Source organism: Phenylobacterium sp. (genome assembly GCF_035539035.1).
Taxonomy (GTDB): Bacteria; Pseudomonadota; Alphaproteobacteria; order Caulobacterales; family Caulobacteraceae; genus Phenylobacterium.
Genome location: NZ_DATLJI010000014.1, coordinates 271497 through 328775, shown reverse-complemented (window position 1 = coordinate 328775; position 57279 = coordinate 271497). Strand labels below are relative to the sequence as shown.

The following is a 57279-nucleotide window of genomic DNA, read 5'->3' as shown; positions in this document are numbered from 1 at the left end:
CCGTCTCCACCACGCGCAGCGAGCCCGTCGTGCCCTGGGGCAGTTCGAAAGCGGCGAAGTCGTTCGCGCCCGTGCCGCCGTCGAGGGTGTCATTGCCGCCGCCGCCGACCAGCCGGTCGTCGCCGGCCTCGCCCAGCAGCTTGTCGGCCCCGCCGCCGCCCTGGAGGTTGTTGGCGCCGCCATGGCCGGTGACGGTGTCGTCGCCGAAGGCGCCGTTGACGTTCACCGCGCCGCCGAGGTTGACGCCCGGCGTTGTGGAGACGTCGATGACGTCGTTGCCCGGCGTGCCGCCGATGAACCCGGAACTGACGTTCAGGGTCCGGTCGATGGAGACGAACGGGCCGTTCTCGGTCCCGTCCACGTAGAAGTGCAGGTGCTCGACGCCGCTGACGGTGTCGGAGCCCAGCCCGGCCGCGATCCCTGCGCCGGTGACCACGGCCCCGCCGTTCTCGCTGAGCGTCACCGTGAAGACGTCGCTGGCGACGCCGTTCTGGACCAGCTGGACCTTCAGCTCGCCGGCCTGCGCGCCCTCGACCACGCGCAGCGTCCCCGTCGTGCCGGCCGGGAGCCGGAAGGCGGCGATGTCATCGCCCGCCCCGCCGTCCAGCTTGTCCGCGCCCGCGCCGCCGACCAGATAGTCGTCGCCGCCCTGGCCCGAGAGGGTGTCGGATCCAGCGCCCCCTTCGAGCGCCCAGTCCTTGCCCGCGCGCCCGATGATGTTGTCGTCGCCGAAGCCGCCGTTCACACCGATCTCGACGGCATCCGAGTTGGGATACAGCGCGGCCAGGTCGATCGTGTCGGGGCCCGCAGACCCGTTCACGAAGGCTCGACCGCCGCTCACCTGTCCGGCCACGACCTCGAAATGGAGGCCGGCGAACTGCCCAGGCCCCTGGCCATCGCCGATGAAGAAGTGCAGCTCCTCGACCGCCGACACGGTGTCGGTTCCCAGATCCGCAGCCAGGTTCAGACCCTCTACGGTCGCCGAGCTCCCGTTGATCGCGACGCGGAACACATCCGTGACGGTGTTCCCGTTCACCAGTTGGACGAGGATCTCGCCCGGGCCGGACCCGGAGACGAGCTGCAGAACGCCGGACGCGCCCGCCGGCAGTTGATAGCCGGCGACATCGTGTCCGGACCCGCCGTCGAGGGTATCGGCGCCGGCGTCGCCGGTGAGCCGGTCCTCGTCCGCGCCGCCCACCAGGGAGTCGTCGCCCTGGCCGCCGAACAGGGTGTCGTTCCCCGCCAGGCCGTCCATGCTGTCGGCGCCCGTGGCGCCCACCATGTTGTCGTTCCCGGTTCCACCGAAGTCAGCCACGACGCGCACTCCCCCCATGGCGCGCAGAGCCCTCCGCGCGCCTGACCACACCGAACGGACCGATGAGATTCCCCCATCCCAGCCGACGAGCGGCCGGTCCTTAATCAAGGGTTAAGCTGGGGCCGGGGCGCCCCACATCCCCAAAATGGGGGATACGGCGGCAGAAAGTTTCAGAATTTAAGGTGTTAAGGATAACGATCGGAGTGTCGCGCCGCGCCACAACCAGTAATGGCGTCGGATGCACTTTCGCGCATGCCGATACGACTTCATTTCATCGTCACGGAACCCGCCGGTCCGCTTCGAAGACGCTCCAGTCCGTCGCCGCGGCGGCCGTCTGCAGTCGCGGCAGCAGCCGCGCGATGTCCGTCGTGACGCCGTCGCACCCCGCCAGGATCTCGCCGATGGCCTCCAGACCGAAGTGGCCGGCCATGCCGCGCAGCCGGTGAAGCTGGGCCGCGATGGCGGGCGGATCACCGTCGGCCGAGAGCTCCGAAAGCCTTGCGAGCTCCGCCTCGAGGGCCGGCCGCACCGCCCGCAGCAGGTCCTTGGCCTCCGGACCGAGCAGGGCCCGGAGCTCCTCGACCCGCCCGGCGCCGCGCGTGGGACGGGAGCGCACGCCACCGCGGCCCAGCGCCCGCAGGCCGGCCAGGCTGACGGGCTTCTCGAGGACCCAGTCCACCCCGGCCGCGTGCGCCTGGGCTTCGAGCGATGGCTCGACCCCGGCGGTCATCAGGACGGTGGGCGCGCCGGTCGCCACCGCCGCCCGCGCCACCTCAAGGCCGCTCAGGCGCGGCATCCGCTGATCGAGGAGCACGAGGTCGAATCGACCCTCGGCGAGCCGGCTTTGGGCCTCCTCCCCGTCGCGCGCCTCCACCACCTCGCAGCCTTCCCGGCGCAGCAGCGCCGCCAGCACGTCCCGGCTGAGGTCGGTGTCTTCCGCCAGCAAGACGCGCAGACCCTGGAGCTCGCCCGCCCGGGCCGGCTCCGCCAGCGGCGCGGCTGGCGACGCCCGGATCTCGAACTCGAAGGCCTTGCCGCCTTCGGGCAGGCTGCGAACTGCGAGGTCGCCGCCCATGGCGCGCGCCAGATGGCGTCCCAGGAACAGGCCGAGCCCGAGCCCGCCGCCGTCGCCGCCGCCGCCGCGCTCGAAGGGCTCGAAGATGCGCAGGAGCTCGGCGTCGCTCAGCGCGCGTCCCTGGTCGCTGACGGTGAAGGTGAAGCGGCCGGCCCCGGCGTCGGCGTCCAGCCCCACGCGGACCTCGCCTGCGCCGTGCCGCAACGCGTTGGCCACCAGGTTGCCGAGCACCTGCCGGACGCGACTCTCGTCGCTGTCGATCCAGACCGCGGCCGCGGGGCCCTCGTAGGCCAGGCGCCGGCCGGCGGCGCGCGCCGCGGAGGCGTGCAGCGCCACCACCGAGCGCGCCGCGCCGCTTGCGTCGAACGGCGCGCGCCGGACCTGCAGCACCCCGCCCTCCAGGACGCCCAGGTCGGTGAGGTCGCCCACCACCCCGGAGAGATTGAGCAGCGCCTTGCGCAGGTTGGCCACGTCCAGCGTCTCGCCGCCTTCGGCCAGCTCCACGAGGCCCAAGGCGCCCTGCAGCGGCGTACGCAGCTCGTGGCCGACGGCGGCCAGCAGCCTCGACTTGGCGCGGTTCGCCCGCTCGGCCGCTTCGCGCGCGGCGAGCAGTTCCAGCTCCCGCTCGGCGTGCTGGGCCTGCAGGTCGGCCACCATGGCGGACAGCGCGTGCTCGGCGGGACTCGCGGCCGGCGCGCCGAACCGGGCCGCCAGCAACCCGTCGGCGCCCAGCGCCTGCCAGGCCGCCACGGCGCGGCCGCGCCAAGCCTCGCTCAGGTCGCGCGCACCGAGCATTTCGGCGCCTTCGGCCGCGGCCGCCGCCACGAGACCGCACTCCAGCAGGCACTGCGAAACCTCCGCCGCGCGCACCGCCTCGCCATAGGCGCGGAGCGCCGCGGCTCGACGGCCTCGCGCCCGCAGGGTCTCCGCCTCCAGCAGGCGCGCGCGGTGCAGGAAGTCGCCGGGATTGAGCTTGGCAAGCCGGCGCAGGTTCCAAAGCGCGAAGCCAGGCGGCCGCCCTCCGGTCCGTAAGAGCGCGAGGCCGGTGGCGAAGGTCCAGATCTGGCTCTGTGCCTGGAACGGCGCGGGCGTGAAGCGCGGCCAAGTGCGCCGTGGCATCTCGGCCACCGCGGCGTAGCGGCCATAGAGCACGCCCAGCAGCGCCTCCAGTGCGGTCACGGCGCGCCCCGTGTTGGCCAAGCCTTCCGCCTGGAGGAGGCGTTGCGCGCCCTCCAGGTCAAAGTGCGCCCCGTCCAGCCGCCAGGCGCTCTCGCCGCCCTCCACTAGCTGGGCGATCAGCTGCCGTAGCGCGCGCACGTGGGGGATGGTCGGCGTGTCCTTCAGGCGCTCGGCCAGCCGCACCGCGCCATCGGCCAGCTCCACCGTGGCGTCCAGCCGGTCCTCGCTGAACAGGGCGTCGAGCACCCGGTCGCGGTTGCCATAGGCGGCCACCGCCAGGTCGCCGCCGGCCCAGGCCAGCGCCTCCATCTCCTCCCCGCGCGAGCGGGTCACCGGCCTCGGGCGCGCGAACACATGGCCGAAATTCGAGGCGTACTGCTTGGCGATGGCGCGCAGGGGCTGGTCCTGCGACTGCAACCGGTCCGCCGCCTCCGCCCAGGCCGCGGCGCGCCGGTACGCCCCGAAGGCGCAGCACAGCAGGGCGAGCGTCGCCGCGCCGGCGGCTGTCCCGTAGACCACGCGCGACGACAGGGTCCGCGTCACCAGCACGACGACCAGCAGGGGGTCGCGCTCGAACAGCAGCGAGCCGATGCCGTTCATGGCCCGCATCATCGGGGCCTCGACCGCGAGTTCCTCAGGCCCGAGCGGCGCCACGGCCCGGCGGGGGTCGAGGGTGAAGACCCGCACGACCGCTCGCGCCAGGTTGATCCCCGTCACCCGGCGCGGCAGCCGGACGCCCACCTTGGCCAGCACCTCGCGGGCCGTCTCGAGCGCCGCGTCCAGGTCTCCGGAGGCGCGGCGGGCGAAGACGCGCATCTCGTCGGCCGCGGCCTGCTCGGCCGGGCTGGCGGCGAGGGCGGCCATCTGGTCGGCGAACCGGCACGCCTTGGCGTGGTCTCCACGGCTGATCGCCGCCGAGGCGGCTTCGGTCAGCAAGGCATAGGTGAAGCCGGCGCCGCGCAGGGCCAGGCCAAGGCCGGCGCGCACGAAGACCTCCGCGGCGTCGCGGTCCCCGCTCTGGCGCGCGGCGAAGGCCCCGTCCGCGAAGGCGTCCCGCCACCAGTCGGCGTCCACCGCCTCGATTCCGCCGTCCAGCCGCCGCCAGAGCATCGCCATGCCGCGCTCGCCGTCACCCGGCCGCACGCCCTCGCGCCGCAGCGACTCCGCCAGCCGCGCGGCGAGCGCGGCATGCGCCTGCGGCGGCAGGTCCGCCAGCACCTCGGCGCGCAGGCGGTCGTGGGCGTAGCGGGCGTGGCCGCCGCGGCGGCGCACCAGACCGGACGCCTCCAGCTGCCGCATCGCCTCATCGCCGGGCCCGGCGTCCAGGCCGGCGGCCGTCCAGAGGTCCTCCAGCAGCATGTCGTCGCCATAGACGGCCAGCAGCCTGGCGAGCTCCAGCGCCGGGGCGCTGGCGTCGCCGATCCGACGTACGAGCGCCCGGGCCGCCGCGCCTGCGAGCGCGGGGGCGCCGCGGTGCGGGTCCAGCCGCCAGCCTCCGGGCCCCAGCGTCAGCGCCTGCTGCTCGAGGATGCGCGTGGACTGCACGAGGTCGAAGGGCAGCCCGGCCGCTGGTCCCAGGAAGGCCACCACCTCGCCCGCCGCCGCGCCCTTGGGGCCGAGAAGTTCCGCGGCCAGCGCCAGCTGGGCCTCGCCCGGCAGAGGGCCCAGGTGCGTCACCAGGGCGCCAGGAGGAAGCGGAGCGAAGGCCTCCTCCTCGCGCTCGCTGGCCAGGATGCGGGTCATCGGCAGCGACGGTTCGGCGGCCAGGCGCGCGTAGAGCCGGCGGGCCTGCTCGCCCGCCCGGCCCCAGTCATCGATCAGCAGGAGCACCGGCGCGCCGAAGCCCTCCAGCCAGCGCAGCGCCTGCACCACAGCCTGGACGAGGCGTTCGCCGGCGCGGTCGGCAGTGACCGGCTCCGCGCCGCGCGCCGGGGCGAGGCCGCGCAGCAGGCCCGAGGCGAGGCGGGCCAGCACGGCGGCGTGGTCCCCCAGGCTCCGCCCGAGGTCGCGCAGCCCGGCCGCCGGGTCGAACAGCTGGTCCAGGCCGGACGCGATCGCCTCCTCCAGCGCATGGATCAACGGCTCGAGGTCGCGCCCGGCCTGGCCCTGGGCGTACTTGCCGGCCCCGCAGAGCGCGCCCTGGGCGCGGCTCTGGCCCAGCGCCTCGCGCAGCAGCGCGCTCTTGCCGCCGCCGGCCGGGCCGCGGACCACCAGGATGCGGACCGAAGGATCGGCCAGGGCGGCGAGCAACGTCGCCAGCTCGGCGGCCCGTCCGTGCAGGCGGGGCGCGGCGTCGGCGTCCGCGACCACATGTGGGGCGATGGCCATGGCCGACCTTGGCCCACCGCCCGCGCGAGGCGCATCCCCCGTTTTGGGGACGGGTGTCATTCCTCCGCCACGACGGGGCTCCCCAGGCGATAGCCGAAGCCCGGCGCGGTCACGATCAGCGGACCGTCAGGGGGCGCCGGGAGCTTGCGGCGCAACCGGCTGACGAGCGCGTCCACCGAGCGAAGGTCGCCGGCCCCGCGCGCCACGGTCTCGCTCAGCGCCTCGCGCGCCACGATCTTCCCGTCGGCCAGGGCCAGCTTGTGCAGCAGGTCGAACTCGCCGCGGGTGAGCGGCACCTCGCCCTCGCCGCCGATCGCCCGGCGCTCAGCCGGGTCGAGCACCAGCGCGCCCAGCCGCAGCCGCCCCGGGCGGCCGAGACCGCGGCGGCGCGCGACGCTCCGCACCCGGGCGGCCAGTTCCTCCAGGTGAACGGGCTTGGCCAGGAAGTCGTCGGCGCCGTCGTCCAGGGCGGCGATACGGGTGGCCACCTCGGAGCGCTCGCTGACCATGATCACGCCGACGCCGCCGGCCTGGCGCAGCTCCCGGGCGTAGCCAAGGCCATCCTCGCCCGGCAGCTCGATGTCGAGCAGGACGACGTCCGCGGGCGCGGCCCGGAGCGCCGCGCGGCAGGCCTCGACGCAACTGGCGCCGCGGACCTCATGGCCCTGGCCCGCAAGGTACCGGACGAGGCTCTCCCGCGTCAGCGGTTCGTCCTCGACCACGACGATACGCAACCCCCCGGTCACTCTGAACAAACTCCCCAACGCTCCCGGACGCTCTGCAGGCGGACTTTCCCGGGTAACTTCGTTCGATCTCGAAGGGGATTTGACGGCCTGTCAACACGCTGTTCATGGCCGCCGCGCGTCAGGACGACGAACCTGCAGCCCAGTGAAGTGCGGGGGATGCAGAATGCTGCCGGACAATCGTGCGTCGCGCGGAGCCTCGGAAGCGAACTCCGACCGGGTGGTCGCCGCGTTCGCGCGAGCCTCGGAGACGCCGGACGGCTGGCGCGAGGCGCTGGCGGTGCTGGCCGCCACGCTCGGCGCTCGCGCCGCCTGGCTGGAGGGCCGCGAAGACGGGCGCCGCTGGACCATCGCGAGCGGCCACGGCCAAGCCGGCGTCAACCCGCGCCATTCGCACGAGGTCCTCGCCCTGGCCTGCGCGCCCGGGCTGGAGGTCGGGCTGCGGCTCGACCGGGAGGCGCCGCCGCCCCGTACGCCCCGCCTCGAGACGCAGCTGAACGCCGTGGCGCAGGCGGTGCACAATCATGTGGCGCTCGAGGCCGCGGCCGTGCGGATCGCGACCCTCATGGTGCGCCGCACCGGGGTCCAGCCGGTCGTCTGCACGCCGGAGGGCCTGGTGCTGGAGGGGCCGGAGCCTTCGGCCCTGCGCCACTCGCCGCTGCAGCTGGCCGGCGGGCGGCTGTCGCTGGCCGAGCGGGCCGACGAGGCGGCGTTGCGCGAGGCGCTGCACGACGCCGCCACGCGGGGGATAGAGCGCGTCCTGGTGCTCGGCCGGCGCACGGGCGCGCCGCTGGTGGTGGACGTCCTGCCGTCGCTTCCCGCCCGCACTGTCTGCTTCCGCCGCCAGGCCGTCCTCCTGCTCCGCGAGCGCGCGGCCGGCGGCGCGGACCGCACGCCGGTCCTGCAGGAGCTCTACGGCCTCACCTCGGCCGAGGCCGAGGTCGCCATCGCCATGACCCAGGGCGCCCCGGTCTCCGACATCGCCGCCAGCCGCGGCGTGGCGCCCTCCACCGTGCGCGCGCAGGTGAAGGCCATCCTCTCCAAGGTCGGCGTCGGCCGTCAGGTGGAGCTGGTGCAGCGCCTCGCCGCCGTCTGCTGAGGCGGGCCCGATGCCAGGTTGTGGTGGGGACGAGTGGTAGCTGGGGACCGCTACAACCTTACGCAGACAGAGGCCATTCCTATGCAAATTGCCTGCTAGTTGAGTCCGCCAACGCCAGGAGCAGACGTTCGCCCCGTCGCCGAAGGCGGAACTCTGCAGGCTAGCCTCCACTACCACCACCGTGCGCTAGCGATACTCTGCAGCGGACTGCAGATGTCTTGCGGAGAATGATGGATGAGTCCTTCTAAATCGATGGCGGCGTACACGGTTTACGCCATGCCCGTGTCTCGCAGGGTTACAGTCCATCGCCGAGGCTGCAGTGCGTGGGGGAAACCCATCAGTGTGCACCTCGACAACTGGCAATTGCCGCGCCTGCACACCGACCTAAACCTCCACCAAGCCTGGAAGCTGGCCGACGAGGAGGGGAAGAAGGTTGGTGCTCGCATCGTGAAAGCCTGCGGCCGTTGTTTGCCAGACCCGCGACCTGGCCGGTCCGGTGAGTAGACTCGACGCACGCGATCGCAGCACCCCCGCTCCGTTACGCTACGCCGTACAGCTCAGCGCGAGGAACGGACATTGGCGACCTTCCCGGAAGCCGACCTCATCGCGACTAGGCCGCCCCCTCTGCGCAGGTAGTAGCCTGCACCCGTGCGCTGATCTGCAGGGCCGGCCGTCAACCTCTAGATGACGCGACGCAGCGGCATCTCACGTGGAGCTACGGAGCTGGCGCGAGGACTATCCTTTGCTGGTGTATTGCGCCCGGCGTTCAGTACCTTCCTCGGCATGAAGGGGCCCTCCCCAGATCCCCAGTCCACCCGCAAGTAAATCTTAATACGAGTTCACGATATTCCCCACGATACTGCGCGTCCGGTTCGGGGGTTCAAGTGCAGAGCATCGTAGAGGCGCTCGAGTCTTACGAACGCGAGACCCGCAGGCTCGCGGCGACCCTGGGGACCACCGAAGAAACCTTCTACCCTCCCCTCCGCCAGCTACTATCCACCGCACTGACTGCGCTTGAGCTTCCGTTCGAGGTGCGCACAGGGACGAGCGAGTCACGCCCCGGCCAGGGACGCGACCGGCCCGATTTCGTGCTCGCCGACGGCCCACTCGTAGCGGCTTACGGGGAAGCCAAACCTCCAGGCGCCGACTTAGCGATGTTGGCGTTATCCACGGATCGGGACGACCAGATCGGCCGCTATTTGGCTCGCACTGGAGTGGTCGTCGTCTGCAACGTGCAAGCTGTCGGTCTCGTACTCTGCAGGCCCGGGTACAACCGCGCTGCCGGGGATCGCGTATCTCCAGAGCATCGTGAACTCGTCCGTTGCGGCAACCTTTGGTCAAGCGGGGACAGCGCTCGGTGCGCTGCGGCAACTGAACTCCTCCAGTTGCTGGAGGTTGCCCTGCTGGACAGCGTTCCCATTGGCGAACCATCCACCCTGGCGCGGGTACTGGCGCTCCAGGCGAAGGCCGCGAAGGCGGACCTGCCCACCGATTTGCGAGGGCTAGAGTCGCTCCTTGAGGACTACAAGGACGCACTCGGACTGAGCTTCAACCTCGACGAGGAAGACGGACGCGAATTCTTTAGATCCACCCTCATTCAGACCGCATTTTACGGTCTCTTCGCGGCGTGGGCTTTGTGGCAGCGGGAAGACGACGGCACGGAATTCAACTGGGAGCGCATCAATCGCTATCTCAGAATTCCCTTCCTCGCTGGCCTCTTCCACGAGTTCAGAAACCCAACTCGCCTGCGCCACCTGAATCTTGAGACGCATCTTGATCGCGCCACTGAAACGCTGAACCGCGTCAATCTGGAGGTCTTCCGAGAGCGTATGACCTTCCCGTCCCTGGCCGATGGGGACGTTGCGAGCGCCGCGCTTACCTACTTCTACGAGCCGTTCCTCGAAGCGTTCGACCCTACCCTCAAGAAGACGATGGGAGTCTGGTACACGCCCCCCGAGGTGGTGCGCTACCAAGTTCGGCGCGCCCATGAGCTGCTCAAGACGAAACTCGGCCGGCCGCTCGGGCTCGCGGACGAAAACGTTGTGCTCCTCGATCCGTGCTGCGGCACGGGGGCGTATTTGCTCGAGGCTGCGCGATGCATAGCGGACGAGCTGAGAGAAAACGGCGAAGGCAGCCTTGTCGGGCTTTCTCTGCTCCGCGCCCTCACGACGCGAATATTCGGCTTCGAAGTTCTCACAGCACCGTTCGCGATCGCGCAGTTGCAGCTCTACGTGCTTCTAAGCGATCTCAGAGCGCCGCCGCCGAACAACGTGCGGCTTGGGGTATTTCTAACGAACGCCCTCACAGGCTGGCGTGACAGGCGCCAACTCCGCCTCAACTTCCCCGAGCTTCAGCAGGAGTTCGAGGCGGCACAGTCTATCAAGCACGACGCCGACATCGTCGTCGTCCTTGGCAACCCGCCCTACGATCGCCAAGCCGCCGTTCGCATGGAGGAGGAAGCAGGCCTGATAGACCACTACAAAGGCCTGACCTATGTCGAAAGGCGCACGCGCAGCGGCACCACCGAATTGGTGCCTGAGAAGACTACCCTGCTGTTCCGCCACTGGGGCGTTCGGAAGCAGCTCCTGAACGACCTTTATGTCAGGTTCTATCGACTGGCAGAGCGCGAGATCGGAGAGGAGCGCGAGTACGGCCTGGTGTCTTTGATCACCAACTCGTCATGGCTGACGGGTCGATCCCACCCGATCATGCGCGAGTCGCTGCTGCGCAACTTCCATGAGATCTGGATCGACAACCTCAATGGGGACAAATACCGCACGGGCAAGGTGATACCCGAAGGTCTGCCGCACGCGGGCACCGCGGATCAAAGCGCCTTCACCACTGACAACGACCCGCGCGGCATACAAACGGGGGTCGCCATCGGCACCTTTCTCAAGCGCGGAGCCCGCTTGACCGGACCCGACGAGACTATCGTTCACTATCGGGATTTTTGGGGGCGAGCGAACAAGAAGCGGAAGCAGCTCACAGGTGAGCTCACGCCTCCGCCATACGAACGCCTCCAGCCCACCAGACAGGGGCGGTGGCGCCTAGCCCCGTATTCCGAGGTCGCCGGATACGAGGCATGGCCAAGCCTCGAAGAACTTTTCCCCACACGTATTCAAGGCGTGAATCCCAATCGGGGCATCACCGGCAGTCTGATCGATGTAGATGCCGAGGCGCTCGCAGCGCGGATTGAAGGCTACATCACGGCTCCCGACTTCGAGGCCGCCGCACAAGCCTGTCCTGGCCTCGCGATTCCGCGCGCTCGGTATGAGCCTTCCAAGATTTGGAGCGCGCTTTCCGATCTGGGGTTCGACCGCGGCCGGCTAAAGCCATATCTGCTCTTCCCGTTCGATCAGCGGTGGATCTACTACGAAGATCGCCTCAAGCTTCTGAACGAGCCGAGGGAGATCCTCGGTGCCAACCTGGAAGACGCCTGCTTCCTGATTGCCGTGCCAGAGCCCCGGAAGGTGTCGGAGGCGAAGCCCCTGTTCGCCCGCACACTGTTGGATCTGCACGTCCACGATCGCGGATCAGTGGCAATTCCCGCTGTCGTCAAAATCGATGACATTGGCGGTGCCAAGATCGCGAACCTGGCCCCTGAAGTTTGGGCCGGCTTGCGTCGCGCTTGGGACCTGGATGGGGACCTCGGCTCGCCCGCAGCGCAAACAACCGCCAAGCGGCTCATCTATAGCTGCGTCGCTCTTCTCAACTCGCCGGCCTATTGTGCCGAGCACGCTAGCGCTCTGTCGGCAGACTGGGCACGAGTGCCGTTACCGCGAGATGCTGCTTTGGCCGAGCGCTTGTTCGTCGTCGGCGAGAAGCTCGCCGGACTGCTCGACTGCTCGTCTGATGCTTCCCCTGTGGCCCGGGAGCTTTTGGATCGTGACGCATTGCGCTCCCTAGCGGTGCTGCAACGCTCCGACGGTCGGCCGCTCTCGAGCAACGACCTTGGCGTCACGATCTCGTACTTCGGTGCCGCGCCCGGTCGATATGTCGCCACTACCAACGGAACCGGCAACCTCTGGATAAACGAGCAAGTATTCTTCTCGAACGTCCCACGCGCCGTTTGGAAGCGCGAATTCGGCGGCTACTCGGTTCTTAAAAAATGGCTTGGCTATCGGCACGTGAGCCGGACTGGTGGAAGATCACTCTCCGTCGAGGAGCACCGTTGGTTCAGGAACGTGGTCGTTCGCCTAACCGCTCTGACTGCGATGGAGCCGCTTCTTGACGGCTTGTATGCCGAAGCTTCGGCTGACGCGATCGCATTCGGAGCTTCCGAGGCGGTCGTGGCGGCCGCCGAATAGTGTCAGAACTGCTTCTCAGCCAAAGGGACAACGGCACCGCCCAAAACGCCAACTGATGTCCGCTCGTGGACATTTTCGGACATCGGCGCTGGACGTGAAGCGAGGTTCAAAGGCTCTGCCAGCCGTTCGCTCCAGGCGCCGTAGACATTAAGCCTGCTCAGGCGGGCGTCGCGAACTCTGATCGGAAGAGCCATGCTGTCTGATGCGGATAATCCGACAGCCCTTCCGCTATTCGGTGGCTCGAACGAGCCCCTCGACAAGCTGCTTGCTCATTTCGAAGATCTCCCTCAGACGATTTAAGCCCATGGAGTTGCTCCCGCCGTGAGCAACTGAATTTCTCACGCCGTAGGCGGAGCTTATTCCCTCCCTAACGTCGTCGTTGCTCTCTACGAATGCACAAAATCGCCGATACCATTCTGGATCAAATCTCGCGAGGAGCTGCGAAATGGCCTCGCAATCGTAATTTGTTCCGCGTTGGAAATGGGTCTTTATGAAATTCAGCACCCGATCCTGAGCTCGATATTTGAGACGCTCGGTGACGATGATCTCCACCGAGCGCTCCACGAAGCCGCAAACCAAGACTGCACCGAATCGCGCTAAAGCGGCCCGCACGTCATCCGGCACATCTTTGTCGTGGGCGCGAGCGATGAAGCGCTCGATTTGATCAACGCGACTCTCTAGTTGCCGCCGCATCAGATGCCAGCGAACGCCTCACGGCCCAACCGCAGCCGGGTCTTCACGTTGTCCTCGTCTGCAGTTGCGCGTTCCCACGCCTTCTTAAATTCGGCACTGGCAAGAAGCGCGTCATAGGCCATTGCCACGGCTTCGGGGGGCGGTTCGTTTCCCGTCGCGATGCGCTGGGCTAGTCCGGTCATCACGCCGTCAAAAACAGCCGCGTTCAGTGGCCGCGAGGGCCGGAAAGCTCTGCCATCTAACGCCTTATCGACGAGCGCAATGGTGGTGGAGAACACCTTTTCCAGCGATTGCAGCTCTTCCTTCGGCTGCTTGTTCATCTTGGATGAAAAATCATTTAGGAACTTGGCCATTGGACGTGAGTATTGATCGCCCGATCTATACATGGCGAAGAATCTGATGATTAGCTCTTCGTCCTTCGACCTCTTGTTCGGCTCTCCTCCGAACACTCTTCGCCAATCTTCGTTGAGATTCAAATTCTTTACGAGCGTTATGAACGGTCCGGCGCTGATACAATTTCGAATCTCCTGCGGAGATAATCGGATACCGCCAGAATTGATCCTCTCGAATACGAAGTAGATACTGTCGAGAACGTCAGCAGGATGATCCTGTTGGAAAATAGTCGCATGAACTATCGAGTCATCGATCTTCAGTTGATCAGCCGGATCTAATTCGGAATATGTTTTTCCATTCCAAGGCTCACGAATGCCGCCTAAGCGGAACTTCCGCTCTCCAAAGAAGCCATCGTAGAAGGCTTGCAGCGTGCGAAGGCGTTGCTGGCCATCGATCACCAAATGTTTGTTTGTTTCAGTCTCCTTGTATAGAAAGATCCCGGGAACCGGTAACCCCATCAGAAGTGACTCAATGAACTTCGATGCATGCCGCTGAGACCACACGAACCGGCGCTGGAAGTCGGGGATCGTGAAAGACCCTGCTCGCATCCTCTTGACGAGCATATCGACCGTATAATCTGCACCATAGCTAGTTATCGAGAACTTCTTAATATCGGTCGGCTCCAGCAACGACTCATCTTCGATGCCTTCGGCGAGCGAAATCTCGAATTCATCTTGAGACCCGACTTGGTCATCTGAGGCATCTTGATCCGTCATCGTTTCACCTTGTGCGGTCCACGACTTTGCAACCGCATTCTCTAAATTGTGCAGGCCGATTCAGCTAGCCAGCCATGTAGGCCAGCTTAGCCGACAGCACACCGGATGCCATCGGCGAGCGAGACTGCTTCGAGGCTAGCACCAGCACGGCACCCTCCCCTTGCCAGCTATAGGTGAAGCCGTCACTCAGCGTTTGGGCGTGGGATCGGCTCAGGAGCAGACCTTCCCAAGGTCTCTGAAGAGTCAGTTGCAGACGTTGGGATGCGGCTCAGCGGCTATCGTTTGGAACGCCTTCGCCATGCGGGCGCCTATCGCTTAAGCTCCGCACACGACTGGGGAGCGTCCGATGCGAGCTACGTTCGGTGCAGCGACGCTTGCTGCCGCTATCGCCTCTCACGCGGGGGCTCAGACCAAACCCCTACCGCCTCGATCTGAGTTGTACACCATCGAGTACCTGGTTGGGCACGACGGCCGTCTCTTGCACGCCCTGAAGGGGATCGATGACAAGCAGCAATGTGAGAACATCGACACCCGAAACATCTCACCGAGGACGGTCAGCGCTAACGGGATGCGCTTGGTGAGCGACGCGCTTGTCCTCTCACCGCAAGGCACATTCAACTACTACCTTTGGATAATCGAGGGGTCGGGCGTCCACACCGTGTTTAGGGCGGGTTATATCCTGAAGAACTGCACCCTAACCGAGACGCGCAGCCAGCAGACCTACTACTCCGGCGACAATCGCTATCGCGAAGCGGCAGCCGCCTACAATGCCCTGCTTCGCGCCGGCCTAGCCGCACCCTAGGACTCGGCCGGTCCAAAGTGCCGCGGTCGTCGCGGCGCAGCTCGGCCCCAGCTTCTAGAAGCGAGCTTCGAAGATCGCCCGGCGTATGCCGGCGACTTGACACCCTGGTTCCCACGTAGAGACGTTCGCTGGATGCTAGTAAGCGAATGACTCGTGCGGGTACGCACGGGGGCTTCTTACACCCTTATGGCGTCCCAACGCGTGAGCCTTAAAGGCCTCTCACAATGAGCATGGGGCGCTTCATATTGCCGTCGATGCTCGTCTCAATGCGCTCCACGGCCTCGTAGAACGTCCAGCTATCGCTCAATCGCTGCAGCGTGACGGTGTGGGCGTCGCACCCGATGACCCTGCACTCACAGCCTTCGCGATAGCCCCGTTCAACATCCCGGCGTGTGCCACCGAGGCGATGACCAAGCCCGATGACCGTGATGGCCGGCACTTCGCGCATGCGCAGGATTGCTTCGACCTTGCCGTGGCGAGCGTCGACCATTTCGTCAAAGAGACGCTTCGAGGCTTTCACGCTCTCCGAGCCCTGGCGCACGTAGGCCGGGCCGGAGAAGTGAGGTTTGTCTTTACTTGCGTCCACGACAACGGCCACGACGTCTCTGCCATCGACCTTCAGCACCACACATTGAGGAGTGAGCGGCGGGTAGCATTCTTCGGCCGCTTCCCTCACACGCTTCTGGAGAGCGTCGGCATTCTCGCACCCTTCGACGGCCCCCTTGTCGCCGATGCCGATGAACACCACGCCGTGCTGACCCTCCGGCAAAGTGTTAGCGAATGCGGTGACAGCCTTACGGATATCTTGTGGCTTGACGCCCTGCGACTTGCGCTCGACGAAGCTATCTTCGCTCGAATTGAGACGGGCTATCAGCTGTTGTGGCGTCATACGTCCCTCGTTTGCCCGGCAGTGGTGAGATGGACCGACAAGGTGCGCTTACAATCCGTGCCGAGGCCATAGCGCGCGAGACAAGCTTCAGAGCGTGCACCGTCGCGGTGCAGACCTCCCGAACGTCACCCGCGAGGCAGCAGGACCTCGGATCCGGGTCGCAGAACGGACCTTCACCCGCCTGCATCGCGTCGGCGGATAAGCGGTTAGGCACAGCCTCATCGATCATTGCGCCTGACGTCCTGCCAGGGTGTGGGGGCGCCCGGCTCTCGATAGTGCCTCCCAGCACACCGCCCCATACGGATCGACCGTCAATCTCCAAGAATCGGTCCAGCGAGTGTTCTATGACGAGGATCTCGGTCTCTGGTTAAATCGGCAGTTGGCTGCATGACCCATCGCAAGCCACTTCATTAGGCTTCGGATGGCAGACGAACAGGACATTGCAGACCTCCGGCGAGGCGACAGGGACATGGCCCGGCGTGACTTCAGGCGCGCGGACATGTCGAACCTAGACCTGCGCGGACGGGATTTTTCCGGCGCTCATCTCGAAGAGGCCAATGCAAGCCGAAGCAACTTCGCCGAATGTAGCTTCGTGAGTGCGAACACCCGTGGATTCATCGCGGAGGGGGCCGATTTTTCCGAGATTTCAGCTCCTAGCACCGTCTTCTTTGGCGTGAACTTTCGAGGGGCGTCACTTCGGGGCGCTCGGCTCGCGCGATCCAGCTTCACCCGCGCCAACCTCAGTAACACCGACCTCATAGGTGCGGACTTCAGCAACGCTGTGCTGAACGAGGGCACGACGTTTGAAGGCGCCGAAATTGATGAATCCACGAAGTTTGACGGCGCGAAGATTTTCCGACCGTTGGCACGTCAGCCCGCCTTCAGGTTCTATCGTGTCGAGCGCGGCGTCCTTGTGCGAAATGAGGGCGTCACGACCGTTCCACCTCCAGCCCAAGAGGCAGTTAGGCCAACTCCGGCCCTGGATTCACTTGGCCCGCCCCGTTTCGAACAGGCAGAAGGTTCGTTCTCCGTTGATTTTCGTAACCACGACGGCCGCGTCCTCTTGGGCCAGGGCGATTGGCTCTTCGAAACAATGTGGGCGACCGCCGGCGACGGTTCAATTCATGTCGTGAATGAGACCAGTTCGGTGAAGTCAGTGGCCGTGGCTACAGGCGCGCATGTGATCGAAGACGTCAGCGACGCTGTATTCGCGGTCAGTGACTTCACCTCCCGGTATCGCACGCCACAGGTTGGAGAAGTCGTGCTCGTCCAGAACACCAAAGGGTATGCAGCCGCAATCGAGATTCAGCGCGTGAAGGTCACTCCGGAATCACAGCGGGGCAGCGAGCTCCGCGCGCGATACCGAATCCTTACGGACGGCAGTCGGAACTTCAGTGCGCGGGGAGTAAATGCGGAACGCGCCGAGCTGATCGAAGCTGTCGATGCGGCGCTGGTGGCGCTTCGGGTAATGCCATTTGCGGAGGAGCCGCCGCCGGCGGGAATCGGCCACAACAACCCCCCGGCCGACGCGGCGCTTTCTGCAGAGGACCACGAGGCAGTCCGCAGCACCCTCCTGGAGTTGCGAACGGCCGTAACGGCCGAGCCGGTCAATAGCGAGGTTCTAAGGCACGGCCGCGACGGCATCCTCGCGGCTGGAAGAAAGATTCTGGCCTGGGCAGGTGCTCGGTACGAAGAAGTCCAGTCGGGGTTCTTCACCCAGGTAGGGGCGGCTCTTGCGACCACCCTTGCCGTTCATCTCGCCCTCACTGGAAAGCTGGGCGCAGTAATTGCCGCCATCACGAACCTGATAGGCCTTTAAGACGGCACCCTACCCAGCTGATAGATTCAAATTCCGGTGGCTGCGACTGTCCTACGGGCGGTAGCAGTCCAGGAGCGCGCTCCCCCCCGCGCATTGCGGAGCGCGTCTGCGCTTATCATCCGGGACGCCGTCTAGCTCCTCTTACGGCTGAAGAACCGACTCCGCGTTGGAGTTTAGGGCAAGCGTTGCCGTGCCCCGCCATCTTCGGCCAAGGTGGAGCCATGGGCGCGTTCGAGTTCATCCTTGGGGCGGGCTTCGTGGCTATCCCGCTGCTAGTCGGAGCAGGGTTCGCGATGAGCGCCCCTCCGTTCGAGGACTTCCGGCGCGCCCGTATTTGCCTCTGGGCTAGCGCGGCCATTGCGATAATCCTGCTGGCCATGTGGGGGGCGCAATCAACGCTGGCATTCTGGGCGCGCGCTTCCCTGGCCTGCGTCGTGGCGTGCGCAGTCACCCTGGCGCTCATGGGGGGGCTGCGCTGGATCAGGGAGCGCGAGGACAAGGCTGGGGCGGTTCAGACGGCCGTCTCGTCTTCCCATCCGGCGGATGTGCCGTTGCTCTCTGCGACGGCAGAGCCCAAGGGAGCGCGGGGGGACTTCTACCTGGTGGTCGCACCGGTCCCCGGTGACAAGACGCCGCCTTGGGAGATCGCCGTGAGCGTACCGGGAGCGACAGTGGCCAAGTACAAATTGGAGCTTCCCGAGCTTGAGCAAGGGGAGCTTGTGTTCACTCCTGAGGTAGGCGGCGCCCAGCTCCACACGCGAATGGGTGTCGATGCCCCGCTCCGCCTTTGGCTTAGGCCGCAGAGCCCCGCCCGCTTCCTTCAGTCACCACCAGCGGCCCGGCTCACGCTGATCTCGCCCGATGGCCGCCGGCTGAACCGCGAAGTGCCGATCCGAATCCTCAACGCCGACGTCGCAACTGCAACGCCAGATCCGCGTCCCACGCATGACGCCAAGGTCGCGTCGAAGATGCAAGTGACGGACTTCAACATCGACGCGGATGCGCAGGGTTCGCCGCGGCTGGTGATCGTGATGAAGAATTCCGGCGCAATCGCGGGAGACGCTCCCAATTACACCGTGAACGTCCTTCCTTGGCCGGACTACTTCACAGCCGAACAGGCGGAAGAATTCATGAAGCAAGTGGTGGCTGAGGCGCTGGCTAGGCCGCTCCCCAAGCGTGGCCTCGTGGAGGTGGACCCCGGTGACTCCGTCTCCACATCCCTAGAGATGATCCTCGACAAGACCGCGTGGACTGAAGTTAAGGCCGGCAATGCGAAGCTTCATGTTGGCGTGGTTCTCAAGTACGCGGACGCCAGCACGCCACCAGGTGCCTTTTGGATCACTGAAGTTTGCGTGGGCTTTGGGCAGGACATGCGAGGCATGCGCGCTTGCGCCAACCGCACGTACCTTCATCGTCCCTAGCCTAGTCCTCCAGGGCTAGCGCTAGCGCAAGATTAAAGACGCGGCGGGCCGCGTCGGTGCGCAAGTGCTTGTCTGCACACTGTTTTACGAGGGACCTATCGGGGCCGTAGAGTGCGCGACCACTAAGGCGGCGGTCTCTGGCGCGCCCCGGCAGGTCGTCCTGCGAAGGGGCCGCCGTCTCTCCTCCCTCCCCTTGCGGCAGGTCTTGCGACTGCCAACTGCGGCAGATGGAGGACGAGTTCAGCATTCGGGTTGGGCGCCCGCAGCACCAGGGAACGGACGTCCCGCGGGCGACGCGCATCACCGCCGGGCACCTCGCGCGACGCGGCCGCGGCCAGCGGGTGATGTCGGGTTTGCGGCAGGCGACATCCGGGCGGCGTGGCCTGCGGCGGGTGATCGTGAAGGCTCGGATCGTGCAGCTGAAGGTCGGCAGCGCGGCTGTACGAGCGCACCTGAATTACCTGGAACGCGATGCGGCCGGGCCCGATGGAGAGAAGGGCCGCCTCTACGACGCCTTCGGTGATGAGGCTGACGGCAAGGCCTTCCTTGAGCGCGGCTCGGGCGACCGCCACCAGTTCCGGTTCATCGTCTCTCCGGAGGATGGCGCGGATCTCGACCTGCAGCGCTACACGCGCGAGCTGATGCAGCGCATGGAGGCGGACCTCGGAACCGTGCTCGACTGGGTGGCGGTCGACCACGCCGACACCGCACACCCCCACACCCATATCGTCATCCGCGGCCGCACCGACCGCGGCAGCGACCTCCTCATCGCCCAGGACTACATCACGGAGGGCCTGAGGCTCCGGGCGCGTGAGCTCGCGACCGAGGATCTCGGCGTGCAGACGCCCGAGGAGCTTCGGCGGAAGCTGTCGGCCGAGGTGGAGCAGGCGCGGTTCACGCGGATCGACCGGGCCCTGCTCAGGGAGGCGGATGGGGGCGTGGCAGATCTCCGGCCTGGCCCCTTCCTCTCACCGTTCGACCGGGGCTTGCGGGAGGCCCGGCTGCGGTGGCTGGAGGCGGAAGGCCATGCGCATCAGCTGTCTCCGCAGGTGTGGTCGCTTTCGCCGGACCTGGAGTCGCAACTCCGGCGACTTGGCGAGCGTGGCGACATGCTCAAGGCCATGAACCGCGCCCTGGCGCGTCAGGGAGAGGCGCGGGACCCGGCGAGCCTGGTTACCTTTGACGAGGACCGGATCCCAGTCGTGGGACGCGTGATCGACAAGGGCCTGGCCGGCGTCACCGAGGAGCGGGCGGCGCTGATCGTGGACGGGCTCGACGGCAAGGTGCGGCGGGTGGAAGTCTCCCTGGCATCGTCGGACGTTGTCCCGATCGGCGCGATTGTACAGACGGGCCAGGGCGCGACGCGGGCGGACCACAACATCGTCGAGGTAGCCGGCGGCTCCGGCCTCTACCGCACCGACGAGCATCTCCGCCGGCTGGAGATGAAGGACCTCCCCATTCCCGATGGCGCCGAGGCGGCCGACGTGGTGCGGAGCCATGTCCGGCGGCTGGAGGCGCTGCGGCGCTCCCGGATCGTAGAGCGGTACGATGGGGAGCGCTGGCGCATTCCGGCCGACTTCCTTGACCAGGCCGCGGCTTACGAGCAACGGCGGGGCGTTGTGCGGGTGATGAGCCTCCTGGACCTCGAAACCCAGGTGAACAGCCCCGGCGCCACCTGGCTGGACCGAGAGCTGGTGGCGCGGGAGCCCCAGGCGCTGGCGGATCGAGGGTTCGGAGCCGAGGTCAAGGCTGCGCTGAGGCGGCGGAGCGAGGTTCTCGTCGATCGCGGCCTGGGCCGCGACACCGGACTAGGGGTGCGCTTCCATCCCGGCCTGCTCTCGCGCCTTACCCAGATGGAGCTGGCGGTAGCCGGAGAGGCATACGCACGCGCCCGGCACATGCACTACCAGCCCGCCCAGCCTGGAGAGCGGGTGAGTGGAACCTATGCCGAGAAGCTGACACTCCACTCCGGGGCGTTCGCCGTCGTGCAGCGCTCGCCGGTGGATATCTCTCTCGTGCCGTGGCGTCCCGTGATCGAGAAGCACCTCGGCCGACACGTGGCCGCGCAGATCGAGCCGGGGCTCGGCGTGTCCTGGAGCCTCACCTCCAACCGCAGCCGCGGCCTCTCACGGTGAAGGTTGGAGCGCGGCCTATCAGCCCCACCCAATCCTCATCATCCTTCGCTTTCGAATGAGAGCTCCGCTTGATCGGCCGAGCGCAGCGCTAGCCGGAGGGCTCTCAGACACTCAAGGCTGCGCGCCGCAGGCGCGCACCGCTCCGCGGCGGCGAAGCCGGCCTTGACTGTCTGAGAACCTCCGGCATCCAAGCTGCCGTGCCGATCAAGCAGAGAACCGAGCCCGAAGGGCTCATCTTCTGCCCATCACGCGGCCGCTCAGGCCTTCAGGCGGACGCCGGGGCCGCCGCTCGTGTCGGCGCTGACGAAGATCACTCCCGCCGCCTCCAACGCGCCCTGCAGCCGCTCCAGCGTTCCCGTCTGCATCCCGCCCCGGTTGGCCTCGAACCGGTGGATCGTGGACTCCGCGACCTTCGAGCGTTCCGCCAGTTCCCGCACGCTGAGCCCCACGGCGGCTCGGGCCATCCTCATCTGCGCGGGCGAGATCATTTCGGCGAAAACCTCTGACTAGTTGCAGAAATTCGTTGACTTTGCGCGGTTTCTGCTGAAACCTAGCTGAAATCCTCCGATTCTTCAGCGGCCAGGACCCTGGCCGAACGCGAATACTCGCGAAGGCTGCCCATGTCTGATCGGCAAAGCCAACTGACGACCTTGAGCCGGCGCACCGTCCTCGGCGCGGCTGCGGCAGTTTCCGCCCTGGGCGGCAAAGCGGCCGAGCAAGACATTCTCATCGAGCGGGCAAAAGCCTGGCTCGCCATCGACGCCGAAGCTCGGCGCCTGATGGTCCGTTGGGCCCGGTTGGAGACCCGCGCCGCTCGGGCTCTGGACTGGTTCAACCTGACCGACCAAGCCCAGGCCTCGACTTTGTTCGGCGTCGAAATGGCTCGCATCGATCGCGAACTGTCGCTCCTGTACGCGCGCCGCGAAGCCGAGTTTGAAGCCCTCGCGGGCCTGAAAGCCCAGGATCTCGCAGGCGTGGCGAGCAAGCTGGCCGTGGCGTCGCGGCTCCTTGCCCACGAGGACAGTCCAGCCGCAGGGATCGTCGCCGGCGCCTTGGCTGACATGCAGGACCTCGGATGGTCGCATCCGTGACCCTCTCGGGTGGCCGACCGCCCCCGGCTTGTTTTCACACGACGTGGCGCGACCCCGACCCGCCCGCCCTTGCTACTGGCGGATTCCTGCGGACGCTTGCCGAATGCCCCGCGTCCAGGGTGCGGCTGACCCGCATCCGCCTGACCACGAAGGCCGTCCGCCCTCCTCCGCCGGACCGACTGACGCCGGTCAGGCTCTGGTCGCAGACGACTACCCCGAGTCACCACCGATCACCGAGATGGAGCTGCGGATCATCGGGGCCTTGGCGCGAGCTCACGCGGCAGAAGATTTCCGGCGGTGGCGCAGGGGCCCCGGCGCGGCTGTGGTTGCTCGCAAAATGCCAAGCGACGATAGGGTCAAGAGGCCTTCCGTGCGTCCTCCACATACCGACTGAGTTTCGAGGGACACGGCGATGAAGACGTCACGTAATCCGACGCGATGTGCGATCTACGCCCGCTACTCGTCTGAGCGTCAGAATGAGCGATCGATCGAGGATCAGGTCGCGATCTGCCGCCGAGCAGCCCAGCAGCGCGGCTGGGCCCCCATGGCCATCTTTTCCGATGCGGCGATCTCCGGTGCAGCCATGGCCAACCGACCGGGCCTGCACGCGGCCCTGGCCGCGGCCGAGCGAGGGGACTTCGACGTCCTGCTCTGCGAGGACGAAGACCGGATCGCCCGGAACCTCGAGCACTTGGCCCACGTCGTGAACCGACTCGAATACGCCAGCGCGTGCCTCTCGACCCTCACCACGGAAAAGGTCGAGACGATGCACGTGGCGATGAAGGGTTTCCTCGCGCAGGACTATCTTCGCAACCTCTCCGCCAAGACACGGCGCGGCATGATGTCGAACGCCGAGAAGGGCCTCGCCACCGGCTCCCGCATCTACGGCTACCGCACCCAGCCGGGCGGCGCCCAGGAGATCATGCCCCAGGAGGCCGAGGTGGTGCGCGAGATCTTCCGCCGATACGGCGCCGGCGAGACCGGTCGGGCCATATGCGCCGACCTCAACGCCCGCGCAGTCCCCGGTCCGCGCGGCGGCTTCTGGAACCCCTCGACTCTCTCAGGCTCGCGAACGCGCGGCAACGGGCTGCTGGCGACGGAACTGTACGCCGGCGTGAAGGTCTGGAACCGGATAGAGATGCGCAAGGACCCGCAGACGGGACAGCGGGTCTCTCGCGCCCGACCTCCCTCCGAGTGGAAGCGCACGGAGGTTCCTACGCTCAGGATCGTGTCGGACGACCTTTGGTCGGCCGTACAGGCCCGCCGCGATGCCCGGGCAGTCCAGACACCCTACGACCGCAATCCCAGCAAGCGCGGCCTTTTCTCGGGTCTGATCAAGTGCGCCGCCTGCGGCTCAAGCATGACGGCCTTCAACAGCCGCGGCCGGTTGATCTGCACGGCCCGGCGGGAGAAGGGGCCCGCCGTCTGCGGCAACGATCGTTCGGTCGATCGCGGTGAAGTGGAGCGCCGTGTGCTTGAGGGGTTGAGAGCCCGGCTCCTCTCGCCCGAGGCGGTCAAGGCCTACGTCAGGCTCTATCATGAGGCTTGGCAGGCGGAGCAGGCCGCGGCGACGGCGAGCATCGCTCCACTGAGGAAGCGCATTGGCGAGCTAAGCCGCTCTATCGTGCGCTTGGTCGACAAGATCTGCGACGGCACCGACACCCCCGAGACTAACCGCCGCCTGGTGGATGAAGAGGAAGAGAAGGCCCGCCTCGAACTGGCCCTCGCCCAGGCCGAGGCCGAAGCACCGCCTCCGCTCACCCTCCACCCCAAAGCCGCCGAAATGTACGCAGACCGGATTGCCAAGCTCCAATCCGCGATCCGCGAGAATTCCGCGATCAACTCTCCAGATTGGCTGACGGTGATAGAGGGCGTGCGCGATCTGGTGGTGCGGATCGAGGTTGGCGTCGATTACGCCGGTGAATTGAAGGTCAGTCTGTCCGGTACGCTGGCTGCTTTCATGCAGCCCCAGGAGAACGAAAAGCCACCTCGTCTGTATAAGGTGGTAGCTGGGGGCGGGATCGAACCGCCGACCTGTGGGTTATGAATCCACCGCTCTAACCATCTGAGCTACCCAGCCACGGGCCTCGCACGCGAGGCGCGGGTTATAGGCAGACAAATTCGCCGCTTCAAGCGGCTTGGGAAGCGCGGCGCGAGCCGCTAGGTTCGCCGCCCGATGAGCGTGCTTCATCTCCTGGGGACGGCGGGCGAAGGCGGGGCCGAGACCTACTTCCTCGACCTCGTGTCGGCCCTCAGGCGCGCGGGCGTGCCCGAGGCCGCGGCGATCCGTCCGAACGCGGGCCGGCAGGCGGCGCTGGCGGCGGGCGTGCCCGTGGAGACCCTGGCCTTCGGCGGACCGCTCGACCTCTTCACCCGCAGGAAGGCCGCGGCCTTCGCCCGACGCGAGGGGACGAAGGTTGCGCTGGCCTGGATGAACCGCGCGGCAAGGCACACGCCGAAGGGGCCCTGGGCGCGGATCGGGCGCCTGGGCGGCTACTACAACCTCAAATACTACCGCGGCTTCGACCACCTGGTGGCCAACACCGAGGACATCGCCGACTGGATCGTCGGCCAGGGCTGGCCCGCCGGACGGGTGAGCTGCATCCCCAACTTCGCCGCCGCGCCGGACGAGGCCGCCGCGCTCGACCGTGCCACCCTGTCGACGCCCGAGGACGCCCCCCTGCTGCTCGCCATGGGCCGGCTGCACGAGGCCAAGGCGCACGACATCACCCTGCAGGCGCTGAAGGCGCTGCCCGACGCCTTCCTCTGGATCGCCGGGGTGGGACCGCTGGAGGGCAAGCTGAGGAGCCTGGCCCAGGCTCTAGGCGTGGCCGAGCGGGTGCGGTTCCTGGGCTGGCGGACCGACGCCTCGTCGCTCTACCGGGCGGCGGACGTCTGCGTCTTCCCCTCAAGATACGAGCCGCTGGGCAATGTGGTGATCAAGGCCTGGGCGCATGGGCTGCCCGTCGTGGCCGCCGCCAGTCAGGGGCCCAAGGCGCTGATCGCGGACGGCGAGGACGGCCTGCTGGTCCCGGTGGACGACCCTGCCGCCCTCGCCGCCGCCGTGCGGCGCGTGCTCGCCGAACCGCTGCTGAAGGTGCGGCTGGCCCAGCAAGGGCTGGCCAGGGTGGAGGCGGAGTTCTCGGAGACCGCCGTCGTCGCCGCCTGGCGGGCGCTGTTCGCCGACCACGGGGTGGGCTGATGTGCGGCATCGCCGGGGAGCTTGGCCGGGGGACGTCGGCCGAGGCGATGATCGGCGCCCTCACCCACCGCGGCCCCGACGGGGTGCGGGTCTCCCAGGTCCCGGGCGCGACCCTGGCGCACGCCCGGCTGTCGATCATCGACCTGGAGGGTGGCTGGCAACCGCTCTCGGCCGCCGGCTCCACGGTCATCGGCAACGGCGAGATCTACAACTACGTGGAGCTGGCGCGGGACTACCAGCTCGCGGGCAAGCTCGGCACCGGCTCGGACTTCGAGCCCCTGCTGCACATCTACGCCCAGGAGGGCCCCGCCGCCTTCGACCGGTTGCGCGGGATGTACGCGCTCTGCCTGATCGGGAACGACGGCCGCGCCTGGCTGGCCCGCGACCCGTTCGGGATCAAGCCGCTCTATCTCCTGGAGCACGACGGCGGCCTCGCCTTCGCCTCCGAGCCGCGCGCCTTCGTCGCCGCCGGCCTCCTGGCGCCGGAGCTGGACGAGGACGCCGCCCGCGAGCTCCTGGCCTTCAACTACACCCTGGGCGAGGCGACCATCTTCAAGGGGCTGCGGCGGCTCGCGCCGGGCGAGGTGCTGGAGGTGACGGATGGCCGGATCGTCGGCGCGCAGGCGCGGGCGCCGCTGCCCGTCCGCCGCGAGGCCGCGGACGACGAGGCGGCCCTGCTCCGCCGGCTCGACGCCGTCCTGGAGAACAGCGTGCGGGTCCACCAGCGCTCGGACGTGCCCTACGGCCTGTTCCTCTCCGGCGGCATCGACAGCGCGGCCATCGCGACCCTGATGGCGCGGCTGAACGAGCGGCCGGTCACCGCCTTCACCTGCGGCTTCAACGCGCCGGGAGCGAAGGACGAGCGGACCCAAGCGGAGAAGTTGGCCCGGGCGCTGAACCTCGACTGGCGGGAAACCAGCTTCGGGGAAGAGGACTTCTGGCGGATCCTGCCGCAGGTCGCCTGGGCGCTGGACGACCCGACCGCCGACTACGCGACCCTGCCCACCTACAAGCTGGCGGAGGCGGCCCGGGGCACGCTCACCGTGGTGCTGACCGGCGAGGGCGGCGACGAGCTGTTCGGCGGCTACGGCCGCTACCGCCGGGCGCTGCGGCCCGCCTGGCTCGGCGGGCGCGCCGCCGAGCCGCGGCCGGACGACCCGACCGTGCTGGCCCGCTGGCGGGAGGCCGCCCGCGCCCCGGAGGGCCTGACGTCCCTGCAGGCGGCCCAGTGGGGGGACGTCGCCACCTGGCTGCCCAACGACCTGCTGCTGAAGCTCGACCGCTGCCTGATGGCGCATGGGCTGGAGGGCCGCACGCCGTTCCTGGATCCCGAGGTGGCGGGGTTCGCCTTCCCCCTGCCGGACCGGTTCAAGGTGCGCGGGCGCTACGGCAAGTGGCTGCTCCGCAAATGGCTGGAGGGCGCCTGTCCGGCGGCCGACCCCTGGGCCCGCAAGCAGGGCTTCACCGTGCCGGTGGAGGCCTGGATCGCGCCCCGCGCCGCGGACATCGCGCCGAGGCTGGCGCGGGTGGAGGCGGTGCGGCGCATCCGACCGGACGCGGAGGCCGTATTCGCCTCGGGCGAGGCCGGCCAGCGCTGGCCTTTGCTTTTCTTTTCGCTATGGGCGTTGATCCATCTGGAGGGGGCGTCGCCGACCGACGCCCTCGCCGCTGTCGCCGGGAGACCCTGATGCAGAAGCCGATCCTCACCGCGGCCGCCGCCGTCCTCGTCGCCGCCTGTGGCGGAAGCGACGGCCGGGCCCAGACCGCAGCCCCGTCGCAGACCGCCACGGCCACCGTCGGCGCGGCCCCGGTGCCGACGGCGGCGCCCAACGCGCCCAACCTGAAGCCGGCCTTCCCCGGCCAGACCCGGGCGCCGGAGATGAAGTCCAACGTGGCCTATGCGGTCGGCGACTACGTCACCGGCGTGCAGAAGCCCTGGGCGATCATGTTCCTCCCCGACGGCGCCCTGCTGATCAACGAGAAGCCCGGCCGGATGCGCGTCTTCAGGGACGGCAAGCTCTCCGATCCGGTGGTCGGCCTGCCGGCCGTGGACACCCGCGGCCAGGGCGGCCTGCTGGGCCTGGCGCTCGACCCGAACTACGCGCGCAACGGCCTAGTCTACTGGTCCTACGCGGAAACCGCCGAGGGCGGGAAGACCAACACGGCCGTGGCGCGCGGCCGCCTCGTGACCACGGGCGCCGCGCCCCGGCTCGAGAACGTGCAGGTGATCTGGCGGCAGAAGCCCAGCTGGGAAAGCACCATGCACTACGGCTCCCGCCTGGTGTTCGCCCGCGACGGGACGCTCTACGTCACCACCGGCGAGCGCTCGGTGATGAGCGGCCGGATGCAGGCGCAGAACCTGGACGCGGGCCTGGGCAAGATCATCCGCATCAACGCGGACGGCTCGATCCCCCGCGACAACCCCTTCGTCGGCCGCAAGGACGCCCAGCCGGAGATTTTCGCCAGCGGCGTGCGCAACGTGCAGGCCGCCGCGCTCCACCCGCGCACCGGGGAGCTGTGGGAGGTCGAGCACGGCCCGCGCGGCGGCGACGAGGTGAACATCATCCGCAAGGGCCGCGACTACGGCTGGCCGACCATCGTCTATGGCATCGAGTACTCGGGCGGGACGATCGGCGGAGGAATCGCCCAGAAGCAGGGCCTCGAGCAGCCGGTCTACTACTGGGACCCGGTGATCGCGCCGTCCGGCATGGCATTCTACCAGGGGAACCTGTTCCCGGCGTGGAAGGACAATCTGTTCGTCGGCGGCCTGAGCTCGAAAGCCCTCGTGCGGCTGGTTCTGGACGGTGACAAGGTGGTGGGCGAGGAGCGCTTGCTGACAGACGTCGGCGAGCGGATCCGCGACGTCGTCGTCGGCCCGGACGGCGCCCTCTACCTCGCCACCGACAACAACACTGGCCGCGTCCTGCGGGTCGCTCCCAAGTAGGCCCTAGGCGCCCGCGAGTCCCAGCCGTGTCGCCACCTCCTCGCCGATGGCCAGCGAGGAGGTGAGGCCGGGGCTCTCGATGCCGAACAGGGTGACCAGACCCGGCAGGCCGTGGACGTCGGATCCGTCGATCCGGAAGTCGCTGTGCGGCTCGCCGGGCCCGTGGATCTTCGGCCGGACGCCGGCGTAGTCGGGGCTCAGGCTGCCCTCCGGCAGGCCCGGCCAGAACTTGCGGATGTAGCTGTAGAAGCCGGCCGCGGCCTTGGGATCCACCGTGTAGTCGGGCTCGTCCACATAGCTGAGATCGGGGCCGAACACCGCCTGGCCGCCGAGGTCGCGGCGGTAATGGGTGCCCAGCGCGCCGGGGATCGGCGGCGGGTAGACGAGGCGCGCGAAGGGCGCCTTGCCGGTGAGCCGGAAGTACATCCCCTTGCCGTAGTGGGCGGGCGGGATGACCTCGGCCGGGAAGCCCTCGATGTGCGCGGCCACGCCCTGGGCCGACAGGCCGGGCGCGGAGACCAGGTACCGGCAGGTGAGCACCGTCGGCTCCTCGCCGCCGGCGCGGACCTCGAACCCGCCGCCGGGCAGGGCGCGGGCGCTCTCGAAGGGGGTGGAGACCACGACCGCGCCGCCGGCCTGCTCGATCTCCCCCTGCAGGGCCAGCATGTAGCCGTGGCTGTCGAAGACGCCGCTCTCGGGCGACAGCAGCGCGCCCTCGCAGGCGAGCTCCGGCTCGAGCGCGAGCGCCTCTTCCTTCGAGAGCTTGCGCATGCCCTCGACCTCGTTGGTCGTGGCCTGGTCGAAGATCGCGTCGAGGCGCTCGACCTCCTCGGGTGTGGTCGCCACCACCAGCTTTCCGCAGCGGTCGTATTCCACGTGGTGGGCGTCGAGGAAGGCGTAGAGCATCCGCCGCCCCTGGACGCAGAGCCGCGCCTTCAGGGAGCCGGTGGGATAGTAGAGCCCGCCGTGGATGACTTCGGAATTGCGCGAGGAGACGCCCTGGCCGATGGCGGCCTCCTGCTCGAGGACGGCGACGGTCAGGCCGCGGCGGGACAGGGCGTAGCCGCAGGCCAGGCCCACGGCGCCCGCCCCCACGACCACCGCGTCGAAATCGAAATCGGCCATCGATGCTGGCTAACGCACGGGGGCGGTCTTGGGAACCAGCCTCACGCGCCGAGGAAGTGCAGCCGCACCGTCTCCCGGAACATCAGCGCCTGGCGGGCGATGGCGCGGGTGTCGCCCAGCGCCTTCGACAGGGTCATGCCGCCGTAGGTGAAGGTGAGGATGGCGTCGGCCAGGTCGGCGGGCTCCGCCTTGCCCTTGGGCGGATACTTCGCCGCGATCTCCTCCAGCCAGCCGATGAACTTGGCCCGCCACTGCAGGACGCTGTCCACGGTCATCCGGCGGGTCGCCTGGTCCCAGGCCATGTCCTGGAAGGTCACCGTCGCCACCATGCAGCCGGGGTGGTTGTAGACCGCCTCCTCCATCGCCTCGGCGTAGAACTTCAGGAAGATCAGGAAGCTGTGCAGCGGGTCGTCGTGCAGCTCCCGCGAGCGCGCGATCATCTCGTCCAGGAAGTCCTGGTTGCGGTCGGCGTAGCGCGCGATGAGCTGGCGGGCGAGGTCGTGCTTGTCCTTGAAGTGGTAGAAGAAGCCGCTCTTGGTGATGCCGGCGGCCTCCACCAGCTCCTCGATCGAGGTGCCCGCGAAACCTTTCCGGATCACCGACTCGAACGCGAGGTCCAATAGGCGCTGGCGCGTGCGCTCGCCCTTCGAGCGGGGCTCCAACTGCACCACGGGTGCAGTTTCGGTCTGCTGACGGCGTGACATGGGGCACAGTCCCTTGGCTCACCAAGGCCTAGCTTACTGGAAACACGACGGAATTTCACCGTTCGGCGAACCGACCGCGCGCCCGCTGGAGCCATGCCCTGGAACGATTTACCCCTCCCCGCCCCATCGAGGAGAAGAAAACAATGACCGTTAAAGACCACCACGGGCTCGTTTTGTCAGGAGCCACCCAGGCCGCGGCAGAAAATTACCGTCAGGCGTTGCACGCATACCACTGCTATGCGGGCGATGCGGCGACCCTCCTGGACGCGGCGATCGCCGAGGCCCCCGGCTTCGTCATGGCCCATGTGCTCAAGGCCTACATCAACCTGGTGGGCGGCAACACGCAGGAGGCCGTCGTGGGCGTCGGCGCCTTCGAGACCGCCCGCCAGCTCCCCGCCACCGACCGCGAGCAGGGCCACCTGGCCGCTCTGGGCAGCCTTCTCGCCGGCGAGATCCGCGGCGCGGCGCGGATCCTGGAGGACGTGTCCATCGCCTGGCCGCGCGACGTGCTGGCCCTGCACGTGGGACAGCTGCTCGACTTCCTGCAGGGCGACAGCCGGATGCTGCGCGACCGCATCGGCCGGGCGCTGCCGGCCTGGTCGCGCGACGCGCCGGACTACCACGCCGTGCTGGGGCTCCTGTCCTTCGGCCTGGAGGAGACCGGCCACTACGACCGCGCCGAAGCCGCCGGCCGCGAGGCCGTCGCGCTCGAGCCCCGCAACAACTGGGCCCAGCACGCGGTGGCCCATGTGCTGGAGATGCAGGACCGCCGCGCCGACGGCGTCACCTGGCTGACCCAGGACGGCCAGCCGTGGGCGAAGGAGACCGTCTTCCTGCACAACTGGTGGCACCTGGCGCTCTTCCACCTGGGCCAGGGGGAGACGGACGAGGCGCTGCGGCTGTTCGACGGGCCGATGTTCGGGCCGCGGTCGGACCACGCCTTCGACATGATCGACGCCGCGGCCCTGCTCTGGCGGCTGAACCTGCGGGGCGTGGACGTGGGCGACCGCTGGCAGGCGGTGGCCGACCTCTACGAGACCCAGCCGCGCGGCGGCTACGCCTTCGACGACGCCCACGCGATGATGGCCTTCGTGGCCGCCGGCCGGGAGTCGACGGCGCGCGGCCTGCTGGAGCTGCAGACCACCGTGCTCGCCGGCCCCGGCGACAACGCGGTCTTCACCCGCGACGTGGGGCTGCCGGTCATGCAGGCGGTCTACGCCTTCGGGCATGGGGACTATGTGAAGGCCGTCGAGCTGCTGCGCGGCGTGCGCAACATCTCGGGCCGCTTCGGCGGCAGCCACGCCCAGCGCGACATCCTCGACCTGACGCTGATCGCCGCCGCCGGCCGCAGCGGCGACCACAGCCTGGAGCAGGCCCTGCTCGCCGAGCGGGCGGCCGCCAGGCCGCTAGGCAGGCCGGAGGCGCGGAAACTCGCGGCCTAGGACGGAGATCCTCCCCCGTTCCACGGGGGAGGATCGACCGCTACAGTCCCTCAGACAAATGGGGGGAAGCGTATGCGGAAGTTGATCCTGGCCCTGGCCGCCTCGGCCGCGCTGGCCGCCACCGGGGCCCAGGCGCAGGTCGCCCTGAAGCCGGGCACGCCGTCCATCCTGCAGTGGAGCCCGGAACAGCAGCGGCAGTGGTATCCGGCGATCGAGACGGTCTACCAGGTCCGGACCGTGCCACGCGGGAGCCGCGTGCATCCCCTGCCCGCCGCCGGCCGGACCATCGCGCCCACCTTCGAGTACGCCGGCAAGACCTGGACGGTCGACGACTACATGGCCGCCTACAACGTCTCGGGCGTGCTGGTCCTGAAGGATGGCAAGGTCCTGCTCGAGAAGTACGGCCTGGGCCGGAGGCCCGAGGACCGCTGGACGTCCTTCTCCGTGGCCAAGTCGGTGACCTCCACCCTCGTCGGCGCGGCGATCCAGGACGGCAAGATCAAGGGCCTGGAGGACGTGGTCACCAACTACGTCCCCGAACTGAAGGGCTCCGCCTACGAGGGCGTGACCGTGCGCCAGCTCCTGATGATGAGCTCGGGCGTGAAGTGGAACGAGGACTACACCGATCCGAACTCCGACGTGGCCCGGGCCGGGACCGCCGTCCTGGAGCCCGGCGTGAACCCCATCGTCAGCTACATGCGCCGTCTGCCGCGGGCCAACGAGCCGGGGACGAAGTTCACCTACAACACCGGCGAGACGGACCTGGTGGGCGTGCTGGTCTCCAAGGCGGTCGGCAAGAGCCTGTCGGACTACGCCTCTGAGAAGCTCTGGAAGCCGTACGGCATGGAGCGCGATGCGATCTGGATGGTGGACCTCGCGGGCCACGAGCGCGGCGGCTGCTGCATGTCCATGACGCTGCGCGACTACGGCCGGGTGGGCCAGTTCATGCTGGACGGCGGCAAGGCCGGCGACGTCCAGGTGCTGCCGCCGTGGTGGGCGGAACAGGCGACCACGCCGCAGATCACCAATGGCGCGCCGGCGCCCGGCTACGGCTACTTCTGGTGGATGCGGCCCAACGGCAGCTACGACGCCTCCGGCATCTTCGGCCAGTCCATCACCACCTTCCGCGACGACCGGCTGGTGATCGTCGTCAACGCCGCCTGGCCGCAGGCGACGGGGCGGGAGCTGGCGATGGCCCGCACGGCCTTCGTCAACGCGGTGCGCGAGGCGGCGAAGGGCGCCTAGGCCTCGACCGCCTGCCGCGCCCGGTAGGCCGTGGGGCTGAGGCTTGTCCAGCGCTTGAAGGCGCGGGAGAAGGCCGCAGGCTCGGAGAAACCCACGAGGTAGGCGGTCTCGTTGATCGAGACCTTGGGGTTGGCCAGATAGTGCAGCGCCAGCCTGTGGCGCAGGTCGTCATATATCTTCTCGAAGGTGACGCCCTCGGCCTTGAGCTTGCGGAACAGGGTCTGCCGGCTGACCCCGAGGTGGCCGGCCACCTCGTCCATGCTCACGTCGCCGCGGTGGAGCACGGGCATGAGCAGCGCCTCCACCCGACCGCGGACGGTGCCGGCGCTCTCCAGCTTCTGCAGCAGGGCCGCGGCGCGGTCGCTGAGCACCCCGAAGACGTACCCGGGAAGCTGCGCCACCGGCGCGTCGTGGAAGATCGGGTTGAGGCGTAGCGCGTTGCGTTCGGCCCCGAAGACGACCGGCGCCTGGAACACCCGCTGATAGTCGTCCGGATAGCCCGGATCGGGATGGGTGACCTGAACCTCCAGGACGAACGGGATCATCCCCATCCGCCGCGGGCCGCAGGCCATGCGGCCGAAGGTGGTCTCGGTCAGCTCCGGAAAGAGGTTGGGGCCCTGGCGGTTGTCGATCAGCCAGACGGCGTCACCCTCCCGGCGCAGGACGAAGCGGTCCACCGCCGGCCCTACCCCGTCCACCTCCACGGCCAGCCGGCCGAAGCGGTTCATCTGGTCGAAGGCCTCCTGCATGGTCCGCGAGGCGATGGTCAGCAGGCCAACCACCGAGATCTCCGAGAAATCCACGTGCTCGGCGTACCGCAGCGCGAGCGCCGGATCGCCGGTGAGCGTCTTGGCGGCCCGCATCAGCTTCACATACGCGTCGAAGGGCACCCGCCGGTCCGGGTCCTCCAGCTCCTCCGGAACGATCCCGGACGCTGTGGCGAGCGCCTGCGGGTCCGCGCCCTGCGACACCGCGAACTTGAACAGCCCCCGGACGATCCCGGCCTCGTAGGTGCGCTGGGCCATGGACGCGCGGCTCTCCGATCTACCCGTTCACACGACTAGAGGCTGCCGCGCCCGTGTTTGGATGCAAGCGGCCACGCGGCCGCAGCGCGGGCTAGACCACCCGCGTCCAGACCTGGCTCTTGCAGATCAGGCCGCCGAGCACGCAGCCCTTGGCCCGCAGCCGGGTGGCGTCGAGCTGTTGGGCGGTGCCGGAGAAGGTCCGGTTCATGTCCGGCGCGAACACCTTGCCGCGCCACACGCCGCTCCGGTCCAACTCCAGATCGCGGAAGATCTGCAGGCCGACGAGGTTCTGGGTGCCGCCCTCGCGGGCGTCGCGCTTGGCCTTCTCGTTGGCCCAGACCACGTAGCCGCAGGCGCCCGCGCCGCACGGCTTGATCTCGACATGGACGCTGCCCTTGGGATTGCTCCAGACGCCGAAGGTCTGAGCGCCCGAGGACGCCCCCTGGGCCTGCGCGGGCAGGCCGGCCGAGAGCAGGCCCGCGGCGATAACAGCGATAGCGAAGTGACGCATGGACGCAGATTTAGGCGCCCGGCGCAGCCGTGCAAGGCGCCGCGCGGTCGCGCCGCAGGCTGACGGAGACCGGCGGCGCGCGGCGAACCCCTAGTCGGAGGCCTTGCCGCCCTTGGCGGGGGCTTTCGGCGCGGCCTTGGCCGCCGCCTCGGCCTGCTCCTTCTCCTGGTGGCGGGCGCCGCCCAGGATGCCCTCGAGGGCGTAGTTCCCCTCATGGCAGGCGTATTCGTAGATCACGCCGTTCAGCGGGCTCATCTCGTACTCGCCGCCCCAGGGCTTTTCCCAGAGCGTCGGGTCCTCCACCTGGAAGGCGTAGTGCAGCCGGTCCTTGGCGACCCGCGTGAAGCGCTCGGTCACCTTCAAGTTCTCCCAGGAACCCATGAACGCCTGGCGCTGCGGGATGTGGGTGGTCTCCACAACCAGGGTGTCGCCTTCCCACCAGCCGATGGAGTCGCCGAAGTAGGGCCGCACGCCGTCGGTGCGGTGCTTGGCGTTCAGCGGAATGATCCGCGCGTCGTGGTTCATCTCCACCAGGATGGTCACCGCCTCGGGGGACTGAACGATCTGGTAGTTGTTGTTATAGAAGCCGTTGGGGAACATCGGCGGGCCGCCGTTGCGCCCGAAGCCGATGATGCAGCGTTCGCCCAGCGAACGGTTCTCCGGATTGTCGAACGAGCCCATGCCGCCGCGGCCGCCGCCGAAGCCGGCCGGCGCCGGGGCGCCCGCCCTGCGCGGCGGGACTTGGCCGTTCGGGGTGGTCAGCAGCGAGGTGCGGGGCTCACCGCGCACGCGCATGACGCTGTGGCCCGGATCGAGCCAGCCGCGGTTGTAGCCGCCCACGTCGCCGCCGGCCGCGGCGAACTCGGGACGCACGTTTCCGGTGACCTTCGGCGCCTCCGCCGGGGCGTTGGGATCGGTGGGCTTGTTGCCCTCCTCGACCTCCTCGACCACCGCCTGCTCCATGGCCTTCACCTCGTCCTCGGTATGGACAAGGCGGTCGCCCAGCTTGGCGGGCCGGATCATCGGTGTGAGGGTGGAGTTCGACCAGAAGCCGCCCAGGTCCGGTTGGCCGAACGCCGTGCGCGGCGCCTTGTAGGCCGCGGGCTTGGTCTGGGCGGCGGCTTCCAGTGGCAGGGCCAGCGCGATCGGCGCGGCGCAGAGCGCGGTGGCGAGGAAAAGGGCGGCGCGGTTCACGATAGTCTCCCCATGGTCTTTTCGCCGACTCCCGCTCGGCGTTCATACCGAACTTACGAATTCCGCGGCCGCCCGGCAATGGCTTCGGTTCCCGGCAGGCGTTCGGTCGCAAGCCGGCGGCTCCGGCCGCCGATGAGCCTTTTGCGGCGTCCGTCGTTAGGCGGGAATGGCGGAGCTGCGGCATTGACGGGATCGGGGGAACGCCGCGGCGTGCTGATCCGGAACGGGAGCAAGGGCGCCGACTGGCTGCCGCCCGTCCTCGAGCGCCTGGCCGAGCGCGGCGTGCGGCTCGCCGACACGCCGACCGACGGTGGGGAGCGCGCCTGCGACGCCATCCGCGCCAGCGCGCCGACCGACATCGTCGTGGTGGCGGGCGGCGACGGCACCCTGAACGGCGTGGCTCCGGCCCTGCTGGACGCGCCCCGCACGCTCGGGATTCTGCCGCTCGGCACCGCCAACGACCTGGCCCGCACGCTGGGCGTGCCGCTGGACCTCTCGGAGGCCTGCGACGTGATCGCGGCGGGCGCGACCCGGCGCATCGACCTGGGCCTCGCCAACGGCCGGCCGTTCTTCAACGTCGCCAGCCTCGGCCTTTCGGCGGACCTGGCGGCGAGCCTCGACAGCGGGGCCAAGCACAGGTTCGGCCGGCTGTCCTATGCGCTGGCGGCGCTGCGGGTGCTGATGCGGGCCAAGCCGTTCCGGGCGGCGATCGCGGCGGAGGGCGAGGTGGCGCGGACGCACACCTACCAGATCGCCGTGGGCAACGGCCGCTACCACGGCGGCGGCGTGGCGGTGAGCGAGGATGCGCAGATCGATGACGGCCGGCTGGTGCTCTACAGCCTGGAGCCCGGCAGCCTCTGGAAGGTGGTGGTCCTCGCCCCGCTGTTCCGCCGCGGCCGCCACCTACGCTGGCGGGAGGTGCGCACCGCCAGCGGCACGGAGCTGGAGATCCGCACGCCCTCGCCCATGCCGGTCAACCTGGACGGCGAGCTCGCCACCGAGACCCCGCTGGCCTTGACGGTGCGGCCGAAGGCGGTGGAGGTGTTCGCGCCCCGCTGAGCCCTGCCAAGGAGCGCCATGGCCGATCGGCTGAAGACCTGCGGCCCCTGCACCTTCTGCTGCAAGGTCATGGCGGTGTCGGAGCTGGCGAAGCCCGCCGGGACCGCCTGCGCGCACGTCCGCGCGGGCCGGGGCTGCGGGATCTATGCCGCCCGGCCGCAGGGATGCCGGACCTTCGAGTGCGTCTGGCTGATGGACCCGGAGATGCCCCACCGCTTCCGGCCGGACCAGACCAGGGTGATGCTCGACCAGGACCACGACGGTCGCCGCCTGATCGCCCGCTGCGACCCGGCCAACCCGCTGGCCTGGCGCCGCAACCCCATGCACGCGGCGCTGAAGGGGTACGCCCAGGACCACTGGGGCACGGGCCGGATCGTCATGGCCGTCGCCGGCCGCCGAGCCTGGGTGATCACGCCCAAGGCGGACATCGACCTCGGCGAGATCGACCCGGAGGCGCGGGTCGAGGTCGTGGAGGATGGGGACGGGCGGGTGAGCGTCAGGATGATATGACGCAGACGATTGTTCCCTTTTTGTTCGCTTTCTTGCTCTGCCGGTGGCATACTGCCGTTCGGTGAGCTGGCGAGGAACCAAGATGGCCACATCAGGATCTTATGCGCGCGGCGATAAGGCGAGGTCCGTGCCGGACGCGGACGCTGATGCCTACGAGGCGATGGCGCGCAAGCAACGCGCGCTGAACGAGAAGCAGGCTGCGGATATCGAGGCGCGGCACAAGCAACGAATGCTCGGCGGACGTCTGTTCACGGAGGTGGGGCAGAAGCCATGGGACGGACGCGTCGATCATCCCGGCGCACTGGAGTCCATGATCCCCGTGTGGGGTTCAGGAAAGGAAGCGATCGCGGACTTCCAGGATGGCGACTACCTCGGGGCCGCGGGAAACGCCGCCTTGGCTGTGTCTGATCTAGTACCCGCGAAGGCCGTCAGCGGGGCAATTCTGAAGGGCGCGGTGATCAAGGCTGCAGGTCCGCACGTCTGGCGCACAAAGCCCTGGGAAGAAGCTAAGGGCGTCCGGCAGTGGCTAACGGAGAAGGGTGTCGCCAAGCCCGGGCAGCCCGTCCACCACTGGGTACCCTGGCTGGAACAGAAGTCGGCGGTACCCGACTGGATCAAGAACCAGCCCATCTTCCTGAAGCCGATGAAGGACGCGGTTCAACACGGGCGGGTGCATGGAAGATACACCGTCGATGGCGTGAAGCTCCCAAGGTACAATCCGGCAGAGCGGGTTTGGCATGGTTCGCCAGACTGGGCCAAAGCCACCCCGGTTTCAGTCGCGGGTCGGGTGGTTCCCGATAAGGACAAGAAGGGGCGCCGGCCTTGACCGTCGCTACGATAGGCTTCGTCGTTGTCGCAACTGTCTTGGGACTGTGGCTTGTGCGGCGCCTGAGCGAGCCCAATCCCGAGGAAAGGGAGGCGGCCGCCGCGGCGCGCGCGGAGGCCACACGTCAGGTTCTCGACGACATGCGGCGGCTCGCCCAGCCGGCTCTTACCCTCATAGAGGCGGAAAGACCCGGCTTCTCGAAGCTTGGCGGCGAGCCTGACTTGCCGCCCGACGTGGAGTGGCCACGCGCCGAGGGCCGATCCCTGGCGTTCCTGGCGCAGCTTGACCTTCAGGAAGTTCGCAGCGCCGGAGGACCGGACTGGCTCCCCCGCGAAGGCAAACTTTGGGCGTTCAACGACGATGACGGCTACGGCAGCGCCGATCACCTCCGCGTCCTGCACGCGGCATCCGACGCGGCGACCGTCCGCCATGCATTTCCCGACGATCTTGGGAAGCGTCATCGTTTCGGCGAACAGCGGGTGGGTTTTCGCTTGGATATGGTCGCGCCCAGCCTGGACTGGCTCGGCGTTGATCCGCGGGCGTTGGACATCAGTCGTCTGAACGAAAGCGAGCTCGCGGCGGCGCCGCAAGGACCTCATCGCGGCGAACGGCAGCACCGGATCGGGGGATATCCCTCTGAGATCCAAGACGAGCGCATGCCGTTCACGGCTGAGATGTTGGCCCGAGGACTCTCCTTGGACGGGCCGCTGCCCCTCGATATCGAGGAGGCCGCCCGGGAATGGCGGCTCCTGCTGCAGATCGATTCCGACCCGGCGCTCGGGATGAACTTCGGCGACGCGGGCCGGCTCTATGTGTTCATCAAGGAGAAGCACGCCCGGGCGGGCGACTTCTCCAAGACCGTGTCGAACTGGCAGACCTACTAGGCCGCCACCGTCTGCCCCGCCTTCTCCCACTCGGCCCAGAGGCGCTTCTCCTCGGCCTTGGCGGGGCCGAGGCTGGCCTCCTTGACGTGGCCGAAGCCGCGGATCTGCTGCGGAACGGCGGCGATCTTCACCGCGGTCGGCAGGTGGGCGGCGTCCAGCTTTGAGAGGAGGCGGTCGACGCCGGCCTCGTAGTCGGAGATCAGCCCCCGCTCCATCTTCCGCTCGTCGGAGTAGCCGAAGACGTCGAGGGGCGTGCCGCGCAGGCCCTTCATCTTGGCCATCAGCGGGAAGGCCATGTCGGTCATCCACGGGCCGAAGGCCATCTTCCTCGGGCGGCCGTCCTTGTCCTTGGGCGACAGGATCGGCGGGGCGAGCCAGACCTTTTCCTTCCCGCCCTTGAAGACCGAGTTGCGGTACTCGCGCCAGCGCGGGTCGGTATGCAGGCGCGCGACCTCGTACTCGTCCTTGTAGGCCATCAGCTTGTAGAGGTTGGTCGCCACCGCGCGGGTCAGGCGGTCGGAGCCCAGGGCGCCTTCCGCCTCCTGCACCTTGCGCACCCGGTCGAGGTAGCGCTGGGCGTAGGCGCGGTTCTGGTAGGCCTCCAGCTCCCGGGCGCGGTGGGCGATCAGCTCGTCCACCGGCAGGGTCTCCGGCGTCGGCACGTCGTCCTCGCGCAGGCCGCGGCTCGACGGATCGTGGGCGGCCTTGCGGCCCAGCTCGAAGGCCTGGAGGTTGGCGTCGGCGTCCACCCCGTTCAGGCGGATGGCCCGGTAGAGCGCCCGGCTCGACACGGGCACGACGCCCTTCTGCCAGGCGAAGCCCAGCATGATCATGTTCGAGTAGATGGCGTCGCCGAGGTTGTTCACCGCCAGGTGCTGGGCCGGCATGGCGTCGTAAGACTTCACCGCCGCCGCGATCCGCCGGGCCTGGGCGTCGGCGTCGAAACGCACGTCGCGGTCCGTGACGAAGTCGGCAGTGGGCGCAAAGTCGGCGTTGCCGACCGCCACGGTGCGGTCCTTGGCGTAGAGCGCCAGCGCGTCGGCGCCGGCCGCCACCAGCAGGTCGCAGGCGATCAGCACGTTGGCGCTGGCGGCCGGCACCCGGCCACCGACGATGCTCTCCTCGGTCTCGCCGATGCGCACGTGGCTGAACACCGCCCCGCCCTTCTGGGCCAGGCCGGTCATGTCCACCACGGACGCGGCGCGGCCGTCCACGTGGGCGGCCATGGCCAGGATCGAGGCCACGGTCGTCACGCCGGTGCCGCCCACGCCGGTGAAGACGATGTTCGAGGTGCCGGTGAAGGCCTGGAAGGTCGGCAGCGGCGTGGAGTCGGCCGTCAGCGCCGGCATGGCCTCCTTGTGCGGGTTCTCCGCGCCTTCCAGCGTGATGAAGGACGGGCAGAAGCCCTCCAGACAGGTGTAGTCCTGGTTGCAGCTCGACTGGTTGATCTTCCGCTTGCGGCCGAACTCGGTGTTCAGCGGCTCGACGGAGACGCAGTGCGAGGTGCGCGAGCAGTCGCCGCAGCCTTCGCAAACCAGCGGGTTGATCATCACCCGGCGCGGGGCCTGCTCCATCTTGCCGCGCTTGCGGCGGCGACGCTTCTCGGTGGCGCAGACCTGGTCGTAGATCAGGACGGTGACGCCCGGGATCTCGCGCAGCTCACGCTGCACCTTCATCAGCTCGGACCGGGGTTTCACCTCGACGCCGGGCGCCAGGTCGGTGACCTGCTCGTAGCGCTCGGGTTCGGCGGCCACCACGACCACCTTCTTCACGCCTTCGGAGGCGAGCTGGCGGGTGATCTGCGGAACGGTGAAGCCGCTCTCGGCCTGCTGGCCGCCGGTCATGGCGACGGCGTCGTTGAACAGCAGCTTGTAGGTGATGTTCGACTTCGCCGCGACCGAGGCGCGGACGGCGAGCGAGCCGGAGTGATTGTAGGTGCCGTCGCCGAGGTTGACGAAGACGTGCTTCTCCTCGGTGAAGGGCGAGGCGCCCATCCAGGTCAGGCCCTCGCCGCCCATGTGGCTGGTGAGGTCGGTGTTCGGGTCGTTGAAGCTCGCCATATAGTGGCAGCCGATGCCGGCGAGCGCCCGGCTGCCTTCCGGCAGGCGCGTGGACGAGTTGTGCGGGCAGCCCGAGCAGAAGAACGGCTTGCGCTGCTGGTCGCTGGACAGCGTCACCGCGGCCATGGAGGCGGCCGAGACGCGGTTCAGATAGTCGTGCACCCGCTCCATGTGCGGGCCGGGCGGCAGGCGGTCGGAGATGGCCAGGGCGATCTCGGCCACCGAGAGCGAGCCCAGCTCCGAGAGCAGCGGGTGGCCCTGCTCGTCGGTCTTGCCGATGATCTTCGGCCGCGCGTGGGCGGGCAGGTCGTAGAGCGCGGCGCGGGCCTGGGTCTCGATCAGCGGCCGCTTGTGCTCGATGACCATCAGGGTCTCGAGGCCGGCGGCGAAGCTGCGCAAGCCCGTCGGCTCCAGCGGCCAGGGCATGCCCACCTTGTAGATGGCGATGCCGAGGTCGGCCGCCTCCTGGCGGCTGATGCCCATGGCCGCGAAGGCCTCGATGACATCCTTGTAGGCCTGGCCCTGGCAGGCGATGCCGAGCCGGGGCCGCGAGGAGCCCCACATCACCCGGTCGATCCGGTTGGCGCGGGCGAAGGCGAGCGCGGCCGGCAGCTTGTGGGTGCGCAGGCGCCGCTCCTTGTCGAGCGGCTGGTCCTTCAGGCGGATGCCAACTCCGCCGGGCGGCAGGCGGAAGTTGTCGGGAATGACGAAGCGGTGGCGGTCGAGGCCCACATCGATGGTGACGCCGGAATCCATGGTGTCGGCCAGCGCGATGAGGCCGACCCACAGCCCCGAGAACCGGGACATGGCGTAGCCCATCAGGCCGTAATCCAGCACCTCCTGCACGTCGGCGGGTGCGAGCACCGGCATCTCGAAGTCCTGGAAGGCGAACTCCGACTGCGACGGGAGCGTCGAGGATTTGCAGTTGTGGTCGTCGCCGGCCACCGCCAGCACGCCGCCCTTGGGCCAGACGCCGGCGAAGTTGGCGTGCTTGAAGGCGTCGCCCGTGCGGTCCACGCCCGGCGCCTTGCCGTACCACATGCCGAACACACCGTCGTAGAGCGCGCCCGGGAACAGGTTGGCCTGCTGCGAACCCCAGACGGCGGTCGCCGCCAGGTCCTCGTTGAGGCCCTCCTTGAACACCACCTCGGCGGCCTTCAGGTGCGTGGCGGCGCGCGCGGCCTGCTGGTCGAGGCCGCCGAGCGGCGAGCCGCGATAGCCCGACACAAATCCCGCCGTCTTCAGGCCCGCGGCCTGGTCCAGGCGGTGCTGATCCATCAGGACGCGCAGGAGAGCCTGTACGCCGGTGATGAAGACACGACCTTCGGTGAGCAGAAATTTGTCGTCGAGCGTCACTTCCTGGTGGCGCATCGCAATTTTTATCCTTCCAGGCCTCCCACAGGCCGTTAGAAGATCATATAAGATCGCAGCAATTGCTTGCCAAAAGCGTGCCCCTGCCATCCGGTTCCGGGGCAAGAAAGACGCCGGTAAGCGCCGAGAGAAGGAGGAAAACTTGTCCGAGGTGCTCGACGCCGTCGATGCCAAGATTCTGGATCTGATCCAGCATGACGCGGGCCTTTCGGTCGCCGAGATCGCAGAACGGGTCGGATTGTCGTCGAGCCCGTGCTGGCGGCGCATCAAGCGCCTGGAGGACGCCGGCGTCATCCAGCGGCGCGTGACCATCCTGGACCGGGAAAAGTTGGGATTGGGTTTCGAGGTCTACTGCACGGTCAAGCTCAGCCTGCCCACCAAGGACAACCTCGACGCCTTCGAGACCGCCATCGGCAAGCTGCCGGAGGTCGTCCAGTGCGCCACCGTCACCGGCGCCGCCGACTACGAGCTGCGGATCGTCACCCGCGACATGCACGCCTTCGACGACTTCCTGCGCGACAAGATCCTGTCGCTGGGGCTGGTCTCCAACATCGAGAGCCGGATCGTCATCCGCTCCGTGAAGCACACGACCGCCGCGCCGCTGGGTCTGGTCAGCCCCTATGTGAGCGCGCAAAGCTAGGGCTCCCTGAACGGAGCCCACCATGATCGACCTCGTCATCGACCAGCGGCGCAAGGACCTGGGCGGGTTCGAGGTGGGGCGGGTGCTGCCCTTCGCCCAGCGGCGGATGGTGGGCCCCTTCATCTTCTTCGACCACATGGGCCCGGCGGAGTTCCAGCCGGGCTTCGGCCGCGAGGTGGACGTGCGGCCGCATCCGCACATCGGCCTCTCCACCCTCTCCTACCTCTTCGAAGGCGAGATGACCCACCGCGACAGCGTGGGCGCCGTCCAGCCGATCCGGCCCGGCGAGGTGAACTGGATGACGGCCGGCCGGGGCATCACCCATTCGGAGCGCTTCGAGCACCTGCGCGCCCACGGCGGACGGATGAACGGCATCCAGACCTGGATCGCCCTGCCGGTGGAGGACGAGGAGACCGATCCCGGCTTCGCCCACTACCCGCCCGACCAGCTGCCCACCTACGAGGGCGGCGGCATGTGGGCCCGGCTGATCGCCGGCGAGGCCTTCGGCGCCAAGTCGGCGGTGCGCACCCACTCGCCCATGTTTTACATCCACTGGCGGCTGGACGCCGGCGCCCAGGCGCAGCTGCCGGCGGAGTATCCCGAACGCGCGGCCTATGTGGCGCAGGGGGTGGTGGAGGTGGACGGCCGCCAGTTCCACGAGGGGCAGATGCTGGTCTTCGCGCCCGGCGAACCTGTGCTGTTCACCGCCGTGACACCGGTCATCGTCATGCTACTGGGCGGCGAGCCGGTGGGGCCGCGGTTCATCGAGTGGAACTTCGTCTCCTCCTCGAAGGACCGGCTGGAGCAGGCCAAGGCCGACTGGCGAGCCGGGCGCATGAAGCTGCCCGACGCCGACCACGACGAATTCATCCCCCTGCCCGGCGACCCGCCGCCCCCAGCGAACCCGATGAGCTGATGGGGGACGCAAGCTTGGCCGGAATAATCCTCCCCCATCAGGGGTTGTAGCGCGGAGAGCCTTTCGGCCCCTGAGCCACGGCGGGTTGAGCCTGCCTCGTTTTGGGCGTTAGTGGGCAAGATGAACGTCAGCGTCTTCGACCTCTTCAAGCTTGGCGTCGGCCCCTCCAGCTCGCACACCATGGGCCCGATGACCGCCGCCTGCCGCTTCCTGGCCTGGCTCGGCGAGGCGCGCGCCCGGGTGGAGCGGGTCGAGGTCACTCTCTACGCCTCGCTGGCGCTCACCGGCCGCGGTCACGCCACCGACCGCGCGGTGATCCTCGGCCTGGCCGGCTTCGAGCCGCGCACCCTCGACGCCGACGCCGGCGACCGCACCATTGCGCGCGCCGTCCACCAGGGCCGGCTGATGCTGGGCGGCGAGCGCGAGATCGGCTTCGAGGTCGGCCGCGACCTGGTCTGGGCCGGCCGCACCCGGCTGCCCCAGCATCCCAACGCCCTGAAGTTCACGGCCTTCGACGCCGAGGGCGCGCCGCTCGGCGAGCGGACCTACTTCTCCATCGGCGGCGGCTTCGTCCGCGACGAGGATGAGATGGGCCAGAACGCCCCGGCCGATCCCGGGCCCGAGGTCCCCTACCCGTTCGAGTCCGGCGACGAGCTCCTGGAGCGGGCGGCCATGGCGAACCTGACCATCGCCGAGCTGATGTTCGAGAACGAGAAGGTCCGCCGCTCGGAACAGGAGATCAACGACGGCCTCGAGGAGATCGCGGCGGCCATGTACGCCTGCATCGACCGGGGGCTGCGCGTGGACGGCGTCCTGCCCGGCGGCCTGAAGGTGCCCCGGCGGGCGAACCAGGTCTGGCAGAACCTGATGTCCGACGCCGACCGCCGGATCGCCGATCCGCTCGCCGCCCTCGACTGGGTGAACCTCTGGGCGCTGGCGGTGAACGAGGAGAACGCCGCCGGCGGCCGGGTGGTGACCGCCCCCACCAACGGCGCGGCCGGCCTGCTGCCGGCGGTGCTGCGCTACTACGAGCGCTTCCACAACGGGACGGCGGAGAGCCGCCGGACCTTCCTGCTGACGGCGGCGGCCATCGGCGCCCTCTACAAGAAGAACGCCTCCATCTCCGGCGCGGAGGTGGGCTGCCAGGGCGAGGTGGGTGTCGCCTGCTCCATGGCCGCCGCCGGCCTGACCGCCGTGCTCGGCGGATCCAACGCCCAGATCGAGAACGCCGCCGAGATCGCCATGGAGCACAACCTCGGCCTCACCTGCGACCCGATCGGCGGCCTGGTGCAGATCCCCTGCATCGAGCGCAACGCCATGGGCGCGGTGAAGGCCATCGACGCCGCCCGCCTGGCGCTGCTGGGCGACGGCCGCCACACCGTCAGCCTCGACAAGGTGATCGCCACCATGAAGCGCACCGGCGAGGACATGAGCCACATCTACAAGGAAACCTCGCTGGGCGGCCTGGCGGTCAATCTCGCGGAGTGCTGAGCGGATTTCCGCCCGGCGGCTGTCGGGACCGTCGCGCGCCGTTCGTCATCCTGCCGTAAGGTCACGAGGACCGGAAAAGGGAGACGGACGATGCGCTACCTGATGATCGTGAAGGCCACGCCCCAATCCGAGGCTGGCGAGTTCCCGCCCGACGCCGAGCAGATGTTCGCGTAGATGGCGGAGTTCAACAACGAGATGATCGCCGCGGGCGTCATGCTCGACGGGGCGGGCCTGAAGCCCAGCTCGGCCGGCAAGCGCATCGCCTTCCACGGCCGGGGCAACACCGTGGTCACCGACGGTCCGTTCGCCGAGACCAAGGAGCTGATCGCCGGCTTCTGGGTGATCCAGTGCAAGGACATGGACGAGGCCCTGTCGTGGGCGAAGCGCGTGCCCTTCGCCGACGGCGAGATCGAGCTGCGCCCCTACCACGAGCCGGAGGACTTCGAGGGCTACGTCTCCGACGAGGTCATGGCCCAGGAGAAGGCCTGGCGCGAGGACCAGATCGCCAAGGCGCCGAAGCTCGACGCCTAGGACGTCGTCAACGCCTTGCGGGTCTGTTCCCAATACTGGGCGCCGGTGATCAGGGTGACGATCGCCGCGAGCCAGAAGAGGACGTGGGCGGCCGTGGCGAATCCGCCACGGACCCCCGCCGCCTCCGGCAGGCTGAAGGCGCCCCAGGCGGCGACCACCAGCTCCATGGTCAGGGCCACGAGCTGCAGGGTGGTCTTCCACTTGGCGAGCAGGGTGACCGGCAGCTTCACGCCCTTGCCGGCGCCCACCTCGCGCAGGGCGCTCACCGTGAACTCGCGGAACAGGATCAGCCCGGCCGGCAGGACGATCATCGGCTGGGCCCCGCCCATGGCCAGGAGGCCAAGGATGGCTCCGCAGACCAGAACCTTGTCGCCGATCGGGTCGAGGATGGCGCCCCAGATGCTGACGGCGTTCATCTTCCGCGCGAGCCAGCCGTCGAAGAAGTCGGTCACCGCCGCCACCACGAAGGCGTAGACCGCCCACCGCTGCAGGCTGAACTGGGCCAGCGGATCGAGCCGCTCCGACACGTAGGGGATCGCCCCCGCCGCGGCGGCGAGCGCCAGGAACATGAAGAGCGCCAGGACAAGGCGCAGGGACGTGAGGATGTTCGGCAGGGACTTCATGGTCTCTCCAACGCGTGGATCGTTCCTTAGGTACCCGGCGTAAGCTCGACCGTCTTCTGCTGTTTGCTGTAGAGGCAGATCCGCTTGTCGTTCCCCTCGATGAGCACCGCGATCCCGTAGTTCTGGGTGCCGACGGGATGGACGATCACCTGCGGCGACCTCATGCCCAGCCGCTGCGCGCGATGCAGGCACTGCTTGCGGACGTCGGTCCGGAACTCCTCCCAGGCCACGGGCGAACTCGCCTGGGCCTGCCCCGCCGCCGCCAGGGCCAGCGCCGCCCCCAGGATCATCATCCGCATCGAAGCCTCCTCAGGCCTTGTGGAAGAATGCGTAAATGCGCTGGGCGAGCGGAAGGCTCACGCCCTCCACCTTGGCGAGGTCCTCGACTGACGCCCGGCTCACGCCGCGGGCGGAGCCGAAGGTGTGGAGCAGGGCCCGCTTGCGGCCAGGACCGACGCCCTCGATCTCGTCGAGCGGGTTCTTCTTGAGGTCCATGGACCGGCGCGTGCGGTGGCTGCCGATGGCGAAGCGGTGGGCCTCGTCGCGCAGGCGCTGCAGGTAGTAGAGCACCGGCGACTTGGGCTCGAGCATGAAGGGCTCCTTGCCCGGCATGAAGAACCGCTCCAGCCCCGCGTCCCGGTCCGGCCCCTTGGCGACGCCTACCACCGCGATGTCGTCGACGCCCAGGTCGGCCATCACCTCCATGGCCGCGGCGAGCTGGCCCGCGCCGCCGTCGATCAGCACCAGGTCCGGACGGATGGCCTCATTGCCCTCCTCCTCTTCCTTCACCAGCCGGGAGAAGCGGCGGCGCAGCACCTCGCGCATCATGCCGTAGTCGTCGCCCGGGGTGAGCTCGGTCGAGCGGATATTGAACTTCCGGTACTGGTTCTTCTGGAAGCCGTCGGGGCCGGCCACGATCATGCCGCCGACGGCGTTCGTGCCCATGATGTGGCTGTTGTCGTAGACCTCGATCCGCTCCGGCTGGCCCTCCAGGCCGAAGGCCTCGCAGACTCCCGCCAGCAGCTTCGACTGGGCCGAGCTCTCGGCCATCTTCCGGCCCAGCGCCTCGCGGGCGTTGGTGAGCGCGTGCTCCACCAGCCCCTTCTTCTCGCCCCGCTGCGGCCGGCTGATCTCCACCTTGCGGCCGGACTTCTGGCAGAAGGCCTCGGCGAGCAGCTCGCAATCCGCGGGGTCGATGTTCACCAGGATCATCTTCGGGATCGGCTTGTCGTCGTAGAACTGGCCGAGGAAGGCGCCCATGACGTCGGGGTCCTCGTCGCTCTTGTCCACGCGCGGGAAGTAGGCGCGGTTGCCCCAGTTCTGGCCCGCCCGGAAGAAGAACACCTGGACGCAGGCCTGGCCGCCCTCGGCGTGCAGGGCGAAGACGTCCGCCTCGTCCACCGTCTCGGGGTTGATCTGCTGTTCCTGGGCGATGGAGGCCAGCGCCCGGATGCGATCGCGCAGGCGCGCGGCGCGCTCGAACTCCATCTCGTCTGAGGCCGCCTGCATCTGCTCGGCCATGCTGGCCATCACGGCCCGGCTCTTGCCGCGCAGGAAGGCCTGCGCCTGGTCCACCAGGCCGTTGTAGTCCTCCAGGCTGACGAGCCCTGTGCAGGGCGCGGCGCACCGGCGGATCTGGTGCAGCATGCAGGGGCGGGTGCGGGTCTCGTAGACGCTGTCCGAGCAGGACCGCAGCAGGAACGCCTTCTGCAGGGTGTTCAGCGTGCGGTTCACCGCCCAGGCGCTGGCGAAGGGGCCGAAGTACTCCCCTTTGATGGTGTGGGCGCCGCGGTGCTTGCGCAGCTGCGGCGCCTCGTGGTCGCGGCGGATGACGATCTCGGGGAAGCTCTTGTCGTCGCGCAGCAGGACGTTGAAGCGCGGCTTCAGCTGCTTGATCAGGTTGATCTCGAGCAGCAGGGCGTCGGTCTCGGTCTTGGTGGTGACGAACTCCATGGAGCGCGTCTGGTCGACCATGTGGGCGATGCGTTGGGTGTGGAAGCGACCCTGGGCGTACTGCAGCACGCGCTTCTTGAGCGAGCGCGCCTTGCCGACGTAAAGCACCTCGCCGTCCTCGCCCACCATGCGGTAGACGCCGGGGCGGTCGGGCAGGCGTTTGACCTCATCCTTGATCAGGGCGGCGCCCTTCAGGGGCGGGGTGTCGAGCATGGGTCACATATAGGGCGGTTCGGGCCGCATGGCAGCGCGACGATTGGAACGCGGCCTGCCAGTGTACGTTGACCGGTCTTCAGGGGGAGTTCCATCCGGATGGTGGCGGACGACGAGTTGGTGGCGCGCGCCCCGTCGGTGGCGGATGCTCCCGATTTCGCCGCGCTCTTCCGCACGCTGCCCAGCCCCTACATGATCCTCGATCGCGAACTGCGGTACGTGGACGTCAACGAGGCCTACTGCACCACCCTGGAACGCAGACGGGAAGACCTGATCGGGCGTCCGCTTTTCGAGCTCTTCCCCAATCCCGGCGAGAGCGGGCGCAGGCTCAGGGAGTCCTTCGAACGGGTGCTGGAGTCAGGCCGGCCGGACTCCCTTCCCCTGATCCCCTATCCGATCGAGCGGCCGGCCAGCCGCGGCGGCGGATTCGAGATGCGCTACTGGTCGGCGGCGCACGTGCCCCTGCTCGGCCCCGACGGCCGCACCCGTTATATCGTCCAGAACACGGTGGACGTGACCGAGCTGCAGCGGCTCAAGGAGATGGCCTACGGCCCCGGCGGCGAAAGTTATCTCGCGCCCGCGCCGGGCGAGACGGACCTGCTGCAGCGCGCCGCGGAGGTGACGGCCCTTAACGCCGCCCTGACCCAGGAGACCCGCGGCCTTCGGGACCTGTTCATGCAGGCGCCCGGCTTCATGGCCGTGCTCACCGGTCCCGAGCTGACCTTCGCCCTCGTCAACAACGCCTACCAGCAGCTCATCGGCCATCGTCAGGTCATCGGCCGGTCGGTCGAGGACGCGCTGCCGGAGGTCCGCGAACAGGGCTTCGTCCAGCTCCTGCAGGGGGTGCTCGAGAAGCGCGAACCCTTCCTGGGCCAAGCGCTTAGCGTGCGGCTCCAGCGCACGCCGGGCGGCGACCTGGAAGAGCGCTTCGTCGACTTCATCTACCAGCCCATCACCCACCCGGACGGAGACGCCTGGGGCGTGTTCGTGCAGGGCAGCGACGTCACCGACCGTGTGCTGGCCGAACGGCAGCAGAAGCTGCTGCTCGACGAACTGAACCACCGGGTGAAGAACACGCTGGCCACGGTCCAGGCGATCGCCGCCCAGACGCTGCGCACCAGTCCCGAGCCCGCGGCCTTCCGCGAGGCTTTCGAGGCTCGCATCCTGGCGCTCGCCGCCACCCACGACCTGCTCACCGCCACGAGCTGGCGCAGCGCCGACCTGCGCGACGTGGTGCTGGTCGAGCTGAAGCCCTTCGGTCCCGAACGCTACCGGCTGGAAGGACCGGACGTGGCGCTGGCCCCGGCCGAGGCCCTGACGCTGGGCCTGCTGTTCCACGAACTCGCCACCAACGCCGCCAAGTACGGGGCCCTCTCCGTGGCCGAAGGCCGGGTCGAGGTGCGCTGGAGCGTGGAGGCGGGACGGCTCGACCTCGGCTGGCGCGAGACGGGCGGGCCGGCTGTCGCCCCGCCCACCCGGCGGGGCTTCGGATCGCGCCTGATCGAGCGCAGCCTCAAGGGGCAGATGGGCGGCGAGGCGGTGCTGGAGTTCGCCCCGCAAGGCCTGTGCTGCGCCGTCAGCCTGCCCCTGAAGGGCGTCGCCTAGGCGGTCAGCCCTGCCCGCCGACCAACTTGGCCATGGCGTCCAGGTAGCGGATGAAGGCGGCCCGGCCGGCCTCGGTGAGGCTCACGCGGGTCAGGGGCTTCTTGCCCGCGAAGCTCTTGTCGATGGCCACATAGCCGGCCTCCTCGAGCTTGCGCAGGTGGACCGACAGGTTGCCGTCGGTGGCCTGCAGCCGGGTCTTCAGCTCGTTGAAGTCGGCCGTGCCGCCGCTCGCGAGGTAGGCCATGACGCCGAGCCGTAGCCGCCCATGGATCACCTCGTCGATCGCGCCGATGTCGAAGTCGTCCATCACGCCGCCCGCTTCGCCTGGCGCATCAGGACCAGGCCCGGCGCGGCGAGCAGGCCCAGCAGCCCGAGGCCGAACAGCAGCCACATCATCGGCTGGTCGACGTACCAGGCCGCGGCGACCGCCGTCAGGAAGGCGCCGCCGGCGACCGCCTTCATCCAGGCCTGCCGCATCAGGGTCGCGGCGACCAGCCAGGCCGATCCGTAGAGGGCCATCAGGATGCAGGGAAAGACCGACATCAGGTTCGGGATCTGCAGCCGCCAGGTCACGACGCCCAGGCTGATGCCGATGACGAAGATCGCCCAGCCGACCGCCGACCAGGCCACGCCGGTCGCCACCTGGTAGGGGCTCCCGTCGCGCGGAATGCCGCGCAGCAGCCCCGCGAGCGCGATCAGGTACACCACCGTCGCCGACAGGAAGACGCCGGCGTACATCCAGTTCTCCAGGGCGCCCGTCGCGAGCAGGACCCAGACCGCGAGGCTCGCGGCGCCATAGATCGTACCGGCCGCCAGCAGGATGGAGCCGCCGACCATCGGCCGGTCCCGGCCCGCCTCGGCCAGGCCGCGCATGAAGGCGATGTCGTCACTCAGGTTCTGGTTCGGTTGGGCCATGTCAGCCGCTCCCCTTGATGAATGACGCCGTTCTACGAAAAGTACTTTGTGTTGTAAAGTTCTTTTCCGCCGTTCTCTGGCGGGGCGGTCGGATGGGGTGCGGATCAGACCTTCACGGACCCGGAGGCGATCTTCTCGAACACCGCCTTGGTGACTTTCACGTAGCCGCGCTTGGCGTCGTGGAAGAACAGCGGGCCCTTGATCTTCGCCGGGTCGTAGCCGTCGGCGACGAGGTCCATCTTCCGCACCTTGAAGGTGCCGGTGGTCTGCATCTCCGGCAGCAGGCGCACGAACAGCGGCTGGGCGTAGGACGGCAGCTCGCGGGCCACATGCTCGCCGAACGCCTTGATGTCGAACTCCGGCCCGACGACCAGGGCCGCCATCCCGGCGCGGCCGTCGGCGCCGTCGACCGCCACCCCGTAGACGTTGACCTCCTTCACGCCGGCCGCGGCCTGCAGCCGCTCGGCCACCTCGTTGGTGGACACGTTCTCGCCCTTCCAGCGGAAGGTGTCGCCGATGCGGTCGACGAAATAGAGATAGCCGTCGGCGTCGGACTTCATCAGGTCGCCGGTGGCGAACCAGCGGTCGCCCTTCTCGAACACGTCCCTAAGGACCTTTTTCTCCGAGGCCGCCTTGTCGACGTAGCCGGTGTAGTCAGTGCGCGCGTCGCCGCCGATCTTGCCGATGCACTCCCCCACCTGGCCGGGGCCGCATTCGATGCAGAAGCCGTCCGTGCCGCGGATCGGCTGCTCGGTCTCCACGTCGAACTGGATCAGCCGCACGTTGAAACGCTTGCGCAGCCACTTGGGCGCGCGCCCGATGGCGCCTTCCCGGCCGTCGAAGTTGAACAGGCTGACGTTGCCTTCGGTGGAGCCGTAGAACTCCAGGATCTCGGGGATCCGGAACCGGCGCTTCAGCTCCGGCCAGACGTCAGGCCGCAGGCCATTGCCGAACGCCAGTCGGATCTTGTGCCGGGTTTCGTCGGGGTGTTCGGGGGCGTTGACGAGGTAGCGGCAGAGCTCCCCGATGTAGACGAACATGGTGCAGCCCTCGGCCACCACCTCCTCCCAGAAGTGGCTCGCGGAGAACTTGCGGCGCAGCACCACGGAGCCGCCGTTCAGCAGGGCCGCCCCCAGCGCGCAGAGGCCGCCGGTGGCGTGATAGAGCGGCAGGCTCACATAGACCCGGTCGCTGGCCTTGGCGCCCGTCGAACCCGCGAAGCCGCGCATGTAGAGCTGGGCCCGGACATGGGTGATCCGGGCGGCCTTCGGCATGCCCGTGGTGCCGGAGGTGAAGATCAGCAGCGCCGTGTCGCGCGCCTTCATGTCCTCGCGCACGATGCGGTCGGGCGGCAGCATACTGCAGCTCTTCAGGGCCTGGACCAGGTCGCGCTGGTCGCCGTGGGCGGGGCCCAGCACCCACTGCTGCAGGGTGCGCTCGAGCAGCGGCCGCGCGGCCTCGAACACCGGGGAGGTCTCCGAATCCACCACCACGTGGTTGGCCTGGCTGATGTTCAGGCAGTGGGCGAGCGGCAGGCCGGCCAGCTGATTGTTGATCAGCGCCGTGACCACCCCGATCTTCGACAGGCCGTACCAGACGCAGAAGTACTCCAGCCGGTTCGGCATGAAGAGCGCCACCGTCTGGCCGCGCCGGACGCCCAGCCCCTTGGCCCAGTGGGCGAAGCGGTTGGCGATGGCGTCCATCTCCGCATAGGTGACGGTGCGCCCCTCGAAGGTGATGGCCGGCCGCTCGCGCCAGCGCTCCACCGCCGCCTGCAGGTCGTCGCAGATCAGGTTGTCCGAGTCCGGCGCGATGGATTTCACCCGCCCCAGCGTCCGATTAAGCCCGCGCAGAAAACGCCACTCGCGCTGGAGCCTTGCCTTAAGGCGCATCCCGTCCTCCGACCTGAGGCGCGAGCTTGGCGGCGGCCTGGGCAGGCGGTCAAGGAAAGGCGCGGGCGCGGATGGTCACACCTGTTACACGCGGCGCCGGCGCCACAGCGGCGCGGGCCCCGGACGGTGTAGTATGGGCCATGGCCGACCTACCCCGCGCGATCCTGTTCGACCTCGACGAGACCATCATCTCGTTCGGCCGGCGACCCCTCCTGCTCCTGGAGGTGGCCGAGACGTTCGGCGCGGACCTGGCGCCCGTCACGCCGCAGCAGGTGGCGAACGCCATGGAGGCCAAGTTCCGCTGGTTCTGGTCCGACGAGGACCGCCACCAGCAGTGGCGCTTCCGACTGGAGGCGGCGCGGATCGAGGTGGCCCGCCTGGCTTTCCGGGACCTCGGCGCGCCCGCCCACCTCGCCCGCCCCTTCGCCGAGCGATTCCACGCCTATCGGGAGGCGCAGGCCGCCTTCTTCCCAGGGGCGCTCGAGGCGCTCGACACGCTCAAGGCGCGCGGCGTGCGGCTGGCCCTGGTGACCAACGGCCACGCGACGCCCCAGCGCGCGAAGGTGGAGCGCTTCGACCTCGCCCCACGCTTCGATCACGTGCAGATCGAGGGCGAGCAGGGCTTCGGCAAGCCCGAGGAGCGCGCCTACCTCCACGCCCTGCAGGCGCTCGGCGTGGGCCCGCACGAGGCCTGGATGGTCGGCGACAACCTGGAATGGGAGGTCGCCGCGCCCCAGCGGCTGGGCATCTACGCCATCTGGCACGACCACCTTGGCGAGGGCCTGCCGCCGGACAGTCCCGTGCGCCCCGACCGGATCATCCGCTCCATCGCCGAGCTTGTAGAATAAGGCCATTCCACGGCGAAGCTCGCCAGATTTCCGCCGCCTTGGCGGAGACGCCGCAGGCATTCGCCGCGCCACAGGCCTGTATTTCAAGACTATCCTGCGGCCCCAGTCCTGATGACTTCCGGTCCCAGAGCAGGCGGATAGTCTAGAATAGCCAAGCTCCCCGATCACGATTGCGGAACCGGCTGCGCCGTGCCGGGTTTCCACCTCCAACAGATTTCCTGGAGGGACTGAGCATGTCCATGAACTACAACCCGTCCTCGCAGGGCCCGTCGGGCTCGCAGGAGACCGAAGGCTCGATGTTCCCGGCGAACCCGATCTGGGAGCGCTCGGCCAAGAAGCGCCGCGGCTTCGGCGGCGGACGCAAGACGACCACCGAAGCGAGCAGCACGACCGCCGCCAGCGCGGCCTCGACGGCTGGCGCGGGCGCCTCGGCGATGGACTCGCCGATGGACCGGCCGGTGAGCTCAGGCGCGACCTCGTCGGGCGCTTCGGTTCTGGATTCGCCGATGGACCGCCCGGTCGGCACGACCACTGGCGTCTCGGCGCTGGACGCGCCGATGACGTCGGCCTCGACCATCCCGCCGCGGACCAGCACGGATCGTGAGATCCGCACCGAGACCATGACGGCCGCCCCGCCGCGGACCCGCACGACGACCACGACCACCGCCAAGAAGAAGGGGGGCGTTCCGGCCGCCGCGCTCGCCGCCGGCGTCGTGGCTCTGGGCGGCCTGGCCGCCGCGGGCTGGTACGCCAGCCAGCCGCAGGACACCGGCGTGGCCGAACTCGCTCCGGGCGAGCCCACCGACATGGCCGCCGCCGGCGGCTCGACCATGGCGGCGCCGGCCCCGATGGAAATGGCCGCCAACACCGCCGCCCCTCCGGTGACGCCCGCCGCCCCGGCCGCGACCGCCACCGCCACGACGGAGCGCAGCGCGCCGGTCGCCCGCAGCACGACCCGCACCACGCGGACCGCGACCGCCCGCACCCGTCCGGCCGAGGCGGCCCCCGCGGCCGGTGACGTGGGCGTCAACGCCAGCGCCACGGCCACCCTGCCCGGCGGTCCGGTGCCCTATTCGAACCTGAGCGGCGCGGCCGCGGCGACCACGCCTTCGGCCGCCACGGACACCCCGCCGGCCGTGACGCCGACCCCGACGGCCCCGACGGCCATCGACCCGGCGCCGGTGGAACCGGTTCCGGCGCCGAGCGCGTCCAGCCCGACGCCTGAAACCACGCCGGAAGCGACGCCCGAGGCGACGCCCCAGCCGTAACCCCTTTCCGTTGGGGATAAAGAAGAGGGCGGCTCCCGCAAGGAGCCGCCCTTTTCATTCGCCCCTACCGGTGGCGCAAGCGGCGAAGTCCCCGGGGCAGCGGCGGCGGCTCGCAACCGGCCGGCAAGGCGCCGGGCTCCACCCGCAGCAGGCTCAGGACCCGCTGGGATCCCAGCCGGTCGGGCCAGCGGATGGTGTCACCTGCCCGCATGCCGATCAGCGCCGCCCCGGCGGTGGACAGGACCGGCAGCTCCTGCGGTGAGAGCGCCTGCGGCACCAGCTGGGCGGTGGTCGGCTGCTCGTCCTGGTCGGCGATGAACTCCACCCAAGAGCCCAGCCGGGCGACGTCAGCCCCCACCGCGTCGTCCGGCACGATGTCCGCGCGCTCCAGCTCCTCCAGCAGGGCCGCCGCGATCCGCGGGGCGTCGATCAGCGCGTGGATCGCCGCCGCCGTGAGCCGGCGGTGGTCCGACACGCCGATGAAGATCGGCGGCCGGTCGGGAAACGCCACGGCGCTCATCGCGCATAGGCCCGGACGGCGGCGACGGCTTGCAGCCCGACCTCCAGGTCGCGCAGCCGCTGCTCGTAGTCGAAAGGGCTCAGGGCCATGTCAGACCTCCACCGCTTCGATCTCGACGACCCGCGGCCGCCCGTCGGCCCCGCTCCAGCTGAAGGCGGCGCCGGCGCAGAGGCCGAGCAGGGCGGCGCCCACGGGCGAGAGCACCGACAGCCGCCCGGCGTCGATGTCGGCCTGGTCGGGACAGACCAGGGTGACGCGCCGGGCCTCACCGGAGGTCAGCTCGCGGTAGGTCACGGCCGAGCCGAGGCGCACGAAGCGTTGCGGGGCCTCCTCGGGACGCACCACGATCGCGCGGTCGAGTTCGCGGCCGAGCAGCTCCGCGCCGAGGGTGCGGCCGAGGCCGGCCAGATTGGAGAGCCGCTCGTAATCCGCCTCCGTCACATAGACGGGGGGAGGTTTCAGGTCTTGGGCCAGCATGGCTGGGCCTCCTTCGGATGGGACTCCTGCAACCGCGCGCAGGCGGTCTCCCGCGACAGCTGTCGCAGCCTGGAATCCAGTTGTTACGAAGTCCTCGCGCGCCGAAACCTGGTCCGCCGCACCGACGCCTCGTGATGTTCGGATGATCTTGCTGGAATTCCCCGAGCCCGGCTCTCAGGCTCTACATGGGCTCGGGGTCAGCCGCCTGCGACGACACGCCCGGCGTGACAGGTTCGACGCAGAATGTTGGCCGATTTCGACATGCCGACTGAACATGGGCTGGCCGTGCCGGGAAGTCAAACGGCGGCGGTTCCACCCGGGCCGCTCGCGCGTTAGACCAGAGCCATGGCAGTCGCGTTCACCAGGGAAGAGGACTACGAGGCCCAGGCGGCGGACCTGCCGGACCGGCCGGTCTCGGCGCACGCCAACCTGGTCACCGCCTCGGGGCTCGCGGCCATCGAGGCCGAGCTCGCCGCGGCGCGGGCGGCCTATGCGGCGGCGCAGGCCGAGGGCGGCATCAGCGCCGACCGCACGGCCATGGCCAGGGCCACTCGCGACCTGCGCTACTGGTCCTCCCGCCGCGCCAGCGCCCAGCTCACCGAGCCAGACCCGCAGCCCGACAAGGTGCAGTTCGGCAGCACGGTGGAGATCGAGCGCGAGGACGGCCGCAGCCAGACGTTCCGCATCGTCGGCGAGGACGAGGCCAATCCGGCGAAGGGCAGCGTGAGCTACGTCTCGCCGTTCGCCCGCGCGCTGCTCGGCAAGGTCGTCGGCGACGTCGTGGAGGTCAACGGCGCCGAGGTGGAGATCGTGGCCGTCGCCTGAGGCCGCTGCGCCTTCAGATCACCAGCACCTCGCCGTCGCGCAGCGTCCTGTGCGGTAGCCCCTGCGCCGCCAGCCAGGCTGCGGCCTGGGCGGCGGCCTCGGCCTCAGGGTGCTGCGAGCCGAAATGCGGGACGAGGCTGAAGGGCACGAGACCCAGCCCCTCCCAGACCGGCTCCGGGTCGTATCCTGCTACCACCACCTCCGGATCGTCCATCAGCTCCAGCCCGCGCAGGGTTGGCGCCGCGACCACCGCGCCCGCGCTCCAGCCGCCATAGACCAGGCCCCCGCCCGAAACCTCCCGGCGCAGGAGGGCGTCGAGTCCGCTCTGCCGCATGGCGCGGCGGAGAAGGAAGGCGTTGCCGCCGTTGGCCCAGACGAGCCGCACGCCGTCCAGCGTGGCCTCCAGTCGCGCCGGGTCGCCGAAGAAGGTTCGCAGGTCCAAGTCGAAGGCGTCC

47 protein-coding genes, 1 tRNA gene and 1 pseudogene (2 of these 49 running past the window's edge) are annotated in these 57279 nt (G+C 68.8%); 26 read left to right on the top strand and 23 right to left on the bottom strand.

Annotation, left to right across the window (positions count from 1 at the left end; genetic code table 11):
- The 3 genes from VM685_RS11255 to VM685_RS11245 all read right to left on the bottom strand — a co-directional run.
- A protein-coding gene (locus VM685_RS11255; RefSeq protein WP_325460241.1) for a type I secretion C-terminal target domain-containing protein crosses the window boundary here: on the bottom strand, positions 1-1315 show its 5' portion. The gene continues 13952 nt to the left of window position 1, outside the view; the window shows 1315 of its 15267 coding nt (coding positions 1-1315); its start codon is at positions 1313-1315; its stop codon lies off the left edge, out of view.
- A 277-nt stretch (positions 1316-1592) separates the two neighbouring features.
- Positions 1593-5897: an ATP-binding protein gene (locus tag VM685_RS11250; protein WP_325460240.1), complete on the bottom strand. Its 4305-nt coding sequence runs from the start codon at positions 5895-5897 to the stop codon at positions 1593-1595.
- Positions 5898-5953: 56 nt separating this feature from the next.
- Positions 5954-6643, bottom strand: a complete 690-nt coding sequence (locus VM685_RS11245) for a response regulator transcription factor (protein WP_325460239.1) — start codon at positions 6641-6643, stop codon at positions 5954-5956.
- Positions 6644-6806: 163 nt separating this feature from the next.
- Here VM685_RS11245 and VM685_RS11240 point away from each other — a divergent pair, with 163 nt between their 5' ends.
- Together VM685_RS11240 and VM685_RS11235 are read left to right on the top strand one after the other, a co-directional pair.
- Positions 6807-7739 carry a helix-turn-helix transcriptional regulator gene (locus VM685_RS11240; protein ID WP_325460238.1) on the top strand — a complete coding sequence of 311 codons (933 nt, stop codon included), beginning with the start codon at positions 6807-6809 and terminating at the stop codon, positions 7737-7739.
- 1385 nt (positions 7740-9124) lie between these two features.
- Positions 9125-12046 (top strand): type ISP restriction/modification enzyme, encoded by a 2922-nt coding sequence (locus VM685_RS11235; RefSeq protein WP_325460237.1) that lies wholly within the window; start codon positions 9125-9127, stop codon positions 12044-12046.
- 228 nt (positions 12047-12274) lie between these two features.
- Here VM685_RS11235 and VM685_RS11230 read toward each other — a convergent pair whose 3' ends face one another.
- Both VM685_RS11230 and VM685_RS11225 read right to left on the bottom strand, forming a co-directional pair.
- On the bottom strand, positions 12275-12739 hold the full coding sequence (locus VM685_RS11230; RefSeq protein ID WP_325460236.1) for a HEPN domain-containing protein: 465 nt from the start codon (positions 12737-12739) through the stop codon (positions 12275-12277).
- Complete coding sequence (locus VM685_RS11225; protein ID WP_325460235.1) at positions 12739-13848, bottom strand: DUF262 domain-containing protein; 1110 nt, start codon at positions 13846-13848, stop codon at positions 12739-12741. Before VM685_RS11225 ends, VM685_RS11230 begins: the two co-directional genes overlap by 1 nt.
- Before the next feature lie 436 nt (positions 13849-14284).
- Between VM685_RS11225 and VM685_RS11220 the strand changes: the two genes are divergently transcribed.
- Positions 14285-14650, top strand: a complete 366-nt coding sequence (locus VM685_RS11220; RefSeq protein WP_325460234.1) for a hypothetical protein — start codon at positions 14285-14287, stop codon at positions 14648-14650.
- Between the two features lie 208 nt (positions 14651-14858).
- Here VM685_RS11220 and VM685_RS11215 read toward each other — a convergent pair whose 3' ends face one another.
- The gene (locus tag VM685_RS11215) at positions 14859-15539 is read right to left on the bottom strand and encodes an ATP-binding protein (protein ID WP_325460233.1); all 681 of its coding nucleotides are present in this window, start codon (positions 15537-15539) and stop codon (positions 14859-14861) included.
- A gap of 469 nt (positions 15540-16008) precedes the next feature.
- Here VM685_RS11215 and VM685_RS11210 point away from each other — a divergent pair, with 469 nt between their 5' ends.
- From VM685_RS11210 to VM685_RS11200, 3 genes are all read left to right on the top strand, one after another.
- On the top strand, positions 16009-17358 hold the full coding sequence (locus VM685_RS11210) for a pentapeptide repeat-containing protein (RefSeq protein ID WP_325460232.1): 1350 nt from the start codon (positions 16009-16011) through the stop codon (positions 17356-17358).
- A 221-nt stretch (positions 17359-17579) separates the two neighbouring features.
- Entirely contained in the window at positions 17580-18779 is a 1200-nt protein-coding gene (locus VM685_RS11205) for a hypothetical protein (protein ID WP_325460231.1), read from the top strand.
- Between the two features lie 227 nt (positions 18780-19006).
- Positions 19007-20914: a DUF3363 domain-containing protein gene (locus tag VM685_RS11200; protein WP_325460230.1), complete on the top strand. Its 1908-nt coding sequence runs from the start codon at positions 19007-19009 to the stop codon at positions 20912-20914.
- A gap of 257 nt (positions 20915-21171) precedes the next feature.
- Here the strand turns inward: VM685_RS11200 and VM685_RS11195 are convergent, their stop codons facing one another.
- Positions 21172-21378 (bottom strand): helix-turn-helix transcriptional regulator, encoded by a 207-nt coding sequence (locus VM685_RS11195; protein ID WP_325460229.1) that lies wholly within the window; start codon positions 21376-21378, stop codon positions 21172-21174.
- Between the two features lie 156 nt (positions 21379-21534).
- On the opposite strand from VM685_RS11195, the gene VM685_RS11190 reads away from it, so the two are divergent.
- From VM685_RS11190 to VM685_RS21030, 3 genes and pseudogenes are all read left to right on the top strand, one after another.
- Entirely contained in the window at positions 21535-22005 is a 471-nt protein-coding gene (locus VM685_RS11190) for a hypothetical protein (protein ID WP_325460228.1), read from the top strand.
- Positions 22006-22417: 412 nt separating this feature from the next.
- A pseudogene (locus VM685_RS21035) lies at positions 22418-22855 on the top strand (recombinase family protein); the annotation flags it as partial.
- Between the two features lie 93 nt (positions 22856-22948).
- Positions 22949-24052 carry a recombinase family protein gene (locus VM685_RS21030; protein WP_414693362.1) on the top strand — a complete coding sequence of 368 codons (1104 nt, stop codon included), beginning with the start codon at positions 22949-22951 and terminating at the stop codon, positions 24050-24052.
- Here VM685_RS21030 and VM685_RS11185 read toward each other — a convergent pair.
- Positions 24009-24085: transfer RNA gene (locus VM685_RS11185), tRNA-Met, on the bottom strand. The genes VM685_RS21030 and VM685_RS11185 overlap by 44 nt on opposite strands.
- A 96-nt stretch (positions 24086-24181) precedes the next feature.
- Here VM685_RS11185 and VM685_RS11180 point away from each other — a divergent pair.
- From VM685_RS11180 to VM685_RS11170, 3 genes are read left to right on the top strand one after another with little or no spacing between them, the layout of a single operon-like run.
- Positions 24182-25207, top strand: coding sequence for a glycosyltransferase (locus VM685_RS11180; RefSeq protein WP_325460227.1), 1026 nt, complete (start codon positions 24182-24184; stop codon positions 25205-25207).
- Entirely contained in the window at positions 25207-26895 is a 1689-nt protein-coding gene (gene asnB / locus VM685_RS11175) for an asparagine synthase (glutamine-hydrolyzing) (protein WP_325460226.1), read from the top strand. The genes VM685_RS11180 and asnB overlap by 1 nt, the downstream gene beginning before the upstream one ends.
- Positions 26895-28151 (top strand): PQQ-dependent sugar dehydrogenase, encoded by a 1257-nt coding sequence (locus VM685_RS11170; RefSeq protein ID WP_325460225.1) that lies wholly within the window; start codon positions 26895-26897, stop codon positions 28149-28151. Before asnB ends, VM685_RS11170 begins: the two co-directional genes overlap by 1 nt.
- Positions 28152-28154: 3 nt before the next feature.
- Here VM685_RS11170 and VM685_RS11165 read toward each other — a convergent pair whose 3' ends face one another.
- Both VM685_RS11165 and VM685_RS11160 read right to left on the bottom strand, forming a co-directional pair.
- Positions 28155-29276 carry an NAD(P)/FAD-dependent oxidoreductase gene (locus VM685_RS11165; protein WP_325460224.1) on the bottom strand — a complete coding sequence of 374 codons (1122 nt, stop codon included), beginning with the start codon at positions 29274-29276 and terminating at the stop codon, positions 28155-28157.
- A gap of 41 nt (positions 29277-29317) precedes the next feature.
- Positions 29318-29947 carry a TetR/AcrR family transcriptional regulator gene (locus VM685_RS11160; protein WP_325460223.1) on the bottom strand — a complete coding sequence of 210 codons (630 nt, stop codon included), beginning with the start codon at positions 29945-29947 and terminating at the stop codon, positions 29318-29320.
- Between the two features lie 251 nt (positions 29948-30198).
- On the opposite strand from VM685_RS11160, the gene VM685_RS11155 reads away from it, so the two are divergent.
- Both VM685_RS11155 and VM685_RS11150 read left to right on the top strand, forming a co-directional pair.
- On the top strand, positions 30199-31422 hold the full coding sequence (locus VM685_RS11155; RefSeq protein WP_325460222.1) for a tetratricopeptide repeat protein: 1224 nt from the start codon (positions 30199-30201) through the stop codon (positions 31420-31422).
- A 72-nt stretch (positions 31423-31494) separates the two neighbouring features.
- Entirely contained in the window at positions 31495-32667 is a 1173-nt protein-coding gene (locus tag VM685_RS11150; protein WP_325460221.1) for a serine hydrolase, read from the top strand.
- On the opposite strand, the gene VM685_RS11145 is transcribed toward VM685_RS11150, so the two are convergent.
- The 3 genes from VM685_RS11145 to VM685_RS11135 form a co-directional block, all read right to left on the bottom strand.
- Positions 32664-33692, bottom strand: coding sequence for an AraC family transcriptional regulator (locus VM685_RS11145; protein ID WP_325460220.1), 1029 nt, complete (start codon positions 33690-33692; stop codon positions 32664-32666). The genes VM685_RS11150 and VM685_RS11145 overlap by 4 nt on opposite strands.
- Positions 33693-33783: 91 nt before the next feature.
- Positions 33784-34203 carry a DUF2147 domain-containing protein gene (locus tag VM685_RS11140; RefSeq protein WP_325460219.1) on the bottom strand — a complete coding sequence of 140 codons (420 nt, stop codon included), beginning with the start codon at positions 34201-34203 and terminating at the stop codon, positions 33784-33786.
- A gap of 90 nt (positions 34204-34293) precedes the next feature.
- Positions 34294-35397, bottom strand: a complete 1104-nt coding sequence (locus tag VM685_RS11135) for a hypothetical protein (RefSeq protein ID WP_325460218.1) — start codon at positions 35395-35397, stop codon at positions 34294-34296.
- 210 nt (positions 35398-35607) lie between these two features.
- Here VM685_RS11135 and VM685_RS11130 point away from each other — a divergent pair, with 210 nt between their 5' ends.
- The 4 genes from VM685_RS11130 (at position 35608) to VM685_RS11115 (ending at position 38676) form a co-directional block, all read left to right on the top strand.
- Positions 35608-36456 carry a lipid kinase gene (locus tag VM685_RS11130; RefSeq protein ID WP_325460217.1) on the top strand — a complete coding sequence of 283 codons (849 nt, stop codon included), beginning with the start codon at positions 35608-35610 and terminating at the stop codon, positions 36454-36456.
- A gap of 18 nt (positions 36457-36474) precedes the next feature.
- Positions 36475-36966 carry a YkgJ family cysteine cluster protein gene (locus VM685_RS11125; RefSeq protein ID WP_325460216.1) on the top strand — a complete coding sequence of 164 codons (492 nt, stop codon included), beginning with the start codon at positions 36475-36477 and terminating at the stop codon, positions 36964-36966.
- Between the two features lie 127 nt (positions 36967-37093).
- The gene (locus VM685_RS11120) at positions 37094-37792 is read left to right on the top strand and encodes a hypothetical protein (protein ID WP_325460215.1); all 699 of its coding nucleotides are present in this window, start codon (positions 37094-37096) and stop codon (positions 37790-37792) included.
- A complete protein-coding gene (locus VM685_RS11115) occupies positions 37789-38676 on the top strand; it encodes a YwqG family protein (protein ID WP_325460214.1) in 888 nt (295 codons plus the stop codon). The genes VM685_RS11120 and VM685_RS11115 overlap by 4 nt, the downstream gene beginning before the upstream one ends.
- On the opposite strand, the gene VM685_RS11110 is transcribed toward VM685_RS11115, so the two are convergent.
- Entirely contained in the window at positions 38673-42107 is a 3435-nt protein-coding gene (locus VM685_RS11110; protein ID WP_325460213.1) for an indolepyruvate ferredoxin oxidoreductase family protein, read from the bottom strand. The genes VM685_RS11115 and VM685_RS11110 overlap by 4 nt on opposite strands.
- A 142-nt stretch (positions 42108-42249) precedes the next feature.
- Between VM685_RS11110 and VM685_RS11105 the strand changes: the two genes are divergently transcribed.
- The 4 genes from VM685_RS11105 (at position 42250) to VM685_RS11090 (ending at position 45685) form a co-directional block, all read left to right on the top strand.
- Positions 42250-42747: an Lrp/AsnC family transcriptional regulator gene (locus VM685_RS11105; RefSeq protein ID WP_325460212.1), complete on the top strand. Its 498-nt coding sequence runs from the start codon at positions 42250-42252 to the stop codon at positions 42745-42747.
- A 22-nt stretch (positions 42748-42769) separates the two neighbouring features.
- Positions 42770-43663, top strand: a complete 894-nt coding sequence (locus tag VM685_RS11100) for a pirin family protein (RefSeq protein WP_325460211.1) — start codon at positions 42770-42772, stop codon at positions 43661-43663.
- Positions 43664-43783: 120 nt separating this feature from the next.
- A complete protein-coding gene (locus VM685_RS11095) occupies positions 43784-45154 on the top strand; it encodes an L-serine ammonia-lyase (RefSeq protein WP_325460210.1) in 1371 nt (456 codons plus the stop codon).
- A gap of 174 nt (positions 45155-45328) precedes the next feature.
- Positions 45329-45685 carry a YciI family protein gene (locus VM685_RS11090; RefSeq protein ID WP_325460209.1) on the top strand — a complete coding sequence of 119 codons (357 nt, stop codon included), beginning with the start codon at positions 45329-45331 and terminating at the stop codon, positions 45683-45685.
- Here the strand turns inward: VM685_RS11090 and pgsA are convergent.
- The 3 genes from pgsA to uvrC are packed head-to-tail and all read right to left on the bottom strand — an operon-like array spanning position 45682 to position 48474.
- Positions 45682-46308 (bottom strand): CDP-diacylglycerol--glycerol-3-phosphate 3-phosphatidyltransferase, encoded by a 627-nt coding sequence (gene pgsA / locus VM685_RS11085; protein WP_325460208.1) that lies wholly within the window; start codon positions 46306-46308, stop codon positions 45682-45684. The genes VM685_RS11090 and pgsA overlap by 4 nt on opposite strands.
- A gap of 26 nt (positions 46309-46334) precedes the next feature.
- Positions 46335-46607, bottom strand: a complete 273-nt coding sequence (locus VM685_RS11080; RefSeq protein ID WP_325460207.1) for a hypothetical protein — start codon at positions 46605-46607, stop codon at positions 46335-46337.
- Positions 46608-46617: 10 nt separating this feature from the next.
- A complete protein-coding gene (gene uvrC / locus VM685_RS11075; protein ID WP_325460206.1) occupies positions 46618-48474 on the bottom strand; it encodes an excinuclease ABC subunit UvrC in 1857 nt (618 codons plus the stop codon).
- Positions 48475-48573: 99 nt separating this feature from the next.
- On the opposite strand from uvrC, the gene VM685_RS11070 reads away from it, so the two are divergent.
- A complete protein-coding gene (locus VM685_RS11070) occupies positions 48574-50079 on the top strand; it encodes a sensor histidine kinase (protein ID WP_325460205.1) in 1506 nt (501 codons plus the stop codon).
- A gap of 4 nt (positions 50080-50083) precedes the next feature.
- On the opposite strand, the gene VM685_RS11065 is transcribed toward VM685_RS11070, so the two are convergent.
- The 3 genes from VM685_RS11065 to VM685_RS11055 form a co-directional block, all read right to left on the bottom strand.
- Positions 50084-50386 carry a winged helix-turn-helix domain-containing protein gene (locus VM685_RS11065; protein WP_414693356.1) on the bottom strand — a complete coding sequence of 101 codons (303 nt, stop codon included), beginning with the start codon at positions 50384-50386 and terminating at the stop codon, positions 50084-50086.
- Positions 50386-50994 carry a hypothetical protein gene (locus tag VM685_RS11060; protein WP_325460203.1) on the bottom strand — a complete coding sequence of 203 codons (609 nt, stop codon included), beginning with the start codon at positions 50992-50994 and terminating at the stop codon, positions 50386-50388. The genes VM685_RS11065 and VM685_RS11060 overlap by 1 nt, the downstream gene beginning before the upstream one ends.
- Positions 50995-51098: 104 nt before the next feature.
- Positions 51099-52886 (bottom strand): long-chain-acyl-CoA synthetase, encoded by a 1788-nt coding sequence (locus VM685_RS11055; RefSeq protein WP_325460202.1) that lies wholly within the window; start codon positions 52884-52886, stop codon positions 51099-51101.
- A gap of 140 nt (positions 52887-53026) precedes the next feature.
- Here VM685_RS11055 and VM685_RS11050 point away from each other — a divergent pair, with 140 nt between their 5' ends.
- Together VM685_RS11050 and VM685_RS11045 are read left to right on the top strand one after the other, a co-directional pair.
- Positions 53027-53734, top strand: a complete 708-nt coding sequence (locus tag VM685_RS11050) for an HAD family hydrolase (protein ID WP_325460201.1) — start codon at positions 53027-53029, stop codon at positions 53732-53734.
- A 233-nt stretch (positions 53735-53967) separates the two neighbouring features.
- A complete protein-coding gene (locus VM685_RS11045) occupies positions 53968-55002 on the top strand; it encodes a hypothetical protein (protein ID WP_325460200.1) in 1035 nt (344 codons plus the stop codon).
- Between the two features lie 64 nt (positions 55003-55066).
- On the opposite strand, the gene VM685_RS11040 is transcribed toward VM685_RS11045, so the two are convergent.
- Positions 55067-55522 (bottom strand): hypothetical protein, encoded by a 456-nt coding sequence (locus VM685_RS11040; RefSeq protein WP_325460199.1) that lies wholly within the window; start codon positions 55520-55522, stop codon positions 55067-55069.
- 90 nt (positions 55523-55612) lie between these two features.
- Positions 55613-55999 (bottom strand): nucleoside diphosphate kinase regulator, encoded by a 387-nt coding sequence (gene rnk, locus VM685_RS11035; protein WP_325460198.1) that lies wholly within the window; start codon positions 55997-55999, stop codon positions 55613-55615.
- Between the two features lie 345 nt (positions 56000-56344).
- Between rnk and greA the strand changes: the two genes are divergently transcribed.
- On the top strand, positions 56345-56824 hold the full coding sequence (greA, locus tag VM685_RS11030) for a transcription elongation factor GreA (protein WP_325460197.1): 480 nt from the start codon (positions 56345-56347) through the stop codon (positions 56822-56824).
- A gap of 13 nt (positions 56825-56837) precedes the next feature.
- On the opposite strand, the gene VM685_RS11025 is transcribed toward greA, so the two are convergent.
- Positions 56838-57279: the 3' portion of a Type 1 glutamine amidotransferase-like domain-containing protein gene (locus VM685_RS11025; protein WP_325460196.1), read on the bottom strand. The gene runs 182 nt beyond the window's last position; 442 of the gene's 624 nt are visible here — the last part of the coding sequence; its start codon lies off the right edge, out of view — the gene reads right to left on this strand; its stop codon occupies positions 56838-56840.

Bases quoted from the DNA above. Each gene is read 5' to 3' on its own strand.
- VM685_RS11250 (WP_325460240.1), bottom strand. From the start codon at position 5,897: ATGGCCATCGCCCCACATGTGGTCGCGGACGCCGACGCCGCGCCCCGC.
- VM685_RS11240 (WP_325460238.1), top strand. From the start codon at position 6,807: ATGCTGCCGGACAATCGTGCGTCGCGCGGAGCCTCGGAAGCGAACTCC.
- VM685_RS11230 (WP_325460236.1), bottom strand. From the start codon at position 12,739: ATGCGGCGGCAACTAGAGAGTCGCGTTGATCAAATCGAGCGCTTCATC.
- VM685_RS11225 (WP_325460235.1), bottom strand. From the start codon at position 13,848: ATGACGGATCAAGATGCCTCAGATGACCAAGTCGGGTCTCAAGATGAA.
- VM685_RS11215 (WP_325460233.1), bottom strand. From the start codon at position 15,539: ATGACGCCACAACAGCTGATAGCCCGTCTCAATTCGAGCGAAGATAGC.
- VM685_RS11210 (WP_325460232.1), top strand. From the start codon at position 16,009: ATGGCCCGGCGTGACTTCAGGCGCGCGGACATGTCGAACCTAGACCTG.
- VM685_RS11205 (WP_325460231.1), top strand. From the start codon at position 17,580: ATGGGCGCGTTCGAGTTCATCCTTGGGGCGGGCTTCGTGGCTATCCCG.
- VM685_RS11200 (WP_325460230.1), top strand. From the start codon at position 19,007: ATGGAGGACGAGTTCAGCATTCGGGTTGGGCGCCCGCAGCACCAGGGA.
- VM685_RS11195 (WP_325460229.1), bottom strand. From the start codon at position 21,378: ATGGCCCGAGCCGCCGTGGGGCTCAGCGTGCGGGAACTGGCGGAACGC.
- VM685_RS11190 (WP_325460228.1), top strand. From the start codon at position 21,535: ATGTCTGATCGGCAAAGCCAACTGACGACCTTGAGCCGGCGCACCGTC.
- VM685_RS11180 (WP_325460227.1), top strand. From the start codon at position 24,182: ATGAGCGTGCTTCATCTCCTGGGGACGGCGGGCGAAGGCGGGGCCGAG.
- asnB (WP_325460226.1), top strand. From the start codon at position 25,207: ATGTGCGGCATCGCCGGGGAGCTTGGCCGGGGGACGTCGGCCGAGGCG.
- VM685_RS11170 (WP_325460225.1), top strand. From the start codon at position 26,895: ATGCAGAAGCCGATCCTCACCGCGGCCGCCGCCGTCCTCGTCGCCGCC.
- VM685_RS11165 (WP_325460224.1), bottom strand. From the start codon at position 29,276: ATGGCCGATTTCGATTTCGACGCGGTGGTCGTGGGGGCGGGCGCCGTG.
- VM685_RS11150 (WP_325460221.1), top strand. From the start codon at position 31,495: ATGCGGAAGTTGATCCTGGCCCTGGCCGCCTCGGCCGCGCTGGCCGCC.
- VM685_RS11145 (WP_325460220.1), bottom strand. From the start codon at position 33,692: ATGGCCCAGCGCACCTACGAGGCCGGGATCGTCCGGGGGCTGTTCAAG.
- VM685_RS11140 (WP_325460219.1), bottom strand. From the start codon at position 34,203: ATGCGTCACTTCGCTATCGCTGTTATCGCCGCGGGCCTGCTCTCGGCC.
- VM685_RS11125 (WP_325460216.1), top strand. From the start codon at position 36,475: ATGGCCGATCGGCTGAAGACCTGCGGCCCCTGCACCTTCTGCTGCAAG.
- VM685_RS11110 (WP_325460213.1), bottom strand. From the start codon at position 42,107: ATGCGCCACCAGGAAGTGACGCTCGACGACAAATTTCTGCTCACCGAA.
- VM685_RS11100 (WP_325460211.1), top strand. From the start codon at position 42,770: ATGATCGACCTCGTCATCGACCAGCGGCGCAAGGACCTGGGCGGGTTC.
- VM685_RS11095 (WP_325460210.1), top strand. From the start codon at position 43,784: ATGAACGTCAGCGTCTTCGACCTCTTCAAGCTTGGCGTCGGCCCCTCC.
- VM685_RS11090 (WP_325460209.1), top strand. From the start codon at position 45,329: ATGGCGGAGTTCAACAACGAGATGATCGCCGCGGGCGTCATGCTCGAC.
- pgsA (WP_325460208.1), bottom strand. From the start codon at position 46,308: ATGAAGTCCCTGCCGAACATCCTCACGTCCCTGCGCCTTGTCCTGGCG.
- VM685_RS11080 (WP_325460207.1), bottom strand. From the start codon at position 46,607: ATGCGGATGATGATCCTGGGGGCGGCGCTGGCCCTGGCGGCGGCGGGG.
- uvrC (WP_325460206.1), bottom strand. From the start codon at position 48,474: ATGCTCGACACCCCGCCCCTGAAGGGCGCCGCCCTGATCAAGGATGAG.
- VM685_RS11070 (WP_325460205.1), top strand. From the start codon at position 48,574: ATGGTGGCGGACGACGAGTTGGTGGCGCGCGCCCCGTCGGTGGCGGAT.
- VM685_RS11065 (WP_414693356.1), bottom strand. From the start codon at position 50,386: ATGGACGACTTCGACATCGGCGCGATCGACGAGGTGATCCATGGGCGG.
- VM685_RS11060 (WP_325460203.1), bottom strand. From the start codon at position 50,994: ATGGCCCAACCGAACCAGAACCTGAGTGACGACATCGCCTTCATGCGC.
- VM685_RS11055 (WP_325460202.1), bottom strand. From the start codon at position 52,886: ATGCGCCTTAAGGCAAGGCTCCAGCGCGAGTGGCGTTTTCTGCGCGGG.
- VM685_RS11050 (WP_325460201.1), top strand. From the start codon at position 53,027: ATGGCCGACCTACCCCGCGCGATCCTGTTCGACCTCGACGAGACCATC.
- VM685_RS11045 (WP_325460200.1), top strand. From the start codon at position 53,968: ATGTCCATGAACTACAACCCGTCCTCGCAGGGCCCGTCGGGCTCGCAG.
- VM685_RS11040 (WP_325460199.1), bottom strand. From the start codon at position 55,522: ATGAGCGCCGTGGCGTTTCCCGACCGGCCGCCGATCTTCATCGGCGTG.
- rnk (WP_325460198.1), bottom strand. From the start codon at position 55,999: ATGCTGGCCCAAGACCTGAAACCTCCCCCCGTCTATGTGACGGAGGCG.
- greA (WP_325460197.1), top strand. From the start codon at position 56,345: ATGGCAGTCGCGTTCACCAGGGAAGAGGACTACGAGGCCCAGGCGGCG.